At 69.9% G+C, this 57671-nt stretch carries 51 protein-coding genes and 2 tRNA genes (2 of these 53 running past the window's edge); 25 read left to right on the top strand and 28 right to left on the bottom strand.

Features of this window, described 5'->3' with window-relative positions; genetic code table 11:
• The 10 genes from BKD30_RS13200 to BKD30_RS13245 form a co-directional block, all read right to left on the bottom strand.
• Positions 1–1874, bottom strand: partial view of a replicative DNA helicase gene (locus BKD30_RS13200; RefSeq protein WP_083956498.1) — the 5' portion only. 631 nt of this gene lie to the left of the window's left edge; the window shows 1874 of its 2505 coding nt (coding positions 1–1874); it begins with the start codon at positions 1872–1874; its stop codon lies off the left edge, out of view.
• 561 nt (positions 1875–2435) lie between these two features.
• The gene (rplI, locus tag BKD30_RS13205) at positions 2436–2885 is read right to left on the bottom strand and encodes a 50S ribosomal protein L9 (protein ID WP_076705293.1); all 450 of its coding nucleotides are present in this window, start codon (positions 2883–2885) and stop codon (positions 2436–2438) included.
• Between the two features lie 19 nt (positions 2886–2904).
• A complete protein-coding gene (rpsR, locus tag BKD30_RS13210; RefSeq protein ID WP_076694200.1) occupies positions 2905–3144 on the bottom strand; it encodes a 30S ribosomal protein S18 in 240 nt (79 codons plus the stop codon).
• Positions 3145–3274: 130 nt separating this feature from the next.
• Positions 3275–3835, bottom strand: coding sequence for a single-stranded DNA-binding protein (locus BKD30_RS13215; protein ID WP_076705296.1), 561 nt, complete (start codon positions 3833–3835; stop codon positions 3275–3277).
• A gap of 64 nt (positions 3836–3899) precedes the next feature.
• Positions 3900–4205 (bottom strand): 30S ribosomal protein S6, encoded by a 306-nt coding sequence (gene rpsF, locus BKD30_RS13220; RefSeq protein WP_076705298.1) that lies wholly within the window; start codon positions 4203–4205, stop codon positions 3900–3902.
• Positions 4206–4351: 146 nt separating this feature from the next.
• Positions 4352–5230: an ABC transporter permease gene (locus BKD30_RS13225; RefSeq protein WP_143588197.1), complete on the bottom strand. Its 879-nt coding sequence runs from the start codon at positions 5228–5230 to the stop codon at positions 4352–4354.
• 5 nt (positions 5231–5235) lie between these two features.
• Entirely contained in the window at positions 5236–6159 is a 924-nt protein-coding gene (locus tag BKD30_RS13230; protein WP_076705301.1) for an ABC transporter ATP-binding protein, read from the bottom strand.
• A gap of 39 nt (positions 6160–6198) precedes the next feature.
• Positions 6199–7416, bottom strand: coding sequence for an MFS transporter (locus tag BKD30_RS13235; RefSeq protein WP_076705303.1), 1218 nt, complete (start codon positions 7414–7416; stop codon positions 6199–6201).
• 9 nt (positions 7417–7425) lie between these two features.
• Positions 7426–8928 (bottom strand): glycosyltransferase family 87 protein, encoded by a 1503-nt coding sequence (locus tag BKD30_RS13240; RefSeq protein ID WP_076705305.1) that lies wholly within the window; start codon positions 8926–8928, stop codon positions 7426–7428.
• Between the two features lie 11 nt (positions 8929–8939).
• The gene (locus tag BKD30_RS13245) at positions 8940–10355 is read right to left on the bottom strand and encodes a CCA tRNA nucleotidyltransferase (RefSeq protein ID WP_076705307.1); all 1416 of its coding nucleotides are present in this window, start codon (positions 10353–10355) and stop codon (positions 8940–8942) included.
• Positions 10356–10474: 119 nt separating this feature from the next.
• Between BKD30_RS13245 and BKD30_RS13250 the strand changes: the two genes are divergently transcribed.
• The 4 genes from BKD30_RS13250 (at position 10475) to trxA (ending at position 14957) form a co-directional block, all read left to right on the top strand.
• Positions 10475–10975 (top strand): NUDIX hydrolase, encoded by a 501-nt coding sequence (locus tag BKD30_RS13250; protein ID WP_076705309.1) that lies wholly within the window; start codon positions 10475–10477, stop codon positions 10973–10975.
• Positions 10976–11021: 46 nt separating this feature from the next.
• Positions 11022–12740, top strand: coding sequence for a murein biosynthesis integral membrane protein MurJ (gene murJ, locus BKD30_RS13255; protein ID WP_083956501.1), 1719 nt, complete (start codon positions 11022–11024; stop codon positions 12738–12740).
• A 178-nt stretch (positions 12741–12918) separates the two neighbouring features.
• Positions 12919–14487: a hypothetical protein gene (locus tag BKD30_RS13260; protein ID WP_143588198.1), complete on the top strand. Its 1569-nt coding sequence runs from the start codon at positions 12919–12921 to the stop codon at positions 14485–14487.
• 143 nt (positions 14488–14630) lie between these two features.
• Positions 14631–14957 (top strand): thioredoxin, encoded by a 327-nt coding sequence (trxA, locus tag BKD30_RS13265; RefSeq protein ID WP_076705312.1) that lies wholly within the window; start codon positions 14631–14633, stop codon positions 14955–14957.
• Between the two features lie 1142 nt (positions 14958–16099).
• Here the strand turns inward: trxA and BKD30_RS13270 are convergent.
• The 8 genes from BKD30_RS13270 to rpmH all read right to left on the bottom strand — a co-directional run bounded on the left by BKD30_RS13270 (position 16100) and on the right by rpmH (position 22377).
• A complete protein-coding gene (locus BKD30_RS13270; protein ID WP_076705418.1) occupies positions 16100–17209 on the bottom strand; it encodes a ParB/RepB/Spo0J family partition protein in 1110 nt (369 codons plus the stop codon).
• A 650-nt stretch (positions 17210–17859) separates the two neighbouring features.
• Positions 17860–18726 (bottom strand): ParA family protein, encoded by an 867-nt coding sequence (locus BKD30_RS13275; RefSeq protein WP_076705421.1) that lies wholly within the window; start codon positions 18724–18726, stop codon positions 17860–17862.
• 426 nt (positions 18727–19152) lie between these two features.
• Positions 19153–19824, bottom strand: a complete 672-nt coding sequence (gene rsmG, locus BKD30_RS13280; RefSeq protein WP_076705423.1) for a 16S rRNA (guanine(527)-N(7))-methyltransferase RsmG — start codon at positions 19822–19824, stop codon at positions 19153–19155.
• Between the two features lie 47 nt (positions 19825–19871).
• On the bottom strand, positions 19872–20453 hold the full coding sequence (locus tag BKD30_RS13285; protein ID WP_076705313.1) for a Jag family protein: 582 nt from the start codon (positions 20451–20453) through the stop codon (positions 19872–19874).
• Positions 20450–21406 (bottom strand): membrane protein insertase YidC, encoded by a 957-nt coding sequence (gene yidC, locus BKD30_RS13290; RefSeq protein ID WP_076705314.1) that lies wholly within the window; start codon positions 21404–21406, stop codon positions 20450–20452. Before yidC ends, BKD30_RS13285 begins: the two co-directional genes overlap by 4 nt.
• A gap of 14 nt (positions 21407–21420) precedes the next feature.
• A complete protein-coding gene (yidD, locus tag BKD30_RS13295) occupies positions 21421–21783 on the bottom strand; it encodes a membrane protein insertion efficiency factor YidD (RefSeq protein WP_076705425.1) in 363 nt (120 codons plus the stop codon).
• Positions 21784–21851: 68 nt separating this feature from the next.
• Positions 21852–22193: a ribonuclease P protein component gene (gene rnpA / locus BKD30_RS13300; protein ID WP_076705315.1), complete on the bottom strand. Its 342-nt coding sequence runs from the start codon at positions 22191–22193 to the stop codon at positions 21852–21854.
• A 46-nt stretch (positions 22194–22239) separates the two neighbouring features.
• A complete protein-coding gene (gene rpmH / locus BKD30_RS13305; protein ID WP_076694722.1) occupies positions 22240–22377 on the bottom strand; it encodes a 50S ribosomal protein L34 in 138 nt (45 codons plus the stop codon).
• A gap of 532 nt (positions 22378–22909) precedes the next feature.
• Between rpmH and dnaA the strand changes: the two genes are divergently transcribed.
• From dnaA to BKD30_RS13355, 11 genes are all read left to right on the top strand, one after another.
• The gene (gene dnaA / locus BKD30_RS13310) at positions 22910–24343 is read left to right on the top strand and encodes a chromosomal replication initiator protein DnaA (protein ID WP_076705317.1); all 1434 of its coding nucleotides are present in this window, start codon (positions 22910–22912) and stop codon (positions 24341–24343) included.
• Between the two features lie 431 nt (positions 24344–24774).
• Positions 24775–25899, top strand: a complete 1125-nt coding sequence (gene dnaN / locus BKD30_RS13315) for a DNA polymerase III subunit beta (RefSeq protein ID WP_076705319.1) — start codon at positions 24775–24777, stop codon at positions 25897–25899.
• Between the two features lie 120 nt (positions 25900–26019).
• A complete protein-coding gene (gene gnd, locus BKD30_RS13320) occupies positions 26020–26985 on the top strand; it encodes a phosphogluconate dehydrogenase (NAD(+)-dependent, decarboxylating) (RefSeq protein ID WP_076705321.1) in 966 nt (321 codons plus the stop codon).
• A 4-nt stretch (positions 26986–26989) separates the two neighbouring features.
• A complete protein-coding gene (recF, locus tag BKD30_RS13325; RefSeq protein WP_076705324.1) occupies positions 26990–28177 on the top strand; it encodes a DNA replication/repair protein RecF in 1188 nt (395 codons plus the stop codon).
• A 35-nt stretch (positions 28178–28212) separates the two neighbouring features.
• Positions 28213–28728, top strand: a complete 516-nt coding sequence (locus BKD30_RS13330) for a DUF721 domain-containing protein (protein WP_076705427.1) — start codon at positions 28213–28215, stop codon at positions 28726–28728.
• 381 nt (positions 28729–29109) lie between these two features.
• Entirely contained in the window at positions 29110–31134 is a 2025-nt protein-coding gene (gene gyrB, locus BKD30_RS13335) for a DNA topoisomerase (ATP-hydrolyzing) subunit B (protein WP_076705430.1), read from the top strand.
• Between the two features lie 98 nt (positions 31135–31232).
• Entirely contained in the window at positions 31233–33965 is a 2733-nt protein-coding gene (gene gyrA, locus BKD30_RS13340; protein WP_076705326.1) for a DNA gyrase subunit A, read from the top strand.
• 65 nt (positions 33966–34030) lie between these two features.
• Positions 34031–34645: a DUF3566 domain-containing protein gene (locus BKD30_RS13345; protein ID WP_083956522.1), complete on the top strand. Its 615-nt coding sequence runs from the start codon at positions 34031–34033 to the stop codon at positions 34643–34645.
• Positions 34646–34751: 106 nt separating this feature from the next.
• Positions 34752–34825, top strand: a tRNA-Ile gene (locus tag BKD30_RS13350).
• 29 nt (positions 34826–34854) lie between these two features.
• Complete coding sequence (locus tag BKD30_RS16520) at positions 34855–34974, top strand: DLW-39 family protein (protein WP_218189307.1); 120 nt, start codon at positions 34855–34857, stop codon at positions 34972–34974.
• A 64-nt stretch (positions 34975–35038) separates the two neighbouring features.
• Positions 35039–35111: transfer RNA gene (locus BKD30_RS13355), tRNA-Ala, on the top strand.
• Between the two features lie 403 nt (positions 35112–35514).
• Here BKD30_RS13355 and BKD30_RS13365 read toward each other — a convergent pair.
• The 5 genes from BKD30_RS13365 to BKD30_RS13385 all read right to left on the bottom strand — a co-directional run bounded on the left by BKD30_RS13365 (position 35515) and on the right by BKD30_RS13385 (position 39877).
• A complete protein-coding gene (locus BKD30_RS13365) occupies positions 35515–36123 on the bottom strand; it encodes a cadmium resistance transporter (RefSeq protein WP_076705330.1) in 609 nt (202 codons plus the stop codon).
• Entirely contained in the window at positions 36120–36626 is a 507-nt protein-coding gene (locus tag BKD30_RS13370; RefSeq protein WP_076705332.1) for a signal peptidase II, read from the bottom strand. The genes BKD30_RS13365 and BKD30_RS13370 overlap by 4 nt, the downstream gene beginning before the upstream one ends.
• A 47-nt stretch (positions 36627–36673) precedes the next feature.
• The gene (locus tag BKD30_RS13375) at positions 36674–38581 is read right to left on the bottom strand and encodes a heavy metal translocating P-type ATPase (protein WP_076705334.1); all 1908 of its coding nucleotides are present in this window, start codon (positions 38579–38581) and stop codon (positions 36674–36676) included.
• Positions 38578–38937, bottom strand: coding sequence for a Cd(II)/Pb(II)-sensing metalloregulatory transcriptional regulator CmtR (gene cmtR, locus BKD30_RS13380; RefSeq protein ID WP_076705432.1), 360 nt, complete (start codon positions 38935–38937; stop codon positions 38578–38580). Before cmtR ends, BKD30_RS13375 begins: the two co-directional genes overlap by 4 nt.
• A 196-nt stretch (positions 38938–39133) precedes the next feature.
• On the bottom strand, positions 39134–39877 hold the full coding sequence (locus tag BKD30_RS13385; RefSeq protein WP_076705336.1) for a hypothetical protein: 744 nt from the start codon (positions 39875–39877) through the stop codon (positions 39134–39136).
• A gap of 159 nt (positions 39878–40036) precedes the next feature.
• Between BKD30_RS13385 and BKD30_RS13390 the strand changes: the two genes are divergently transcribed.
• Both BKD30_RS13390 and BKD30_RS13395 read left to right on the top strand, forming a co-directional pair.
• Entirely contained in the window at positions 40037–40579 is a 543-nt protein-coding gene (locus tag BKD30_RS13390) for a peptidylprolyl isomerase (protein ID WP_076705337.1), read from the top strand.
• Between the two features lie 217 nt (positions 40580–40796).
• Complete coding sequence (locus BKD30_RS13395) at positions 40797–41450, top strand: rhomboid family intramembrane serine protease (RefSeq protein ID WP_328586917.1); 654 nt, start codon at positions 40797–40799, stop codon at positions 41448–41450.
• Between the two features lie 213 nt (positions 41451–41663).
• Here BKD30_RS13395 and BKD30_RS13400 read toward each other — a convergent pair whose 3' ends face one another.
• Positions 41664–44219 (bottom strand): glycoside hydrolase family 65 protein, encoded by a 2556-nt coding sequence (locus BKD30_RS13400; protein WP_076705339.1) that lies wholly within the window; start codon positions 44217–44219, stop codon positions 41664–41666.
• Positions 44216–44935, bottom strand: a complete 720-nt coding sequence (locus BKD30_RS13405) for an HAD family hydrolase (RefSeq protein WP_076705340.1) — start codon at positions 44933–44935, stop codon at positions 44216–44218. The genes BKD30_RS13400 and BKD30_RS13405 overlap by 4 nt, the downstream gene beginning before the upstream one ends.
• An 82-nt stretch (positions 44936–45017) precedes the next feature.
• On the opposite strand from BKD30_RS13405, the gene BKD30_RS13410 reads away from it, so the two are divergent.
• From BKD30_RS13410 to BKD30_RS13430, 5 genes are all read left to right on the top strand, one after another.
• Positions 45018–45746: an MOSC domain-containing protein gene (locus tag BKD30_RS13410; RefSeq protein WP_083956511.1), complete on the top strand. Its 729-nt coding sequence runs from the start codon at positions 45018–45020 to the stop codon at positions 45744–45746.
• 266 nt (positions 45747–46012) lie between these two features.
• Positions 46013–47563 (top strand): MFS transporter, encoded by a 1551-nt coding sequence (locus BKD30_RS13415; protein ID WP_076705341.1) that lies wholly within the window; start codon positions 46013–46015, stop codon positions 47561–47563.
• A 102-nt stretch (positions 47564–47665) separates the two neighbouring features.
• Complete coding sequence (locus tag BKD30_RS13420) at positions 47666–48331, top strand: SDR family oxidoreductase (protein ID WP_076705343.1); 666 nt, start codon at positions 47666–47668, stop codon at positions 48329–48331.
• 128 nt (positions 48332–48459) lie between these two features.
• A complete protein-coding gene (locus BKD30_RS13425) occupies positions 48460–50331 on the top strand; it encodes a Na+/H+ antiporter (RefSeq protein ID WP_076705345.1) in 1872 nt (623 codons plus the stop codon).
• Between the two features lie 63 nt (positions 50332–50394).
• The gene (locus BKD30_RS13430) at positions 50395–51678 is read left to right on the top strand and encodes a M18 family aminopeptidase (RefSeq protein ID WP_076705346.1); all 1284 of its coding nucleotides are present in this window, start codon (positions 50395–50397) and stop codon (positions 51676–51678) included.
• A gap of 58 nt (positions 51679–51736) precedes the next feature.
• Here the strand turns inward: BKD30_RS13430 and BKD30_RS13435 are convergent, their stop codons facing one another.
• A complete protein-coding gene (locus BKD30_RS13435) occupies positions 51737–52570 on the bottom strand; it encodes a hypothetical protein (protein WP_076705348.1) in 834 nt (277 codons plus the stop codon).
• Positions 52571–52658: 88 nt separating this feature from the next.
• On the opposite strand from BKD30_RS13435, the gene ribA reads away from it, so the two are divergent.
• The 3 genes from ribA (at position 52659) to BKD30_RS13450 (ending at position 55685) form a co-directional block, all read left to right on the top strand.
• Positions 52659–53975 (top strand): GTP cyclohydrolase II RibA, encoded by a 1317-nt coding sequence (gene ribA, locus BKD30_RS13440; protein ID WP_076705349.1) that lies wholly within the window; start codon positions 52659–52661, stop codon positions 53973–53975.
• A gap of 14 nt (positions 53976–53989) precedes the next feature.
• Entirely contained in the window at positions 53990–55144 is a 1155-nt protein-coding gene (locus BKD30_RS13445; RefSeq protein ID WP_076705350.1) for a hypothetical protein, read from the top strand.
• Positions 55145–55247: 103 nt separating this feature from the next.
• A complete protein-coding gene (locus tag BKD30_RS13450) occupies positions 55248–55685 on the top strand; it encodes a hypothetical protein (protein ID WP_076705351.1) in 438 nt (145 codons plus the stop codon).
• A gap of 53 nt (positions 55686–55738) precedes the next feature.
• Here the strand turns inward: BKD30_RS13450 and BKD30_RS13455 are convergent, their stop codons facing one another.
• Both BKD30_RS13455 and BKD30_RS13460 read right to left on the bottom strand, forming a co-directional pair.
• On the bottom strand, positions 55739–56659 hold the full coding sequence (locus tag BKD30_RS13455) for a hypothetical protein (protein WP_076705352.1): 921 nt from the start codon (positions 56657–56659) through the stop codon (positions 55739–55741).
• A 7-nt stretch (positions 56660–56666) separates the two neighbouring features.
• Positions 56667–57671: the 3' portion of a glycosyltransferase family 4 protein gene (locus BKD30_RS13460; protein ID WP_076705353.1), read on the bottom strand. The gene runs 219 nt beyond the window's last position; only the last 1005 of its 1224 coding nucleotides appear in the window; the start codon falls outside the window, past its right edge; its stop codon occupies positions 56667–56669.

Consider the following 57671-nt stretch of genomic DNA (forward strand, 5'->3'; position numbering starts at 1 on the left):
TGCCTACGGGGTCGGATCGATGTCTTGTGTCCCTTCGCACTCCCGCCCCGTATGCGGCCGGTGATGCCGAACCGCAGGAGCAGACGAGCGACGTCATCGACCAGCCGGCGCGACGTCGAGGGAAGGGTGATGCTCCCGGTTCGGCGGTCACGGGAGATGCTCACGCGACCCCCGGTCGACCAGAGGTGCTTGAGGAACAGAGCGATCTGCACCTTCGGCAGGGCGAACACCGCCTGCGGCACGAAACCACCGACAGTCACCGCCGCCAGATTGTGCTCGTCCACGGAGGCGTACCGGATGGGCTGACGACGGACGAAGGAGCCGTCGCCGAGCAGGTGGGCCAGCATGACGACGCGCGCGTCCTCCCACTCGGTGCGTTCGGTCGGTCCGTCGGTGTGGCGGGGAGCCGCGATGCGGGTACCCGGCGTCAGGTCGCCCAGTGCACGCCACCCGTCGTAGGTGAGGAACGGGTGGTTCGCCGTCGCGCGCAGCGTCCTCCCGGACGCCGTCGTCAGCCGGAACACCGGCTTCACCCCGGTGGAGAACACGTGGGTGAGGTGCCGCTCGACATACCGCAGATCCTCACCGACCGACCACACCGGTACGTCCGTCGCCCCCGACGCGTACAGCTCGCCCATCGTCGTTTCCGCCCCGGTGTCGGAGCGGAGGATGCGAGTGTCCGCCGTCAGACATCCCGACTCACGCAGGTCCGAGACCATCGGCCGCTTGTCGGTGCGCTGCTCCGACCCGCGGTTCAGCTGCGAGAGGGCGATCACCGGGATCTCCAGCTCCTTGGCCAGCAGCTTCAGCGCACGGGAGAACTCGGAGACCTCCTGCTGCCGGGACTCGACCCGCTTGCCCGAGGACATCAGCTGCAGGTAGTCGAGCACGACGAGCTTGAGCCCGTGGTTCTGCTTCAGCCGCCGGCACTTGGCGCGGATCTCCATCAACGACATGTTCGGGGAGTCGTCGATGAACAGCGGGGCGTCGTTGAGCCTCTGCGACACCGCGGCGATCTTGGTCCAGTGCTCCTGCCGCAACGAGCCCTTGCGCAGATCCTGCAGGTTGATGGTCGCCTCGGCCGAGAGGATGCGCATGGCGATCTCGTTCCGACTCATCTCGAGGGAGAAGACGACGGTCGGCAGCTCGTGCTTGATCGCCGCGGACCGGGCGATGTCGAGGGCGAACGTCGACTTGCCGACCGCCGGACGCGCGGCGATGACGATCATCTGCCCGGGTTGCAGCCCGTGCGTCAACTCGTCGAACTCGTAGAAGCCGGTCGGCACCCCGAGCATGCCCTCGCCGCGACCGGAGGCCGACTCGATCTCATCGATCGTGTGCTCCATGATGGCCTGCAGCGGCAGGTAGTCCTCGTTGGCCCGGGTGTCGGCGACCGAGAAGATCTCCGCCTGCGCGGCGTTGACCAGGTCCTCGACCTCGCCGTCGTTCGAATAGCCCAGCTGGACGATCTTCGTGCCCGCGTCCACCAGCCGGCGCAGCACCGCCCGCTCCCGGACGATCTCCGCGTAGAACCCCGCGTTCGCCGCCGTCGGCACGGACGAGATGAGGGTGTGCAGGTACGCGGGACCACCGATGCGCGACAGCTCGCCGCGCTTGTTCAGTTCGTCGGCGACGGTGACGGCGTCCGCCGGTTCCCCCTTGCCGTAGAGGGTGACGATCGCGTCGTAGATGTTCTCGTGCGCGGGCCGGTAGAAGTCGTTGCCCTTGAGCACCTCGACGACGTCGGCGATCGCGTCCTTGGACAGCATCATGCCGCCCAGCACGCTCTCCTCGGCCACCAGGTCCTGCGGCGGGGTGCGGGAGAACTCGTCCTGCCGCGACCGTTGCTCCCGGTCCAGCTCCCCGATCGACACGACGGCCCCTCCGCTCCCGAATTGCGTCCTACTGGTGTTCGCCCTCGCTGACCATCCACTCGGTGGTCCCGAGTGCGGACGCTCGCGTGCTGCTCACGGTCTACCGGTGCCCACTGACAGAACCTCGATCTGGGCGATGACGGTGGGCTCCGTGCCCGTGCGGGGGTGGAAGACACCGCAACGTTAGCCCTCGGTCGGAGCAGCACCAACCCGGTCGTCCACCGCTGATCCGATCACCTGTGGGCGACACGCACGCGACTGTGGAAAACGCCGTGGACAACTGTGCACGCCGTGGGGACGACGGTGTGGATCCCGCGGTGGATAACTCCGCTTACCGCGGTTGACCTGGGAAAACGTCGTCCCCACTCTGTGGACGAGAAAACATTTTCGGCGTGTCCGGTTCACAGCAGGCTTGTTGACAACACGCCTCCCAAGCCCTACCGCAGCAACACACGACGCTTCGTCCGCAGCAGCGAGGAGGCAGGTCCAGACGACGACGGCGAAGGGCCGGGCACCGTGTTCGGTGCCCGGCCCTTCGATGCCGTCAGTGCGACGCAGGTGTCAGAGCGCGACGACCCGGACGTCGACGGTGGCGGAGACGTCCTCGTGCAGACGGACGGTCGCCTGGTAGTCGCCGGTGGACTTGATGTGTCCCGGCAGCTCCACCGTGCGCTTGTCGATCGAGCCCAGCCCGGCCTCGGACACCGCGTTGGCGACGTCGTCGGTCTTGACCGTGCCGAAGAGGCGGCCAGACTCGCCGGCCTTCATCTTGATCTGCACGGGGGTGGACGCGAGCCTGGCGGCCAGCGCCTGGGCGTCGGCCAGTGAGGCGACGGCGCGGGCCTTGCGGGCTGCGCGGATCGACTCGACCTGCTTCTCGCCACCGCGGGACCAGGTCAGCGCGAAGCCACGCGGGAGGAGGTAGTTGCGGGCGTACCCGTTCTTCACCTCGACCACGTCACCAGCGGTGCCGAGTCCGGTGACTTCCTGGGTCAGAATCAGTTTTGCCATGAGAGGGGATCCTTTCCGTTCAGCCGCGGCCGGCGCCGGAGTAGGGCAGCAGGGCGACTTCGCGCGCGTTCTTGATCGCCAGGGCGATCTTGCGCTGCTCCTGAACGGACACGCCGGTCACGCGACGGGCGCGGATCTTCCCGCGGTCGGAGATGAACTTGCGCAGCAGGGCGACGTCCTTGTAGTCGATGACAGTGACGTCGGCCGCCTTGAGCGGGTTCTGCTTCGGTTTCGGCTTGCGGATCTCAGCCTTGGCCATCGTGGTGCTCCTTCAGATGTCGTGGAGCCCGCGGGGCATGAGCCCGCGGGATAGCGGATGAATGGTGATGGGACGGCGACCGGCGCCATCCGTCGTCACGGTCGAACCGGCACGTGACGGTGTCAGACGATCAGAACGGCGGCTCGGAATCCGCGCCGTTGCCCCACCCCGAGGAGGTGGAGGTGCCGGGCGTGGCCCACGGGTCGTTGGTGCCGGACTGCTGCGAACCGCCGCCGGAGTTGCCCCCGAAGCCGCCCTGGTTTCCGCCGCCCCCGAAGCCGCCGGAGTTGCCGCCGCCGAAGCCGCCGCCTCCCTGGCCGCCGCCGCGGGCATTGCGGTTGACCTTGGCCGAGGCATACCGCAAGGAGGGGCCGATCTCGTCGACCTCCAACTCGGTGACGGTGCGCCGCTCGCCTTCCTTGGTGTCGTACGACCGCGACTTCAACCGGCCCTGAGCGACCACGCGGGTGCCCTTGGTCAGTGTCTCGGCGACGTTCTCGGCCGCCTCACGCCAGACCGAGGCACGGAGGAACAGCGTCTCGCCGTCCTTCCACTCGTTGGCCTGCCGGTCGAACGTCCGCGGCGTGGACGCGATCGTGAAGTTCGCGACGGCGGACCCGGACGGGGTGAACCGCAACTCCGGGTCGGCCGTCAGGTTGCCCACGACGGTGATGACGGTCTCGCCTGCCATCTGCCCTGCCTTCCGTGATTGACGTCAGTGAATCGGTTCGGCTCAGGTGCGACCCGGCCGGGGATCACTCGGCGCTGACGCGCTGCTCTTCCGGACGGGTGATCTTGGTCCGCAGGATCGTCTCGTTCAGGTTGAGCTGACGATCGAGTTCCTGGGCACCGGCCGGGGTGGAATGGAAGCTGACGACGGCGTAGATCGCCTCCGCCTTCTTCTGGATCTCGTAGGCGAGCCGACGCCGACCCCAGATGTCGACCTTGTCGATGGTGCCGCCGTCGTTGCGGACCACGGTGAGGAACTTGTCCAGCGACGGCTGGACCGAACGCTCCTCGACCTCGGGGTCGATCAGAACCATCAGTTCGTATTCACGCATGTGTGAACCCACCTCCTTCGGGCTGAAACGGCTGCGGTCCTTCCGCAGCAGGAGGTTCGTGCGTTGATCCGTGCGGCTCTCGACCCCGGGCTACGCGCACACGCGGATCCGGGCCGTGCCGAGCACAGACTTTTCGATCCTACCAGTCAGATGTCGCGGGACTGTACCAGTGCGATCCCCGCGCCCAGCAGCACGACGGGCCACCCGGCGATCACGGCCCAGGAGCCGCCGACGTCGAGCTTGCCCGGCGACGCTGTCGGATCCAGCGTCACCGACTGCGCCGTGGACGGCAGGAACGCCGATACCCACTGCACCCACTCCTGCTGGAAGATCGCCACCAGGATCGGGAACACCAGCAGGATCGCCACGAGCACCACGATCGCGGCCGCGGTGTTGCGGATCAGCGCGCCGAGGCCGAGCCCCATCACGGCGATCGCAGCCGCGTACAGGCCGGAGAGGAACATGATCTGCGGGACGAGCCGCGCGTCGAACGCGAAGTCCAGCCCGGCCGGCCGCAGCAGGGGCTGCGCGACGACATATCCGAGCAGCTCGCAGACGGTGATGACCACCCAGGTGACGACAGTGAGGACGATCGCCTTCGCGATCAGCACGGGCCACCGCGCGGGCACCGCCGTCATGGTCGCGGCGATGGACCGATTGCCGAACTCGCCGGAGATCGCCATCGCGCCCATCGCACCGAGCACCAGGATCGCCAGCGACAGACCGGAGGACGGCACCGTGTGCACGAAGTCGGACCCGCCCGGAGGGCCCCCCGGGCCGCCCGGACCGCCGGACGGGCCGTCCTGGGCGAACGAGGCGATGCCCCAGGCGCTGAGGGCGGCGAAGCCGACCATCAGCACGGCGGTCACGACCAGCAGCACCCAGGTGGACCGCAGACCGAAGAACTTGACCGTCTCGGCGGCGAGCACCCGCCCGAAGGAGGGGCCTGCCCCGGGCCGACCTCCGGTCCCGGCGCGGTGGGCGGCATCGTGCGGGGAGCCGGCGTGAGAGGTGGCAGCGCTCATCGGGGTCACTTCCCTTCGGCGACCGGCTCGGCCGCGCGGTAGTCGACGTGGTCGTGGGTCAGGCGCAGGTACGCGTCTTCGAGGGAGGCCCGCATCGGAGTGAGTTCGCTCAGCAACAGACCGTGTTCCAGCGCCGCGCGGGAGATCTGGAGCGGGTCCCGGCCGGTGACGAGCAGCCCGCCGTCGGTGCGCTGCTCGATGTGCACGCCGTCGCCGGCGATCGCCACGCCGAGCCGCTCCACGTCCGGGGACCGGACCAGTACCCGCGGCTGCCCCTCGCCGTCGAGCATCGCGTCGATCGGGGAGTCGGCCATCAGCCGACCCTGCGCGATCACCACCAGGTGGTCCGCCGTCTGCGCCATCTCGCTCATCAGGTGCGAGGAGATCAGCACCGTGCGGCCCTCCGCCGCCAGCGCCCGGGCGAGGTTGCGGACCCAGATCACACCCTCGGGGTCCAGGCCGTTGACCGGTTCGTCCAGCACCAGCACGCCGGGGTCCCCCAGCATCGCGGTGGCGATGCCGAGCCGCTGGCCCATGCCGAGGGAGAAGCCGCCGACGCGTTTGCCGGCGACGTCGGAGAGTCCGGTCAGGCCGAGCACCTCGTCGACGCGGCGGGTGGAGATGCCATGGGTGGTCGCGAGGGCGCGGAGGTGGTTACGGGCGGTCCGACCGGGGTGGACCGCGCGCGCCTCGAGCAGCGTGCCCACCTCCCGCAGGGGGGAGGCCAGTTCCTGGTAGCGCTTGCCGGCGAACGTCACGGACCCCGCGGTCGGCCGGTCCAGGCCCACGGCGACCCGCATCGTGGTGGACTTGCCGGCCCCGTTGGGGCCGAGGAACCCGGTCACCGTCCCGGTGCGCACCGTGAAGGAGAGGTCGTCGACGGCGACCTTCTCCCCGAATCGCTTGGTCAGATGCTCGACCTGGATCATGCCCCTGCCTCTCCTCGGTTGGTCACCTGTCATCGAACGCTACCGGGTACGGTCGGTGCTTTCGACCTGCGGCGTGCCGCCGGGCCGGGACGAGGCCGTCGCGGGCGGACGCGCCGCCCGCACCGCGACGGTGGAGGCCAGGGCGACCACCCCGACGGCGAGCAGGGCGCTGCGGATCCCGACGCGGTCGCCGAGGAATCCGAGCACGGGCGGGCCGGCGAGGAAGGCGGAGTAACCGATGGTGGTGACCACCGAGACCCGGGCAGCGGCTCGTCGCGGCTCGTCGGCGGCGGCCGAGATGCCCAGCGGGAAGCCCATGGCGGCGCCCGCCCCCCAGAGCACGGCACCGATCAGGGCGGGCAGCACCCCGGGGGCGAGGACGAACAGCAGGACGCCGACCAGGCCGGTGCCGAAGCTCGCGTACAGCACCGCGACGCGGCCGAACCGGTCCACCAGCGCGGAACCGGCGTACCGGAACACGGTCATGGAGAGCACGAACGCGGCGAAGGTCAGGGCTCCGGCCGCCTCGTCGACCCCCAGTCCGTCGACGGCGGCCTTGGCGATCCAGTCGTTCGCGGCACCCTCGGTCAAGGCCGCCCCCAGGACGATCAGTCCCAGCACCAGGGTGCGCGGCTCCCGCCACGCGTCCAGCCGCCCCGGCGGGGGCCCGCCGTCGGGCTCGTGCACGGCGTCCGGCAGGAACCACCGGGGGATCACGGCCATGGCGATGACGGCGAGGACCACGATCCCCCACAGGTGGGCGGGCAGGTCGACGCCCGCCCCGGCCATTCCCGCGCCCACCAGGGCCCCGATGAACGCGCCGCCGGAGAAACCCGCGTGGAACTTCGGCAGCACGGTGGCGCGCAGCGCGCGCTCGACGTCGGTGCCCTGGATGTTCATCGACACGTCCCAGACGGCGATCCCGATGCCGAGCACGAACAGGGCGACGCCGGTCAGGGGAACGGAGGCGACGGTCAGCGCGCCGCCGAGGGCCGCCGCACCGGCGGCGGCGACACCGGCACCGAGTCGGACGCTGTTGGCCGAGCCGAGCCTGCCCACCACCGCCCCACTCAGCGGCAGCGCCAGCAGCGAACCGACGGCCCCGAACAGGAGCAACCCGCCGATCTGTCCCGAACTCAGTTGCAGGATCTGCGCGGCCGCGGGAATCCGGGCGGCCCACGTCGCGAAGACGAAACCGTTGAAGACGAACACGACGAAGGTGGCGACGAGCGCGGCGCGCGTGGACCGGGGGGACACCCCTTCAGCCTAGGCGTCGCCGCGCTGGTCGGTCCTCGCCGCCGGCCCGGGTCGCCGGTGACGCGTGAGCCAGGGCAGCACCTCGGCGGCACGGGCGAAGGGACCGCCCTGCGGGTCGTCGATCCCCTGCGCACGCACGACGTCCAGGTCCGGCCGGAGGATCTCGCGCACGACGGCGACCATCAGATAGAGGAGGGCCAGCATGTGCGCGATCACCGCGAGGGCGTAGTAGAGCTTGTCGATGTTGTGCTGCGGGTTCCCGCCGGAGGTGAGCTGGCCGAGGTACAGCCAGGTGGCCGCCCAGTGCAGCACCTCGATCACCTGCCAGACCAGGAAGCTGCGCCACCGCGGCCGGGCGAGGGCGAGCAACGGCACCAGCCAGAGCACGTACTGCGGGGAGTAGACCTTGTTGGTCACCACGAAGGCGGCGACGATCAGGAAGGCCAGTTGCGCCAGCCGCGGTCGGCGGGGGCTGGTCAGCCCGAGCACGGCGATGGCCACGCAGCACAGCACGAACAGGCCGGTGCTGAGGGTGTTGATCGTCTCGACCGGCAGCGGGCCGATCCGGAGCCGGTCCGCCATCACCGTCTGCACGTACCAGAACGAGGAGAAGCCGGCCGGTCGGTCCCGGGTGAAGTCGAGGAAGTACCGCCACCCCGGGTAGTCGATCAGCATCAGCGGGAGGTTGACGACGAGCCAGCTGCCGGCGGCGCCGGCCGTGGTCAGCAGCAGCGGCCGCCACCGCCAGGTGCGGAAGGCCAGCACCACGATCGCCCCGAGCAGGAGCAGGGGATAGAGCTTGACGGCGGTCCCCAGGCCGATCAGCACCCCGGCGAGGACGAGCCGGTCGCGGGCGAACGCGAGCATCGCCAGGGCGGTGAGCATCACGGCCCAGAAGTCCCAGTTGATGGTGGCGGACACGATCACGGCAGGCGCGACGGCGAGCATCGCGGCGTCCCACGGGCGGCGGTGGGTCATCCGAGCGGTCGCCACGACGGCGATGATCCACGTGGCGCCGACCAGGACGGCGTTGATGTCGAAGTAGGCGGTGCTGCGGGCGACCGAGGACCCGCTGCCGGGAACGAGCAGGGCCGTGAGACCGGCGAGCACGCCGAGCAGGACGGGATACTCGAACCGTTGACCGGGGGTGACGAACGGGATGACGCCCTGGTCCAGACCGCGCTGGCGGAACAGTTCCCCCCAGTCCGAGTAGCAGGCAGCGTAGAAGTGGTCCGGAGTCTGCCAGCCGTTGACCCGGCAGTACTGCTTGACCCCGACGGACAGCACCGCGGCCACGACCGTGAGGACGACGACGACACGTTCGACCGTGAAGAAGCCCGGCGCGACGATCCCTGGTGCGGTGTGACGACCGAGCGGCCCGCCCACGACCTCGGTCAACCCGCGCAGCACCGGGTCGGCGCGCGTCGGTGTCACGATCCGCATCACCCGGAACCGGCCCGGCCGCACCGGACGGCTCGGACCCCGTTCGCCGGGAGGCTCCTGTTCCGTCATCACGTCCTCTCTCACCGGGGCTGTTCGTCCCACCAGGCGCGGAGCAGCCGCTCCGCCTCGTCCACGGCCAGTGGCCCCCGGTCCATCCGCAGTCCGAGCAGGTACTGGTAGGCCCGGCCCACGACCGGTCCCGGGGGGATACCGAGGATGCGCATGATGTCGGTGCCGTTCAAATCCGGGCGGATCGCCGCCAGCTCCTCCTGGTCGGCGAGGTCCGCGATGCGCTGCTCGAGGTCGTCGTAGGCGAAGGCCAGCCGTTCGGCCTTGCGTCGGTTGCGGGTGGTGACGTCGGAGCGGGTGAGCCGGTGCAGCCGCTCCAGGCTGTCTCCGGCGTCGGTCACGTACCGCCGCACCGCGGAGTCGGTCCAGCCCGCCTCGCCGTAGCCGTAGAACCGCATGTGCAGCTCGACCAGATGCACGACCGCCTTGATCGTGTCGTTGTCGAAGCGCAGCGCCCGCATCCGCCGCTCCGTCAGTTTGGCGCCGACGACGTCGTGGTGCCGGAAGCTGACCGCCCCACCGGCCTCGAACCGTCGCGTGGCGGGCTTGCCGACGTCGTGCATCAGGGCGGCGAACCGCAGCACGAAATCCGGACCGGGCACGGGACCGTCCGGTCCGCTCTCCAGTTCTATCGCCTGCTCCAGCACGGTCAGGGAGTGCTCGTAGACGTCCTTGTGCCGATGGTGCTCGTCCGTCTCCAGCCGCAGCGCGCTGACCTCGGGCAGGATCCGGTCGGCCAGACCGGTCGAGACCAGCAGGTCTATCCCGGCCCGGGGGTCGCGGCCGCGGATCAGCCGCACCAGCTCCTCCCGGACGCGTTCGGCGGAGACGATGTCGATCCGGTCGGCCATCGCCCGCATCGCCGCCATAACGTCGTCGTCCACGGTCAGCATCAACTGGGACGCGAACCGGGCCGCTCGCATCATGCGCAGCGGGTCGTCCGCGAAGGACGACTCGGGGCTGCCCGGGGTCCGCAGCCGGCGCTCGCGCAGGTCCCGGATGCCGCCGAACGGGTCGACGAGGTCGAAGGTGGGCAGTCGGAGCGCCATCGCGTTCACGGTGAAGTCGCGGCGGGACAGATCCTCGGTCAGCGAGGAACCGAACGCGACGACGGGTTTGCGCGAGTCGGGGTCGTACGCCTCGGCCCGGTAGGTGGTCACCTCGAGGGTCAGGCCCCGCCGGCGCATCCCGATGGTGCCGAACGCGCGGCCGATCTCCCACCAGGCGTCCGCCCACGACGCGATCACGGCGACGATGTCGTCGGGTCGGGCGTCGGTGGTGAAGTCCAGATCCGGGGACGAACGCCCGAGGAACAGATCCCGTACCGGGCCGCCCACGAGGGAGATCTCGTGCCCGGCGGCGCGGAATCGGTCACCGAGTTCCCGGACGACCGGGTCGATCCGGTCCACGTCGATCAGCTGCGTCATAGTCCTTCTACAGTGCCAGACCGCCGCCCCGCGCTGAATCGCGTGGGCCCTGCGGATCGGGTTCGCCAGCCTGCCCGGTGAATGCAGGCTCGGATGGGATCAAAGTTACAGTGGAGAGCATGGCCCATCCCGTCCCGAGCGCGCCGAAACGGAACTCGTTGTTCGTTTCCGCGGCCCTCCCGACGGTCGAGGAAGTGTCCGCCGGTGGCGTCGTCGTCGATCTCGACGATGACGGCCGGCGCGTGGCCATCATCGCCCGGATCAACCGCGGCGGCCGCCTGGAGTGGTGCCTGCCGAAGGGTCATCCCGAGGATCAGGAGAGCGCCCCGGAGGCGGCGACCCGGGAGATCGCGGAGGAGACCGGCATCGAGGGGGAAATCCTGGCCCCGCTGGGCAGCATCGACTACTGGTTCACGGTGACCGGGCACCGGGTGCACAAGACCGTGCACCATTTCTTGCTCCGGGCGATCGGCGGCGAGCTGACCATCGAGAACGACCCCGATCACGAGGCCGTCGACGTCGCCTGGGTCCCGATGGCGGATCTGCCGGCTCGCCTGTCCTTCCCCAACGAACGCCGCATCGTCGACCTGGCCCTCCGGGTCCTCACCGACCGGGGCTAGCATGTCAGGGCGGCCCGCCGCCGTCGATTCTGAGACGATGACGTCGATGTCCACCGAAGAGCGCGCCGTCTCCCGCGGGGAGAACACAGCGCAGAAGTCGCCCGCCCCGCCGACCGCGGCCCGTTCCAGCGCGATCATGGCGGCCGGCACGCTCGTCTCCCGGGTGCTCGGCTTCCTCAAGATCATCGCGCTCGGGTACGCACTCAGTGCGACCTCCGCGCTGTACGACACGTTCTCGGCGGCGAACAACCTGCCCAACCTGGTCTACGTGATGCTCGCGGCGGGCGTCTTCAACGCCGTGCTGGTGCCGCAGATCATCCGGGCCAGCAAGCAGCCCGACGGCGGGGCCGACTTCACCAGTCGGCTGGTGACGCTGATCGTACTGATCCTGGCCGCGCTGACCGTGCTCGTGACGGTGGGGGCGGGAGTGCTGATGCGCCTGACGACGCAGGGCTGGTCCGCCGAGCAACTGAACGTGGGCATCGCGTTCGCCCTGTGGTGCCTGCCCCAGATCTTCTTCTACGGTCTCTACGCCACCCTCGGTCAGATCCTCAACGCGCACGGACGGTTCGGCTGGTACATGTGGGCGCCCGCCATCAACAACGTGGTCGCCATCGCCGGCCTCGTGGTTTTCGTGCTGACCATGGGACGGAGCAGTGAGGCCACCCCGCACACGGTGGCGACCTGGACCACCGCGCAGACGGTGCTGCTGGCGGGCAGCTCCACCCTCGGCGTCGTGTGCCAGGCCCTCCTGCTGGTGCCGCCGATCCGTGCACTGCGACTCCGGCTGCGGCCACGGTTCGGGTGGCGCGGCATCGGCCTCGGCGCGGCCGGCCGGGTCGCCGGCTGGACCATCCTCACCATGATCGTCAGCAACGGCGTGTTCCTGTTCGCGACGTACCCGACGGCGTCGATCGCGTCGGGCGCCAAACGGCCCGGGGAGAACATCGCCGGGCAGGGCGTCCTGGACACGGCGAGCATGATCTACACCCTGCCCCACGCGATCGTGGCGCTGTCGATCGCGACGGTGCTGTTCAACCGGATGTCGGCCGCCTCGGCCACCGGTGACGTCGGAGCGGTACGGACCGCACTCTCCCGCGGGCTGCGCACGACGGCGGTGGCAACGGTGTTCGGCGCGGGCGCCCTGCTGGTGCTCGCCGGTCCGCTCGGCATGTTGTTCGCCGGGGGCAGGGCCGCCGACGGCGCCGTGATGGGGCAGACCGTGGTCCTGCTCGCGGTCGGCGCTCCGTTCTTCAGCATCGGCTACCTGATGAATCGGGTCTTCTACGCGGAGGAGGACGCGCGCACGCCGTTCCTCATCCAGTGTGGCCTCGCGGTGTGGGGCATCCTGGCGGCCGGCGCGATCCAACTGGCGTATCATGCGGGTGTTCTGCCGGCGAACCGGCTGATCTTCGCCCTGGCCCTCAGTTATACCGTGCAGAACATCCTCGCCGTCGTCATCACGCATCCGCTGATCAAACGCCGGCTCGGGGGTGACTACGACGGCGCTCGGATCCTGGATTCCCACCTGAAGATGACCCTGGCAACCTTCGGGTCCGCGATCGTCGGTGGGTTGTTGCTGTACCTGGTCGGGGGGTTCGACGTCGGCGGCTTTCCCTGGCACAGCTTGATCACGGCGGCACTGACCATCGCCGGGACGGGCCTGGTGATGCTGGTCGTCTACCTGGTCCTGCTGCGGGCGCTCCGGGTCCGCGAACTGGGCAGTTTCCTCGATCCGCTGCTCGGCCGGTTGCGGCGCCGCTGAGCGTGTCCGCCCGCTCCGGTCGCCGCATCGAGGACACTCCGAGACGCACGGTGCCGCGCCGCAGCCGGACGCGGGAGCATCGCTTCGGTAGGATCGGATCGATCGTCGACCCCAGCATCGTCGACCGATCGGTGGGTCCGGCCGGTCCCGCCGTCCATCGAGGGAAGCGGGTTTCTCCGTGACGCAACCTGTCGACGTCGGGGCCATGCTCGGTGGCCGCTACAAGGTGACCGGACAGGTCCTCGTCTCAGTTGACGCCGATTATGTGTTCGACGGCGTCGATCAGATCCTCAGCCGCAAGGTCTCGATCCTCGTCCCGGCCGGGGAGCACGCCGAGGACATGGTCCATCACGCCCGTCAAGTGGCGGTGGGTGAACGCAGCGATCCCCTGCAGGTGCTCGACCTCGGTTACACGGAGGACCACCGTTATGTGGTGACGAACCGCGCATCCGCGGCAGAACTGCTGGACCTGCTGTTGGTCGAGGAGCGGGCCGAGCCCGACGACGCCGATTCCGCTCGCCCGTTCGATCACGAACGCACGGACCGTGACGCCGCGCACACGACGGTCGGGGCGCCGACGCAGAGCCGCCCGATCGCCGGGTACCGGCCCGAGGACCGGGACGAGGACGACCGGGCACTCGAGTCCGAGATCTTCGACGGTTCCGCCTGGGAGGACCGGTCGGAGCATGACCGGTCAGAGGGCGACGGTGCGACGCACGACCGCCGTCCTGGTCGTTGGGGGTTGGGCCGGTTCGGTGCCGGGGCGGCGGCCGGGGCAGCGGCCGGCGTGCTGACGTCCCACGGCCGCGGGGCCGCGCCGGAAGCTGAACGCGACGACTCCTCCGACGCGGTCGACACCACTTCCTTCGACGCGATCGATGATCGGACCAGCGGGTACGGCGACGACGACGGCACCCGTTGGGACGAGCCGAGTCGCGACGACGACCTCGAGGAGGACCAGGTCCGGGACGAGCAGCATGGCGGACGGATCGAGGGCGTGGCTGCCGGCGGCGCCGTCGCTGCCGGCACCTCGTCGGATGGTGGTCGAACGGACGACGACGACCTCGAGGAGGACGACCGGGAGAACGACCCGCGCTTCTCCCGCGCACTGGTCGGCGTCCTGGTGGTCGCCTTGATTCTGGCCGGGGCCTTCTTCGTCTACACCCAGCTCGGTCAACTCGCCGGCGGCGGCGGAACACCCGCCGCACAGTCGACGCCCAGCGGAGGTCCCGCCTCCTCCGCGGCCGCCAGCCCCAGCGGGTCCGCGACCTCGAGTTCCCCCGCCACGCCGTCAACCCCCCCGCGTGTCGTCGGCGTGACCCGCGAGACGAAGAACAACCGGTACCCCGGCGTCGCGTCACTGGATCGGCTGCTGCCCCGGCTGGTCGACGGGAATCAGGCGACGGACTGGATCAGCCCCACGTACTCGAGCGCCAATTTCGCCGGACTGGCTGACAACCTGGCCTTGGTGGTCGGCCTGCAGGATCCCGCGAAGGTGTCCCGGGTCGACATCACGCAGCAGGGTGGACAGGGTGGCAACTTCCAGCTCATGGTCAACGACAGCCCCACGATCGACGGTGCCCGCCAGGTCGCCCAGGGCAGCTTCACCTCGCCCAACGTGTCCGTGCCGTTGCCCGGCGGCACCCCTGCGGGCAAGTACCTGATCATCAACTTCACCGAACTGCCACGGATCACCGGTGGGCAGTATCCCTACGGGCTGCGAATCAGCGAGATCGCGCTGACGTGATGACCGGGCCGGCGGAATAGCCGGAGTCCGCCGTCGGTTGCATGGACAAGCAGGCAGGCACCGCCAGGTGAACGTCGCAGGAACAGGAACGGCCGCGCGGGTTCAGTCCGCCGCCGATCACCGTGAGACAGCAGGAGGCAGACATGAGCAACGCCAAAGAGGTCACCGACACCAGTTTCCAGGCCGACGTCCTGGAAGCCGACAAACCGGTCATCGTGGACTTCTGGGCGGAATGGTGCGGGCCCTGCCGGAAGCTCTCCCCGATCCTGGACGAGATCGCCCGGGAGCACCAGGGCAAGGTGGACGTCGTCAAGGTGAACGTCGACGACAACCCTGCCGTCGCGTCCAAGTACGGGATCACCTCGATTCCGGCGGTCTACGTGTTCAAGGACGGCGACGTCGCGGCGACCAGCATCGGCGCCCGACCCAAGCAGCACTTCGAGCAGGCGTTCGCCGAGTTCCTCGGCTGAAACCCGAAGTGGATCGACCTGGACAGGAAGAGCTGCAGGGCCGACTGATGGTGAGGCAAGGGGTGGCATCCTATGGATGCCACCCCTTCTTCATGCGTGCGCGGCTTCGTGCCCGAGGCATCTTCGCGCCCGGGACTTTTCTCAATTGGTTCCATTTGATTCCGTCGTAGACTGCCCGTTACGGTTCGTCGAGCTGGCGAAGGACAGCGATCGTCCGGCGGCGAAGCAGTCACAGGCAGGAGTCGACGGCGGCCGGATCACTTCCGGAGGCGCCGGACCAGGACGACCTCTCTCTGCACCACCCCCTCGGGTCGGGTTGCCCGTACCCCGGCGAACGCGGGATGCAATCCTTCCGGCCAACTGGTTCCACGTGAAACGCGTTGACGAGCCCTGCGACAGGCAGGACCCTGCTGCTCGTGGCCGCTCGTCGCAGACCGATGTCGACGCGAGATCCGTGACAACGATAGTGACAGTGACGCGCTCGGTAGTGCGGCGGAGTGTCATCCCGTGCGGACCGTCCGCCACCGCTGGTACCCGCACCTGCGATGGCGCTACCAATGGCGCCGTTCGACACCCGAGGGGAAATCCACTGGAGCCTGGCGGCTCGCGGACAGGCGATCACCCACACCGTCATACCGGTGGCTCGCTGAACGCTTCACGCGGAAGGTGAAGCCGCTGCCTCTCGGCCCGTGCGGATCCTGGACGTGCGTCCAGTCACTGACCAGTGAGGGGCTAGTTCAGTAACGGGCGCTTCGGTTTCACGTGAAACGCACAACCCGACTCCCACACCGAGAGCAGGGTGTCCCGGCCGTCTTCCGGTGGTCCTTCCGCCGCCGACCAACCCGCAAGCGTGAACCGTCACTGAGGTGCGCGCAGCCCCATGGGTCCCGGACCCTCATCCGGCAGCAGGAAGGAGTGATCCGATCGCCGTGACGGACGATCACCACACCCAGGGGCAAACGCCGGCGCTCGGGCCGTGGTCGTTTCACGTGAAACCACGCTCCATCCGACGTCTACGCGTTTTCATGCGCCGCGGTTCCACACCGACCGGGCGGTTGCACTGCGCGGAAGCCGATCACATACCAACACTTGGCGAATGGCCCGGTTTCACGTGAAACGACGCCCTTCGCAGCAGATGGACCCTAGCCCCTCGCGTCGGGACTGATGAGATCGATGATGCGGTTGAGGTCTTCGACGCTGCCGAACTCGATACTGACCTTGCCCTTACGGGCACCCAGGCTCACCTTCACGCTGGTATCCAGGTAGTCCGAGAGCGACGTCGCCAGGTAATCCAGACGCTCGTGGCGCACGCTGTTCCGCGGGGCAGAGGTTCGTGTGGCGCGCTTGAGCCCGTCGGACAGGGCAACGGCTTCCTCCGTCGCACGTACCGACATTCCCTCCGAGACGATCCGTTGTGCCAGCTTCTCGATTTCACCGACGTCAGCCAACGCGAGAAGTGCACGCGCATGGCCGGCGGAGAGGACGCCGGCCGCAACGCGACGCTGGACGAGTGGCGGGAGCTGGAGGAGTCGGAGCGTGTTGGAGATCTGCGGTCGGGATCGCCCGATCCGCGACGCGAGTTCGTCGTGTGTTGCGGCGAAGTCATCGAGCAATTGCTGGTATGCCGCTGCCTCCTCAAGCGGATTCAGTTGACTGCGATGCAGGTTTTCGAGGAGCGCATCCCGCAGCATGTCCGTGTCGTCCGTGGAGCGCACGATCGCCGGGATAGATTCGAGCCCGGCGCGTTGCGTCGCTCGCCAGCGTCGTTCACCCATCACCAGTTCGAATCCCGGACCTCCGGGCTGGCGTCGTACGACGATCGGCTGCAGCACCCCGATGGTGCGAATGGAGTGCACCAGTTCGCCCATCTCGTCCTCGTCGAACACCGCGCGGGGTTGGCGCGGGTTCGGCTGGATCTGTGCGACCGGGATCTCAGCGAACACTGCTCCCGGAACCTCCACCAGCGTTTCACGTGAAACGCTCCCGGACCCGCTGCTCGGTGCACTGTCGTCGACCGTAGTTCCCTCAGGCTCACCCGTGGTTGGACCCGACGACCGAGAGCTCAGGGCGCGTCCGTCCCGACTGCCCCGCGCCAGTGCTTTCCCCATCGCCTCAGCCGAAACGGTCCTCCGGCCCCGGCCGTTCCTGCCGGAAGCGGTGCGGGTCTCCGGGGCGTTCGTTCCCGACTCGTCCGTCGCGGCCTCATCCTGCCCGCGCCGTTCCGACCGCGGCGGGGCCCCGTCGAAGAACACGTCGACCGGTCGCTTGGTTCGGAGTGATTCACCCGTCGGCCGACCCGTCGTCGTCGTTCCCGCGGCGTCGGCGTCGGCCTCCGTGTCGGTGTCCGCGGTTCCTCCATCCGGTGCGTCTGCGCGCTCATCCGGTTGTACCTCGACCGATTGCCCCCCGACCGTTGCTTGGTGCCCCGGGCCTCCCGCGGCCGACGCCGGCAGATCGGGCGCCGTCGTCACCTCGGGCTGTTGAGCGTCGTCGACCGCGGTCGGCACATCGGGAGCGACCGTCGCCTCGGCTCGCCGTGTCTCGTCAGGCACCGCTACTGAGCGGGGAGGCGGGCTCTGCACCGGTACGTCGGCACCACGGGGATCATCCGACCCGTCCGCCTCGCCCTGCTGGGGTGCCGAGGGGATGAGTGCCCCCAGCCCACGCCCGAGACCTCGTCGCCGCTCCGCCATGTGTGCCGTCCTGTCCTAGCGCCCTGAAACGTACCGACCCAGTCTAGTGTTCGGGTCCACCGTTCGGATCGAGCAGCACGCGCGTCCGACCGGCGGTCCCGTCGCAGCCACGGCGCCGTCGTCGCGGGTTCGCGCCCGGACAGGCGGCACGACACGGAAGTCAACCAGTACAGCTTGACCCCGTGCAGCTTGATCCGCACCCGACCGGATCAGGCCGAGGCGCGCTCGTTCATCTCCGTCGCCGCTTCCTGATAGGACAGAGCACCGGAGGAGGCGGGATCGTAGGTGATCACCGTCTGCTGGTAGCTCGGCGCCTCGGAGATCCGCACCGACCGCGGGATCACGGCGTCGAGCACCTGGTCGGGGAAGTGCTCCCGAACCTCGGCGGCCACCTGGGCGGCCAGGTTGGTGCGACCGTCGTACATGGTCAACAGGATGGTGGACACCTCGAGGTGCGCATTGAGGTGCTTCTGGATCATGGAGATGTTGTTGAGCAGCTGGCTCAGCCCCTCGAGCGCGTAGTACTCACACTGGATCGGGATGACCACCTCGCGGGCGGCGACGAACGCGTTGACGGTGAGCAGGCCGAGACTGGGCGGGCAGTCGATGATGACGTAGTCGAGCCGGGCCTGGTCCCGCTCCGCCCGGTACGCCTCGTACTGCTCGAGTGCCCGGCGCAACCGCTGTTCACGCGCGACCAGGGACACCAGTTCGATCTCAGCGCCGGCCAGGTGGATCGTCGCGGGCGCACAGAGCAGGTTCTCGACGTCGGGGCAGGGCACGATCACCTCCGCCAGCGGCACATCGTCGAGCAGCACGTCGTAGATGCTGTCGACCTCGGCCGAGTGGGGGATGCCCAGCGCCGTCGACGCGTTGCCCTGCGGGTCGATGTCGACGACGAGAACGTTCAAGCCGGCACGGCCCAGAGCTGCGGCGATATTGACCGCGGTCGTGGTCTTGCCGACGCCGCCCTTCTGGTTGCTGACGGTCAGGTAGCGGGTCGCCGGCGGCCGGCTGATCTCCTTGGCTCTGAGCCGATCCCGACGTCGATTCTCGTTCGCCAGCTGACGCGCCAGAGGGGTTCCGTCCTCGTCGGCGCGCTGCGCCGGAGCCGACGTGGCGGCGGGTTGCGCCGGGCCCGGGTCGGCGGCAAGGTCGGCGTCCGCGACGTCGTCCGGCGTCGACCCGGTCACGACGGCGGGGTCGGGGGTGGGGGCCTCATCCGAGCGCCCTGAATCGTCCGCCGCCTCCGGCGGGGTCGTCCGTCCCGACTCCGCCGCGTCCGGCTCAGCGGGGCGGAACCCGGTCGCGTCCGAACTGTCCACTCGCGTCCTCACCTCAGGGTCGCGATCGGATGCCGGTCGCCGGCCGCTGAGGAACGAACTCAACGACGCGAAGGTGGGGACGCGTTGCCCCGGCTCGGTATTGCTCACGTGCTCGCTCCTCATCGCGGTCGGGTTCCAGACTAGCGGCACGTCCGCCCGGCATCCGACAGGCACAGATCAGCGCCCGGATCCACCGGGCCCGATTCTGCCGCCGACGGAGCCGACGTCGATCGCCACCACAGTGGTCGGCTCCGGCAACAGCTCCCGCCCGGCCGTGAGTACGACCGCGTTCCCCCCACCGGCACGACGGATCACCTTCTCGGCTTTCGCGATCTCCTCGGCGGCGCTGCGACCCTTGATCGCGAGCATCCGTCCCTCACCGTGCAGCAGCGGCACGCTCCACGGCACCAACGTGGTCAGCGCTGAGACCGCGCGGGAGGTGACGACGTCGACGTCGACGACGTCGGCGAGGTTCTCGGCGCGGTCCCGGTGGACGCGAACATGTTCCAGACCCAGATCCTCGATCACCTCCGTGAGCCACTGGACGCGGCGTTCGAGGGGCTCGATCAGGTCGACCCGCAGATCGGGCCGGGCGATCGCGAGGGTGAGCCCCGGGAGTCCCGCGCCGCTGCCGACGTCGGCCACCCGGGCGCTCTCGGGAATCAGCTCCTCGACGACGGCACAGTTGAGCACGTGCCGGTCCCACAGCCGGGGAACCTCACGGGGGCCGATCAGACCGCGTACGATGCCCGAGCCGGCCAGGTGCGCGACGTACCGGTCCGCGAGTTCACGCCGGGCGCCGAACACCAGGTCCGCCGCACGATCCTGCTCCGGAGTGGGTGCCGGCACCGCGGCGGGCTCGACGGCGGTCCCGTCCCGATCGGCGGGGGATCCGCTCACTGGTCGGGCAGCGACACCACGACGTGACGGGAGGCGCCCTCACCCTCCGACTCGCTGATCATGCCCAGGTCGGCGATCACGTCGTGGACGATCTTCCGCTCGTATGCGCTCATCGGCTTCAGGGCGACGGGTTCCCGAGTCTCGCGCGCACGGGTGACGGCGTCCCCGGCCAGGCGCTGCAACTCCGACGCGCGGTCACCGCGGTAGCCGTTGATGTCCAGGACCAGGCGGCTGCGCGAGTCGGTCGAGGCGAGCACGGCCAGCCGGACGAGTTCCTGCAGGGCGTCCAGTACGGCGCCGTCGCGCCCGACGAGTGCCTCCAGCGGCGCGTTGTCGCCGTCACTGACGATGGACAGGTGGGTCCGGCCGGCCCGGATCTCGATGTCGATGTCGCCGTCGATGTCGGCGATGTCGAGCAACTCCTCCAAGTAGTCGGCCGCGACGTCACCCTCCTCCTCGAGGCGCCGGGGCGTCGACGTCGCGACCTGCTCCGTCGGCGTCGCGGTGGGTTCGGCCTCGGTCTCCGGCGCGGTGTCCATGGCGCTGGTGTCCGGCTCGGTCACGCTCTCGGCGTTCATCGCTTTCTCCTGTTCTTCCGCTGCGGCTGGGTCCGTTGACCGCGCGGCTGGCTGTCCTCGTCGGTCGTGGCGACCGTCGCCCCGGAGCTCCTCGCGGTGGGCTCGAGCTTGCCCCGGGCGCGCTGCCGCTCCTGCCACGCCCGGTAGGCGGGTGAACCCGGCGTCGGCATGTTCCGGATCACCACGAACTGCTGGACCATGGTCCACACGTTCGTCGCTGTCCAGTAGATCAGCACGCCGATCGGGAAGTTGATGCCGCCGACGGCGAAGACCAGCGGCAGGACGTACAGCAGCATCTTCTGCTGACGCATGAAGGGACTGGCCAATGCCTGATCCGACATGTTCTTGGCCATGATCTGCCGTTGGGTGATGAACTGCGAGGCGGTCATCGCCAGGATCATCACGATGCTGAGCACGATGACGACGCTGTTGCCGCCGTTGTTCAGGAAGGTCGAGGAGAGTGGGGCACCGAAGATCGAAGCGGCATCGAACTGCTGCACCTGCTGCGGGCTGAGCGCGCCGATCTGATTCTTGTTCGACGCAGCATTGCCGATGCCGTTCAGCACCGTGAACAAGGAGAAGAAGAACGGCATCTGCACGATGAGCGGCAGACACGCGGAGAAGGGGTTGGTCCCGTGCTTCTTGTAAAGGGCCATCTGCTCCTGCGCCATCGCCTGACGGGAGAGCTGATCGGTCTTGCCCTTGTACTTCTTCTGCAGGGCGAGCAGCTCGGGCTGCAGCTCCTGCATGCCTCGCTGCGCCTTGATCTGTTTGACGAACAACGGGATCAGGGCGGCCCGAATCACGACGACGAGCCCGACGATCGACAGCGTCCAGTTCCAGCCGGAAGAGCCCGAGAGGCCGATGAAGTTGAACGCCTCGTGGAAGCCGATCAGGATGACCGACACGAGCCACCGGAACGGTGACAGGATCATGTCAAAGAACTGGAACATTCAGCTTTCTCTCCTCAAGCCGCACGGTGGCGGTGCTCGATGGGGGATGTCCCGTCCGGCTCCTGCTGATCAGCGGGGATCGGGGGATGGTTGATCCGGACGATCCGGGGCGTGCGGCCCTCGGGCCAGACCCGGTCTCCGTGCGGGACGTGGTCCACTCCACCGCCGTGGAACGGGTTGCAACGCAGCAGGCGCCGGACGGTGAGCCAGACGCCGCGCACGGCACCGTGCACCGTCACTGCCTCCAAAGCATAGGCCGAACAGCTGGGGTAGAACCGGCAGACCGGGCCGTAGAGCGGTGAGACGAGGCGGCGCCACGCCATCAGCAGGCCCATCAGCACCCAGCGCGGGACGTTCGTGACGGCACGGGCGACAATGCGCCACGCCGACGCGTGGCTGGCCGCGCTCGGGGGAGGCTTCGCCGCGCCCGAGGCGGGCGGGGCCGTCACCGGTGCTCCCGCGCGGCTCGACGCCATGCTCGGTCGACGTCGTCGGCGAGCTGGCTCCAGGACAGTCCCGCGGCGACCGGCAGGGCGCGCACGACGACGTCGACGTTCGGGTCTTCCGACCAGTGGCTGCTGACCAACGCGCGGAGCCTCCGCTTGACGAGATTGCGAGTGACGGCGTTGCCGACCGCCCGGGACACGATCAGTCCGGCGCGCCCCGGGTGGGTGGCACCGGTCTGCCGGAGATGGAGCACGATGCCACCGCGGGCGGCCTTGCGCCCACCCCGGATCACCGCGGTGAACTCGGCCGAGGTCCGCAGACGCCGTCCCGCCGGAAACATCAGTACACCGCCAGCAGCCGGAGATCAGCGTGAGGCGCCGCCCGGATCAGGCGGAGAGCTCGGTACGGCCCTTGGCGCGGCGAGCGTTCAGGATCGCGCGCCCCGCCCGGGTCCGCATGCGGGCACGAAAACCGTGCTTCCGGGCCCGACGACGGTTGTTCGGCTGGAAAGTCCGCTTGGTCACGGTGTTCACTCCAAAAGCTTCATCGGCACCGGATCGAACGGGGGGAAAGCAGATCCGGCGCGTGCGTGCGGCGACCCGACGTCCGTACCCTCGTCGGGTCGACGAGCACGACCGGTCAGCTTCCCTCACGGGGCGACACGGACCGGCTCGGGCGATCGAGGACAGCACGAACAGTGGTCACACAGGACCATCCAACGCTAGTGGACCGTCTGCCCCTCGTCAAACCGGCTCGCCCGTGCGTTCGGCGGACAAACCCGACCGCTCACGTTCGTCCGTGGTCTTCCACAGGTACCGCCGACCCGCCGATCCGTCTGCTGGAGCCGGATCACCGCCATCGTCACTCCGGTGCGCGGGTGATTGTCCACACGCCGTGGAGAAGCCTGTGGATGACGGAGCACCTTGCGGAGTGATGGACAATGGACGACGGGTCGCAGCTCGCGTTGACACCATCGCGACGCCACCGCGGCACCGGTGTGCGAGCGCCCAGCTCGGCAGGCACCACCACCCGTACATCTTGAGGAGGATCGGCCGCATGAGCCAGGAGGAATCGGATCACCTCGGTGAATCCTGGCGACGCGTGGTCGCAGCCATCGAGGGCGATCCCCGCGTCAGCGGACGGCAACGCGGCTATCTTCCGCTCGTCCGCCCTCAGGGGCTGTTCGGCAACACGCTGATCATCTCGGTGCCGAACGAGACCACCCGGGACGTCTTCCAGAACACGCTGCACCTGCCACTGGCAGATGCGCTGCGTGCCGAGCTCGGCCTCCAGATGCAGGCCGCGGTCGTGATCGACACCGAGATGCCGCCCCCGGAACCGCCGGCACCCGACCCGGAGCCGGAGCGGTCGCCCGAACCGAACCCGGCGCCGTCGACCTCGACCCGGGCACCGTCGCGTCCCGCGGCGCCGGGCCACGTCGACGCCTCGGACATGGGTCGACTGAACCCGAAATACATCTTCGACGCCTTCGTGATCGGTCAATCCAATCGGTTCGCTCACGCGGCGGCGGTCGCGGTGGCCGAGGCTCCCGCGAAGGCCTACAACCCGCTGTTCATCTACGGGGACTCCGGCCTGGGCAAGACCCATCTGCTGCACGCCATCGGTCACTACGCGCGGCGGCTCTACCAGGGCATCCGCGTGCGTTACGTGAATTCGGAGGAGTTCACGAACGACTTCATCAACTCGATCCGTGACGACGAGGGCACGAGCTTCAAACAGCTCTACCGCAGCGTCGACGTCCTGCTGATCGACGACATCCAGTTCCTGGCCGGCAAGGACCGCACCCAGGAGGAGTTCTTCCACACGTTCAACGCCCTGCACAACCACGACAAGCAGGTGGTGATCACCTCCGACCTGCCACCCAAGCAGCTGACCGGCTTCGAGGAACGGATGCGGTCCCGGTTCGAGTGGGGTCTGATCACCGACGTCACCATGCCGGAACTGGAGACCCGGATCGCGATCCTGAGCAAGAAGGCGATCGTCGAGGGTCTGCAGGTGCCGGACGAGGTACTCGAGTACATCGCCTCCAGGATCACCACCAACATCCGCGAGCTGGAGGGTGCGCTGATCCGGGTCACCGCGTTCGCGTCGCTGAACAAACAGCCCGTCGACCTGCCGCTCGCAGAGATCGTGCTGAAGGACCTGATCACGGCCGACGGCGCCAAGGAGATCACGGCGGCGACGATCCTCGGCCAGACCGCCGGGTATTTCCACCTGAGCCAGGAGGAACTGTGCAGCAAGTCGCGCACCCGCACCCTGGTCACCGCCCGGCAGATCGCCATGTACCTGTGCCGGGAACTGACGGACATGTCGCTGCCGAAGATCGGGCAGGAACTGGGCGGCCGCGACCACACCACCGTCATCCACGCTGACCGCAAGATCCGCCAGTTGATGGCCGAACGCCGCCACATCTACAACCAGGTCACGGAACTGACCAACCTGATCAAGCAGACCCAACGCGACGCCTGAGCCCGCTCTCCCCGTTGTCCACCCCTGTGGACAACGTTGTGCAGAACGGTGTCCTCGCCGTGGACAACCGGTCGAACAACGTCGGCCCTCGCTGTGGACGCACCCGAGGGCCCCGGCGCCCGTCCACCGGTGGGTCGTCCGACCCGTTCGTTCGAGCACAGCTTGCCAACAGGCCGCCGCGCGGCGCGACCGGCCGTGATCGTGGTTCTCCACAGGATCCACAACGGTTACTGACTCTACGAGACCTCTTCCTTCATCTGGTTCTTCCAAGAACATCTTCCCGACCGGCCCGGTCCGTCTTCGCTCGACCCTTCGCTAAGCTGTCCCCGGATCACCGACCCGGTTGCTCGCTGCCGTCCGTCGGAGCCGACCTGCTGGTCCGGGGCGCGTGGCCCCGCCAATGACGACGCTGAAAGGCGGATGCATTCTCCGTGAAGTTCTCCGTTGACCGGGATGTCCTCGCCGAGGCCGTGACCTGGACCGCCCGTTCGTTGTCCCCCCGTCCCCCGGTCCCGGTGCTCTCCGGACTCCTGCTCAAGGCCGGTTCGGGAACGGTGAGCCTCTCGAGCTTCGACTACGAGATCTCCGCGAACCTGCAGTTCGCGGCCGACGTCGCCGAGGAGGGGACCGTGCTGGTCTCCGGCCGGTTGCTGGCCGACATCTGCCGGAGCCTGCCGTCCGCGCCCGTGGAGATCGCGACCGACGGCGCGAAGATCACCCTCAGCTGCCGGAACTCCCGGTTCAACCTGGCGACGATGCCGGAGAACGACTACCCGGAACTGCCGGCGCTGCCCCCGATCGGCGGCGTCGTCGACGGCGGGGCGTTCGCCCAGGCCGTCTCCCAGGTGATCATCGCCGCCAGCCGCGACGACACCCTGCCGATCCTCACCGGCGTGCGGATCGAGTTCGAGGGCGAGACGATGACGCTGCTGTCCACCGACCGGTACCGGTTGGCGATGCGCGAACTGACGTGGCGCCCCAGCAGCGCCGGGCTCTCGACCAGCGTGCTGGTCAAGGCGCGCACCCTGAACGAGGTCGCCAGGACCCTCGGGTCAGGTGGTGACCTCTCCATCGCGCTGTCCGACGCGAACGAGCTGATCGGATTCGAGAGCGGCGGCCGGCGCACCACGTCCCTGCTCGTCGACGGCGACTACCCCAAGATCCGGTCGCTGTTCCCGGACGCCACGCCCATTCACGCCTCCGTGCGCACCGCCGACCTGGTCGAGGCCGTCCGCCGGGTCTCCCTGGTCGCCGAGCGGAACACCCCGATCCGGATGGCGTTCACCGAGGGCACCCTCGCGCTGGACGCCGGAACCGGTGAGGACGCCCAGGCGTCCGAGGCCATCGAGGCGACCCTGACCGGAGAGCCCATCACGGTTGCGTTCAACCCGCACTACCTCAGCGAGGGTCTGGGTGCGTTCACCACCGACCACGTCCGCTTCTCGTTCACCACCCCACCCAAGCCTGCCGTGGTCTCGGCGCAGCAGGACGCCGACGGGGAGGAACTGACGGACTACCGGTACCTGCTGATGCCGGTGCGGCTGCCGAACCAGTGAGCCCGTGCCGGTGACGGGCACATCGGCTTCGGTTCTGTCGACGCGCTGATCCGACGGCGGCAGACTGGAGCACACGCATCCACAAGACAGGCCGGGCAACCGACCGGAGGGACGGACACGATGCACATCGGCATGATCGGCCTGGGCAAGATGGGGTTCAACATGCGGGAGCGGCTGCGCCGTGCCGGCGTGGACGTCACCGGATACGACCGCAATCCGGACGTCAGTGACGTCCCGGACACCGATGCGCTGGTGGCGGCGCTGCCGTCCCCGAGGATCATCTGGTTGATGCTGCCGGCGGGTGCCATCACCGCGGCCGTGGTGGAGGAGCTGAGTGGTGGACTCGACGCCGGTGACATCCTGATCGACGGCGGGAACTCCCGGTTCACCCAGGACCAGGCCCACGCGGACCGCGCCGCCGAACGCGGCATCGGGTTCGTCGACGTCGGTGTTTCCGGCGGCGTCTGGGGCCTGGAGAACGGGTACGGCCTGATGGTCGGCGGCAGTGACGAGGACGTGGCCACGCTGATGCCGGTCTTCGACGCGCTCCGGCCGGAGGGAGAGCGGGACGAGAGTTTCGTGCACGTCGGCGCGGTCGGGTCCGGTCACTACGCCAAGATGGTGCACAACGGCATCGAGTACGGCGTCATGCAGTCCCTGGCCGAAGGGTATGAACTGCTGGCCAAGAAGGACATCGTCGAGGACGTGGCCGGCACCATGCACGCGTGGCAGAAGGGCACCGTGATCCGGTCCTGGCTGCTCGATTTGATGGTGCGGGCACTGCGGGACGATCCGGGCCTGGAGAAGATCTCCGGATACGTCGAGGACTCCGGCGAGGGCCGCTGGACGGTCGAGGAAGCGATCGCCAACGAGGTGGCCGCCCCGGCCATCACCGCCGCCGTCTTCGCCCGTTTCGTCTCCCGGCAGAACGACTCGCCGGCGATGAAGGCCGTCGCCGCCCTGCGCAATCAGTTCGGCGGGCACGCCGTCCGCCCGGCGGGCGAACGGGTCACCGGGAGCGGCACCCCGAGCCCGGGCAGCGAGAACACCGGGACCGAGCCGACGACGGCGGCCGGTCCGAGCTGACGACGTGCACCTCGCGGCTCTCTCCCTCACCGACTTCCGCACCTACACCCAGCTGAACCTGACCCTCGAGCCGGGGGTGACGGTGTTCGTCGGCGCCAACGGGCTGGGCAAGACCAACATCGTCGAGGCCGTCGGATACCTGGCGACCCTCGGCTCGCACCGGGTCAGCCAGGACGCGCCACTGATCCGGTTCGGCACTCAGCAGGCGCTGGTGCGGGCCCGGCTGGTGCGCCACACCCAGCAGCTGAGCCTCGAACTGGAGATCAACGCCCGCGGCGGCAATCGGGTGCGGATCAACCGGGGCAACCCGGTGCGGGCCCGGGAGGCGCTCGGACTGTGCCGGACGGTCCTGTTCGCGCCCGAGGACCTCGACCTGGTCAAGGGGGATCCCGGCAGCCGGCGCCGCTTCCTGGACGAGCTGATCGCCACCCTCGCCCCCGCACAGGCCACGCTGCGCGGTGAGTACGACCGGGTGCTCAAGCAGCGCAACGCCCTGCTGAAGTCTGCCCGGGCCGCCGGCCGATTCACCGAGAACCACCGGGCGACCCTGCAGGTGTGGGACGAGCACCTCGCCGCGACCGGCGCACAGCTGCTGCGGGTCCGCGTGTCGCTGCTGGAGCGGCTCGCGCCGCACCTGGCCGCGGCCTACCGGCGACTGACCGACGGCAGCAAGGAGCTGACGGCCCGGTATCGCAGCACGGTGGTGGGCCACGGACCGGACGACGACGACGGGCTGCCGGTCGGGCCCGCGGAACCGGCTTCGGATCTGGCGGACCTGGACACCGAGACGATCCGCCGCACCTTCCTGGCGGCACTGGAAGCCGGGCAGAAGCGCGACCGGGAACGTGCGCTCACCCTGACCGGACCGCACCGGGACGACGTCGAACTGGTGCTCGGCGAGGCCCCGGCCCGGGGCTATGCCTCGCACGGGGAGTCCTGGTCCATCGCCCTGGCGCTGCGCCTGGCCGCCTACGAACTGCTGCGCGAGGACGCCCAGGCCGAGGGTGGGGAGCCGATCCTCATTCTCGACGACGTCTTCGCCGAACTCGACGCCGACCGCCGGAACCGGTTGGCGGCCATCGCCGCCGACGCCGAGCAGGTGCTGATCACCGCGGCGGTCGTCGAGGACATCCCGGCCAGCCTGACCGACCGGCAGATGCGGGTCGGGCCCGGGGTCGTGGAGGCGGCGTGAGCGGTGGGCCGGAGGAGCCGGCGACCGGGGAGCCGATGAGCGAGGAGCCGGAGATCGACGCGGCGACCGCGGCCTTGCTGCGGGTGCGGGCGGCCGCCGAGGCGCGCGGAGAACGCCGCGTCCGCTCGGCCGCCGCCCTGCGTCGGGTGTCCGCCCGGGACGCCGCGGCCCGCACCGGCGCACCACGTCGGCACGGCCGGGACCCCCTGAACCTGGGTTCGGTGGTCACGCGCATGGTGCAGGACCGCGGGTGGAGCACCCCCGTGTCGGTCGGGTCCGTGATCAGCCGGTGGCCGCAGATCGTCGGCCCCGAGATCGCCGCGCACTGCACCCCGGACGCCTTCCGGGAGACCACCCTGCACGTGGTCTGCGATTCGACGGCCTGGGCCACCCAGCTGCGGCTGCTCGTGCCGAGCCTGCTGGCCCGGTTCGACGCGGAGATCGGGCCCGGCATCCTGACCGCGATCAAGGTCTCCGGGCCGACGGCGCCGAGTTGGCGGAAGGGTCCCCGGCACGTCGGTGGCCGCGGCCCGCGGGACACGTACGGCTGACGTCCGCCGGTCGCGAGCCGGATGGGGACGTGGATCGGAGAAATCCGGCGGCAGAGCGTCCGGAACCCCACGGGACGAGGCCGGGGCCGTCCGGGCCTCCACTGACCGGTCAGATCCGGCAAAGAATTGTGCTCACGGCTGGATCAGCGCGTGCCGGGAGCAGCCACACGGTAGAATCGTGATGTTGCGCCGTGGGGCTACCGCTCGGTAGCACCCGCATCCTCCGCGGAGGTGCCGGCGGCGCACACGTCAAGCGCGGTCGACCATCGTCGTCGCGCACGTCCCGATCACGAGGAGCCGGACGCGCCTGTGTCAGCGAATCTTCCCGACGACGGAGCCCCCCAGCCGCAGCATCCGACGGAGCCCCCGGTCGAGTCGCCGCTGCCACTGTCCAGCCGGCCGGGCACCACCCATGCCGAGTACGGGGCCAGCGATATCACCGTCCTCGAGGGGCTCGAGGCGGTGCGCAAACGGCCGGGCATGTACATCGGCTCCACCGGCCCCCGCGGCCTGCACCACCTGGTCTACGAGGTGGTCGACAACTCCGTCGACGAGGCCCTCGCCGGGCACGCCACCCACATCGAGGTGACGTTGCTCGCCGACGGCGGTGTCCGCGTGGTCGACGACGGGCGCGGCATCCCGGTCGACCTGCACCCGACCGAGAAGAAGCCCACCGTCGAGGTGGTGATGACCATCCTGCACGCGGGCGGCAAGTTCGGTGGTGCCGGGTACGCCGTCTCCGGCGGTCTGCACGGCGTCGGCATCTCCGTCGTCAATGCGCTCTCCCGGCGGGTCGACACCGAGGTGCGCCGTCAGGGTCACGTGTGGCGGCAGTCCTTCGCCGACGGCGGTCGCCCGAGCACCGAGCTGGTCAAGGGCGAGGTGACCGACGAGACCGGCACCACGCAGACGTTCTACCCCGACGACACGATCTTTGACAGCGTCGATTTCGACTACGAGACGCTCCGCGCCCGGTTCCAGCAGATGGCGTTCCTGAACAAGGGGCTGAAGATCACGCTGACCGACGAGCGCGCGGTGGAGGAGGCCGGGGAGGAGATCGCCGCCGCCGGTGAGGAGGACGAGAAGCCGGCCGGCGAGAAGCACCGCCGGGTCGTCTACCAGTACGAGAACGGCCTGCTCGACTACGTCACCTTCCTCAACTCGTCCAAGCGCACCGAGGTGATCAACGACGAGGTGATCGCCTTCGAGTCCGAGGACACGCAGCGGCGGATCGCCCTGGAACTGGCGATGCAGTGGACCACCGCCTACTCGGAGAGCGTGCACACGTACGCCAACACCATCAACACCCACGAGGGCGGCACCCACGAGGAGGGCTTCCGCGCCGCGCTGACCACGCTGGTCAACCGGTATGCGCGGGAGAAGAACATCCTGCGGGAGAAGGACGACAACCTCACCGGCGACGACATCCGGGAGGGTCTGACCGCCGTCATCTCCGTCAAGCTCGGCGAACCGCAGTTCGAGGGTCAGACCAAGACGAAGCTCGGTAACTCCGAGGCCAAGACGTTCGTGCAGCGGGTGGTGTCCGACCAGCTCGGCGACTGGTTCGAGCGCAACCCCGGACCGGCCCGTGACGTCATCCGCAAGGCGGTCCAGGCCTCCCAGGCCAGGATCGCAGCCCGGAAGGCCCGCGAGTCGACCCGGCGCAAGGGCCTGCTCGAGTCCGGTGGCATGCCGGGCAAGCTGAAGGACTGCTCGTCGAAGGACCCGTCGCAGAGCGAGATCTACATGGTCGAGGGGGACTCCGCCGGCGGCTCTGCGGTGCGCGGCCGGGACCCGCGGACCCAGGCGGTGCTGCCGCTGCGCGGGAAGATCCTCAACGTCGAGCGGGCCCGGCTGGACCGGGCGCTGAACAACGCCGAGGTGCAGTCCATGATCACGGCGTTCGGCGCCGGGATCGGCGAGGATTTCGACATCACCAAGGCCCGCTATCACAAGATCGTGCTGATGGCCGATGCCGACGTCGACGGGCAGCACATCACCACGCTGCTGCTGACCCTGCTGTTCCGGTACATGCGCCCGTTGATCGAACACGGCTTCGTCTACCTGGCGCAGCCCCCGCTGTACAAGATCAAGTGGTCCAACGCCGCCGACGACTACGTCTACAGCGACCGGGAGCGCGACGCCGTCGTCGCCGACGGGCTCTCCCACGGCCGTCGACTGCCCAAGGACAACGGCATCCAGCGGTACAAGGGTCTCGGGGAGATGGACTACACCGAGCTGTGGGAGACCACCATGGACCCGGATCACCGGACCCTGTTGCAGGTGACCATGGACGACGCGGCCGCGGCGGACCAGGTGTTCTCGGTGTTGATGGGCGAGGACGTCGATTCGCGACGCGCCTTCATCCAGCAGAACGCCAAGGACGTCCGCTTCCTGGACATCTGACCGGCAGCGGCCGGAGCCGCACCGTACCGCCACCGCCCCGCCACCGTCGGACTGTACGTGACCAGGTCCGGTCGTGAGATGAGAGAAGGACACCGAGCATGAGCGACGAGACCCCGGAGAACCCCGAGGCCGCTGATGAGCCGACCCCGGTCGAGGGCGAGGTGCTGACCGACCGGGTCGAGCAGGTTGACCTGCAGACCGAGATGCAGCGCTCGTACCTGGACTACGCGATGGCCGTCATCATCGGCCGGGCGCTGCCCGACGTGCGGGACGGCCTCAAACCGGTGCACCGGCGGATCCTCTACGCGATGTACGACGGCGGTTACCGGCCGGACCGGGCGTTCAGCAAGAGTGCCCGCGTCGTCGGCGACGTGATGGGCACCTACCACCCGCACGGCGACCTCGCCATCTACGACGCCCTGGTCCGGCTCATCCAGGACTGGACCATGCGGTACCCGCTCGCCCTCGGGCAGGGTAACTTCGGGTCCCCGGGCAACGACGGCGCGGCCGCACCCCGGTACACCGAGACGAAGATGGCCCCGCTGTCCCTGGACATGGTGCGGGACATCGAGCAGGAGACCGTCGACTTCCAGGACAACTACGACGGCCGCGACCAGGAACCCACCGTCCTGCCGGCCCGGTTCCCGAACCTGCTGGTCAACGGATCCTCCGGCATCGCCGTCGGCATGGCCACCAACATCCCGCCGCACAACCTGCGCGAGGTGGCCGACGGCGTCCAGTGGTACCTCGAGCACCCGGAGGCCACCAAGGACGAGCTGCTGACCGAGCTGCTCAAGCGGGTCAAGGGGCCGGACTTCCCGACCGGTGCTCAGATCCTGGGGCACAAGGGCATCGAGGACGCGTACCGCACCGGCCGCGGCTCGATCACCATGCGCGCCGTCGTCAACGTCGAGGAGATCCAGGGCCGCACCTGCCTCGTCGTCACGGAGCTGCCCTACCAGGCCAATCCGGACAACCTGGCGATCAAGATCGCCGAGCTGGTCAAGGACGGCCGCGTCGCCGGGATCGCCGATCTGCGGGACGAGACGTCGGGGCGCACCGGCCAACGCCTCGTCGTCGTGCTCAAGCGGGACGCGGTCGCCAAGGTGGTGCTGAACAATCTCTACAAGCACACCTCGCTGCAGGAGAACTTCTCGGCGAACATGCTGGCCATCGTCGACGGGGTGCCGCGCACGCTCTCCCTCGACGCGTTCATCCGGCACTGGGTCACCCACCAGCTGGACGTCATCGTCCGGCGTACCCGGTTCCGGCTGCGCAGGGCCGAGGAGGAGGCGCACATCCTGCGCGGCCTGCTGGCGGCGCTGGACGCGCTCGACGAGGTGATCGCCCTGATCCGGCGCTCGTCCACGGTCGAGGACGCCCGGAACGGGCTGATCGAACTGCTGTCCCTCGACGCGCTGCAGGCGCAGGCCATCCTCGACATGCCGCTGCGCCGCCTCGCCGCCCTCGAACGGCAGAAGATCCAGGACCGGTTCGCCGAGCTGGAGGCCGCGATCGCGGACTACCACTCCATCCTCGAGTCACCGGAGCGGCAGCGGCGGATCGTCAGCGAGGAGCTGGCCGAGATCGTCGACCGGCACGGCGACGACCGGCGCACGCAGATCATGCTCGGCTACGACGGCGACATGAGCATGGAGGACCTGATCCCGGAGGAGGACATGGTCGTCACCATCACCCGGGGCGGCTACGTCAAGCGCACGCGCACCGACCAGTACCGCACGCAGCAGCGGGGCGGCAAGGGCGTGCGCGGAGCGCAGTTGCGCGCCGACGACGTGGTGGACCACTTCTTCGTCACCACCACCCACAACTGGCTGCTGTTCTTCACCAATCTCGGCCGGGTGTACCGGGCGAAGGCGTACGACCTGGTGGAGGGCGGCCGTGATGCCCGCGGCCAGCACGTGGCCAACCTGCTGCCGTTCCAGCCGGACGAGACGATCGCCCAGGTGCTGGCGCTGAAGGACTACACGCAGGCGCCCTATCTCGTGCTCGCCACCCGCAACGGCCTGGTCAAGAAGACCCGGCTCGCGGACTACGACACGAATCGGGCCGCGGGCGTCATCGCGATCAACCTGCGCGACGGGGACGAGCTGGTCTCGGCCAAGCTGGTCTCCGAGGAGGACGACATCCTGCTCGTCTCCCGCAACGGCCAGTCCCTGCGATTCGCCGCGACGGACGAGGCGCTGCGGCCGATGGGCCGCGCCACCTCGGGCGTCACCGGCATGAAGTTCCGCGACGGCGACGAGCTGCTCGCCGCAGACGTCGTCACCGAGGACTCCTTCGTCTTCGTCGTGACCGACGGCGGCTACGCCAAGCGCACCCCGGTCGACCAGTACCGCGTGCAGGGCCGAGGTGGCCTGGGCATCAAGGTGGCCAAGGTCGTCGAGGAGCGCGGCGAGCTGGTGGGCGCGCTGATCGTGCACGAGGCCGACGAGGTGCTCGTCATCATGGAGAAGGGCAAGGTCGTCCGCTCCGGGGTCACCGGGGTGCCGGCGAAGGGCCGCGACACCATGGGCGTCATCTTCGCCAAGCCGGACAAGGACGACCGGATCATCGGGGTCGCGCTGAACTCCGAGTCGCGGATCGAGGAGGAGGTCGCGGCGGCCGAGGACGCCGCCGCGGACGACGACGTCACCACCACCGGGGCCGAGGTGAGTGACGGCGGCCCGGCGGGGACCGGCGCGGGAACCGATGAAGTACCGTTGGACCAGCAATCCGAGGCGGTCCCGACCGCCGACCCCGGCGATGACGCGGACGACTCGTCCGATGACGCCTCGCCCGCCGGGAGCGCCGATGACGGAGGTAGGCAGTGAGTTCCAACCAGCCCAGCGGTGACGGCCGCGGCGGATCCGGCCAGCGCTCCGACGCGCTGGAACGGATGAAGACGCGCGGCGCCGGCGTCCGGGAAGCCGCGACGGGTCGAGCGCCGAGCCGACCCGACCGTGCCCCGTCCGGTCGGGCTTCGTCCAGCCGCACGGCGACCGGAACCGGAGGGTCCGGTGCCGTTGCCGCCGACCGTCCAGCCACCTCCGATCGCTCCACTGCTGGCCGTCCGGCCGGGCAGACCGCCTCGGGTGGACGGGACGCGGCCAGGCCGAACCCGAAGCTGGTCCGGCCGCCGCAGAAGGGCAAGGTGCGTCGGGCGCGGCTGCTGGTCAGCAAGGTCGATCCCTGGTCCGTGCTGAAGATGGCGTTCCTGCTCTCGGTGGCGCTCGGCATCGTCACCGTCGTGGCCTCGATCGTGTTGTGGACGGTGCTGGACCTGACCGGCATCTTCGCCCGCCTGAACCAGATGCTGGGTGAAGTGGGCGGCGGCGGCAGCACCTTCGACCTGCGCACCTACGCGTCGCTCGGTCAGGTGGCCTCGTTCGCGACCGTCGTCGCCGTGGCGAACATCTTCCTGTTGACCGCGCTCTCCGTGCTTGCGGCCGTGCTGTACAACATCACCTCCACCCTCGTCGGTGGCATCGGCGTCACGCTCACCGACGACTGAGGAGGGGAGCGGGTGGGCTTCGATCGAGGCGCCGCTCGGGCCTTCCGGGATTTGGGGGGCGGTGCCGCGGTACGGTATCGTCGTGTCTCGGCCCGAGTGGCTCTGGGGGCGTATAGCTCAGGCGGTTAGAGCGCTTCGCTGATAACGAAGAGGTCCCAGGTTCAAGTCCTGGTACGCCCACTCCCGTCCTCGTCACGTGAGGAAGATGCATGAAGAAGCTGCTGGCCGTCGCGGCGGCTGCCGCCGCCGGTGTCGTGGCGTGGCGCCGCTGGCAGGACGCCGAGGCCGAGAAGAAGAAGTGGCACCAGGCCACGGACACCATCGACTGACCCACCCACTCGGGGGCATGGCGCAGTGGGTAGCGCACCTGCTGTGCAAGCAGGGGGTCTGCACGGGGACTTAGCTCAGTTGGTAGAGCACCGCTTTTGCAAGGCGGGGGTCAGGGGTTCGAATCCCCTAGTCTCCACCGCACGCACAAGGCTCGATCCCTTGCCAACGGAAACGTTGGTCAAGGTTCGGGCCTTGTGTGCGTCTGCGGCCCGGGTCAGCGCGTTGGCGTTGACCTGTGGATCGAGGAGCATCTCGAAGGGTCGGTTGTGCTCGACGCGCAGCTCGTTGTCCTCGTCGATGTAGACCTTGGTGAAGAACGCCTGGTTGCCCAGCCGCCGGTTGGTGTCGTCGCACCGGGTGTAGCTGTCGGCGCAGTTGGCGAGCAGACCGAGCGCGTCGTCGACACACGGTCAGCGTCGGCCAGTTGACGCAGTGGCGCCGAGCAAGTCGTCTGGGCCGCTCGCACCCGGAGAGCCCGCAACACCCCGCCGCCAGGTAGCGATCACAGAACGCCACGATCTACGCGTTCGGCTACGAGGTCAGAGGCCGAAGGCACCGCCACTCATGAGGATGAAGACGCCCAGGCCGATGAGCACGATCGGGAACAGGATGTGTTCCCAGCGTTCCAGGACTTCGGCGATCGGTCGGCGCGTGGCAATGAACTTGGCCACGACCACCAGCACTGCAACGAGCGTGAGGAACACAACGCAGTATGCGACGACGGCAGCGGGCCCCACGCTGAGGAAGACGGGAACGTAGACGCCGATGTTGTCCCCGCCGTTGGCGAAGGTGACTCCAGCCACGGCCCAGACAGCGACCTTCTTGCTTTCGATCTTGCTCTCATCATCATCGTCATCGTCGGCACCGCGGTTGCGCCAGGCTCGCCACGCAGCCCACAGTCCCAACCCCAGCGGAATGAGTCCGAAGTAGGGGATGACCTCTGGCGGCAGGAACGCTCCCGCCCCGAGCGCCACCAGCACGGAAGCGCCCAGGATGCCAGCGAACCCGAGGTACTGTCCGACCAGGATCCGGGCGGTGGTCCCGCGCTGGCCCGCGCCTCGGGCGAAGAACAGTGAGAGCACGATGATGTCATCGATGTTCGTGGCGAGGAACAGGCCGATCGCCTGCAGGACGGAGGAGAAGATCATGCTTGGGACTTTCCGTGACGGAGGTAAAGCAGGAGGCCGAGTCCGACGCCGATTCCGATGATGACGTCGGCGAGGTTGCCGATGAACAGGTTGCCGTAGGCGAGGAAGTCAGTGACGTGGCCGCGGCCGAATCCGGGTGGGGCGAACAGCCGGTCCAGGAGGTTGCCGACGGCACCACCCCACACCAGGCCGATCGCGACCGCCCACCCGGCCGAGCGGGCACGCGAGGCGGCGATGAGCAGGGCGATGGACGCCACGGTCGCGATGACGGTGAGCAGCCACGTTGAACCGGACCCTAAAGACATGACGGTGCCGGGGTTGAAGGCGAGCTGAAAGCCGAGCCAGTCTCCCAGGAGCGGGATACGGTCATCCTCGCTGAGCTGGGCGAGGGCGAGTGCTTTGCTGCCTTGGTCGATCAGCACCGCGCCGGCGGCGACGGCGACGGCGAACAGGAACCAGCGGAGCCGGACGCGCGCCCCCGTGCGGACAGAACTCGCTTCCACGGCATCCGCTGGTCCCGGGGAGGGAGCGGAGCCGTCAAGGGGGCTGGTCATGCCTTCGTGCGCCGCGCCGCGCGGAGCCCGTTGAGGATGACGACGACTTCCGCGACCTCGTGCACGAGCACGACCGCGGCCAGCCCCAGGACTCCGGTGATCGCCAGCGGCAGCAGGACCACGATGATCGCGATCGACAGCACGACGTTCTGGTTGATGATGTTGCGGCCACGGCGGGCGTGAGTGAGGGCCTGCGGGATGAGGCGCAGGTCGTGGCCGGTGAAGGCGATGTCGGCGGATTCGATCGCGGCATCGGCTCCCTTGGCCCCCATGGCGATCCCCAGGTCCGCGGCCGCCAGCGCGGGAGCGTCGTTGATGCCGTCCCCAATCATGGCGGTGGGCCGAGACTTCGAGAAATCCGCGACGGCGGTGGCTTTGTCCTCGGGCCGCAGCTCGGCGCGCACGTCGGTGATGCCAGCCTGGCCGGCCAGTGCCGCAGCGGTGCGGGCGTTGTCGCCGGTGAGCATCGTCACGCCGATCCCGCGGCGGTCCAGCGTGGCGATGACCTCGGGGACCTCAGGTCGCAGCTCGTCACGCACCCCAATCGCCCCGACAGGCTCGTCGTTGCGGTGGACGATGACGACGGTCATCCCCTCGGATTCCATCGCACGTACCTCGTCAGCCAGCGTGCCGGCGTCGAGCCAGCGCGGGCTTCCGACGGCAAGACGAGCACCGGCGTAGGTGCCGACGATGCCGTGCCCGGCGGTCTCGCTGACGTCTGCGGCGATGGGAGCGTTGCGTACCGCTTCTCTGATCGCTGCGGCGAGGGGGTGCGTGCTGTGACCTTCCAGGCTCGCCGCCCACGCCAGCACCTTGTCCTCGGTCACATCCGCGGCGGTGACGACGCGGGTCACGGTGGGTTCGTTGCGGGTCAGCGTGCCGGTCTTGTCCACGGCGAGGTGGCGAATGCCTCCGAACCGTTCGAACGCGGCCCCGGACTTCACGACCACACCGAATTTCGATGCGGCACCGATCGCGGACACCACGGTGACCGGGACCGCGATCGCGAGGGCACACGGCGATGCGGCGACCAGGACCACCAGAGCGCGGGTGATCCACAGCTCGGCATCGCCGGTCAGTAGCGACCCGAGCACACCGACCAGCACGGCGAGGATCATCACGCCAGGAACGAGGGGGCGGGCGATTCGCTCGGCCAGGCGGGCACGCTCGCCCTTCTGGGCCTGTGCCTGCTCGACCAGCTCGACGATCGTGGTGAGCGAGTTGTCAGTGCCGGCGGCGGTCGCCTCGACTTCGAGAACGCCTGTGGTGTTGATCGACCCGGCCGAGACTTCGGTGCCGGGATCGACGTCGACCGGGATCGACTCGCCCGTGATCGCGGACGTATCCAGGCTGCTCCGTCCGGCGCACACGATGCCGTCGGTCGCGATCCGTTCGCCCGGCCGGACCACCAGGACGTCGCCTACGCGCAACTCCTTCGCCTCCACTTCGGCGGTGGCGTCGCCGCGCTTGACGAGTGCGGTGTCGGGCACGAGCTTCAACAGCGCGCGCAACCCTGCGCGGGCGCGGTCCATCGCCTTGTCCTCCAAAGCCTCCGCGATGGAGTACAGGAACGCCAGCGCGGCGGCCTCTTCGACGTACCCGAGGATCACCGCGCCGGTGGCGCTGATCGTCATCAGTAGGCCGATGCCGAGCTTGCCCTTCGTGAACAGCTCACGCAGCGCGCCCGGCACGAACGTGTACGCACCCAGCAGCAGACCGATCCAGAACAGAACCAAGCCCGCGGTCTCCACGCCGGTCCACTCGCACACCAGGCCGGCGGCGAACGCGACGCCGGAGGCGATCGGGATCAGAACGATGGGGCTCCGGTACCACGGCCGGTCGTCGTCGTCATCATCATCATCGAGGTCGACGTGCTCGACCTGCGAACCCGTGACCGTGCTCACGCCCGAACCTCCCCGGCCACGCAGCCCTCGACTTCGCAGTCCGGGTCCATGCACGGCACGCTCTCGTCGACCGCGAGCGTCGCGTCAACCAGTGCCGTCAGGGCGCGGGCGAGGTGCGGGTCTGCGATCTCGTAGCGGGTCTGCCGACCCTCGGGCTCAGCCACCGCGATCCCGCACGCGCGCAGACATGTCAGATGGTTCGACACGTTCGATCGTGAAAGCCCCAGATCGCGAGACAGCACCGCCGGGTAGCTCGGGCCGGCCAGGAGAGTAAGGAGGATGCGAGAGCGGGTCGGGTCGGCCATGGCCCGGCCGAGCCGGTTCATCACGTCGAGTCGATCGAGAATAGTCAGCATACGGTGACTATACATTGCGCGATGTACATTCAGCGCCAGGCGTCCTCACCAGCTGCGAGTCGGTCGAAAGCCCGCTACCAGCGAGAGCGCAGCGAAGTGCTCGCGAATCCGTCGTGGAGAACATGTCCCGTTCCCCGGCCAACAGGGCCCGGTGACCGTGACGGTCACCGGGCCCCGCTGGCGTAGCTCTACTGCGTCAGGCCTTCGAGGAGTCCGAGACCGGGGTCGTGGACGTGACCTGTGCGTCCGGCGCCGGAGTCACCGGGCCGGCGGCCGGCGCCGTCGTGTCGGCCACGTGCTTGCCGTCGCCGGCGGAGATGGTGGTGGTCACCCGCGCGGTGGCCGGCTGCGGGGTCTTCCACGGGTCCTCGACCGGCTGGGACGCGCGCCACGCGGAGACACCAGCGACGGCGGCCGCAGCGAGGGCACCGAGAACCAGCCAGCCCTTGCCGGTCTTGCCGCTGGAGCGCTTGGCCTTCTTCGACGTGGTCTTCGCCGCATCGACCAGGGCCTTCTGTGCCTTCTTCATGGCCTTCTTGTCGCCGGTGAGCTTGGCGACGATCAGATCGAGCTGCTCGGGGGTCTGCACGGCGCCCAGCTTCTTCGCCGCGAGGGCGGCAACGTCACCGAGCTTCAGCTGCGCGGCCGGGATGTAATCACCGACCACCTTGTCCCGCGCCGAGTTCAGGGCCGGGGTCGCCCGATCGAGCTGCTTCTGCAGCTTCGGTCCCGCGGTGTCCACCGCGCTGGAGATGCGGGGGCCGACGGCGCCGAGGCTGCGCTGCAGCTTCGGCGTCAGCGACGCAACACCGTCGGCGAGTTCGTGACCGGCCCGCTGGGCAGCGCCCTGCACGGCGGGGGAAGCGGTGTCGATGCCCGCCTGCACGCGCGAGACCGCCCACTTCAGGGCGCCGTCGACGGCCTTGTCCTTCTTGCTCACGTCAACCTCCAGAAAGGGTGTACTGGTCCTCGCCTAGCCTACGGGGTCGCGCAAGACTCGCACTATCACGCGTCGGCGCCGTTTCACTGTGCGCTGAACCGGCCCCCTGACACCGCAACCGAGGCGGTCCTGCCGGCCGTGCATGGAAGAATCGGCGCCATGAGTGCACAGGCAACCCACCAGGCGACCATCCACACCACCCAGGGCGACATCGTCGTCGAGCTCTTCGGCAACCACGCGCCGAAGACCGTGGCGAACTTCGTCGAACTGGCCACCGGCAAGCGCGAGTGGACCCACCCCGCGACCGGCGAGAAGACGACGGACCCCCTGTACGACGGCGTGATCTTCCACCGCATCATCAAGGACTTCATGATTCAGGGCGGCGACCCGCTCGGCCGCGGTGTCGGTGGCCCCGGCTACGAGTTCGACGACGAGATCGCCCCCGACCTGGACTTCACGGCGCCCTACAAGCTGGCGATGGCGAACGCCGGCAAGCGCGGCGGCCACGGCACCAACGGATCCCAGTTCTTCATCACGACGGCGCCGACCACCTGGCTGCAGGGCAAGCACACCATCTTCGGTGAGGTCACGGACGCGGACTCGCGGGCCGTCGTCGACAAGCTCAACGCCGTGCCGACCGACCGGGGCGACAAGCCGGTCGACGACGTCGCGATCACGAGCGTCGACGTCGTCGAGCTCTGAGCCCGATCGGGAGACGATGAGCTTCGGACAACCGGCGGTCGGCGGGACCGATACGGAGCCGCGGTGCCCCCGGCACCCGGACACCGTGTCCTACGTGCGTTGTCAGCGCTGCGGGCGACCCGCCTGCGCCCAGTGCCAGCGTCCCGCCGCCGTCGGCGTCCAGTGCGTGGACTGCGTCGCCGCACAGGCGGCAGCGACACCCTCGTTCCGCACTTCCTTGGGCGGGGTCGTACGGGACGGCCGCCCGATCGTCACCTGGGTGCTGATCGGGATCTGCGTCGTCGTCTTCCTGTTCCAGTACCTGCTGCCCGGTGTGACCTACGCCCTGGGCTACGCGCCGGTGCTGACGGCCACCGAGCCGTGGCGCATCATCACCAGCGGTTTCCTGCACTCACCGGGTTTCCTGCTGCACATCCTGTTCAACATGTACGCCCTGTGGGTTCTGGGTCAGGTGCTCGAACCGATGCTCGGCCGGCTCCGCTTCCTCGCCGTTTACCTGCTCGCGCTGATCGGCGGGTCGGTCGGCGTGCTCTGGCTCGGCGACCCGCTGACCCTCGTGGTCGGCGCCTCGGGCGCCATCTTCGGCCTGTTCGGTGCGCTGTTCGTGATCCAACGGCGGATCGGTGCGGACACCCGGGGTCTGCTGATCGTGCTCGCCATCAACGCGGCCCTGGGCTTCTTCGTGCCCGCCATCGCCTGGCAGGCGCATCTGGGCGGCCTGCTCACCGGGGCTCTCGCCGCCGTCCCCCTGGTCTGGGCGCCAGAGGGGCGGAACCGGGCGCGGATCCAGAGCCTCGGCCTGGTCGGCGTGCTCGTGGTCCTGACCGCCCTGATCGCCGTGCGACTGGCCGCGGCGCCGGCCATCGCCTGACACCGGCGTACCTGCCGGGGCCGTTGTCCACAGGGTTGTCCCCAGTGTGCACAAATCACACCGGTGTAACTCCTCACGCTGGGGCCTGAATCCGGTGCCACAGCGCGGTCCACGCCGGTGGAGAGAGCGGGCAGCGGTTGTCCCCACCTGTGGACAACGCGTGGGACAGCCCGCACGGAGGCCGAGAACGCGGCGGGGGCACCCGCTCCGGTGTCAGGCCCGCTCGGGTGCGGACCTGATCTCATGGAGTTGAGCGGTGTCTGTGGGCAGGCCTGCGGTGATCACGGAGCCGTCCTCACGGATGCCGCCGAGCACCGGAGTGCTCGGTGCGCGTCCGTGGCGGGGACCCTGTCCGCGCAGTGGAACGACGAGGGGCTCATCCTCGGTGACCCGCAGATCCTGCCCGCGTACGGTCAGCGAGACCGGCCCGCGTCCTTCCTCGATGCTGGCGGTCAGCCACTCCTGCTCGACCTCGACCCGCAGCCGCGTCCCGCGGCGGCGGATCCGGAACGTCAGCCTCGACCACGCCGCCGGCAGGCGGGGATCGAAACCCAGCCCCCGCCGGAGGTCCTTCAGCCCGCCGAATCCGTAGACCAGGGAGTTCCACACCCCGCCCGCGGAGGCGATGTGGGTGCCGTCGACGGTATTGCGGTGCAGATCCGCCAGATCGACGTACAAACCGTGCAGGAAGTAGTCCAGGGCCGACTCCTCGTACCCCACCTCGGCGGCGATGATCGACTGGACCACGGCGGAGAGTGTCGAGTCCCCGGTGGTGATCGGGTCGTAGTAGTCGAAGTTGGCCTTCTTCTGCGCGTCGGTGAACCGGTGGCCCTGCAGGAACATGGCGAGCACGACGTCGGCCTGCTTGAGCACCTGGTACCGGTAGATCACCAGCGGGTGGTAGTGCAGCAGCAGCGGACGACGGTCCTCCGGCGTCGCGGGCAGGTCCCACATCTCCCGGTCCAGGAAGTGCTCGTCCTGCGGGTGGATCCCGAGCTCTTCGTCGTACGGGATGAGCATGTGGGCGGCACAGTCCCGCCACACCCCTGGTTCCGCGGGGTCCAGGTCCAGCCGATGGCACATCCGTGCATACGCCGCCGGATCGGTCTGCCGGATGGTCCGCACGGCATCGGCGGCCTGTTCGAGGTTGTACCGGGCCATCACGTTGGTGAACAGGTTGTTGTTCACGACCGTGGTGTACTCGTCCGGGCCGGTGACGCCGTGGATGTTGAACACCCGGTGCTCGTTCTCCCGCCAGAAGCCGAGGTCCTCCCACATCCGGGCGGTCTCGACGAGGATGTCGATGCCGTTGCCCTTGAGGAACTCCAGATCCCCGGTGGTGTCGACGTAGCGGCTGACGGCGAAGGCGATGTCGGCGTCGATGTGGTACTGCGCGGTACCGGCGGCGTAGTAGGCCGACGCTTCCTCACCGTTGATCGTCCGCCACGGGTAGAGGGCGCCGCGTTGGGCCAGTTCACGCGCCCGTTCGCGGGCCTTGTCCAGCTGGTTGACGCGGAAGCGCAGGGCGTTCCGGGCCAGGCCCGGGCACGTGTAGGAGAGGAACGGGATGACGTAGACCTCGGTGTCCCAGAAGTAGTGACCCTCGTAGCCGGACCCGGTCACCCCCTTGGCGGGCACACCGAGCTGGTCGGCGCGGGCGGTGGCCTGCGCGAGCTGGAACAGGTTCCAGCGCACGGCCTGCTGGATCGCCGCATTGTCCTCGCCGTCGCTCTCGACCTCGACGTCCGCGTCGGTCCAGAACCGGTCCAGCCACGCCCGCTGGGCGTCCCGGCTGACCTGCGGGCCGTCGGTCCGGAACCGGTCCAGGGTGCGGCGACACCGGTCGAACAGCTCGCGCACCGGGACCCCGCGGGAGCTGTGGTAGGCGACCGCCTTGGTGATGGTGATCGGCCGGCCCGCCTTGGCCTGCACCCGGTACACCTTCTTGCCCAGGTCCGCCTCGGTGCTGATCAGCTCCTCGTACTCGTCCTCGGTCTCGATCGTGTGGTCCGCGCCGACGGCGAGGGTCATCCGGGAGGACGCGCATTGGTAGCCCAGGATCATCCGTCGTCCGCTGCACCAGTTGCCCCGGGGTTCGAGCACGCGGGCTCGCAGCCGGGCCGCCTTGCGCGGGTCGCCGCCCTCACCCATCGCGGCCGCCGGGACGTGGTACTCGTCGACGCCGTCCTGCCGGTTGAGGATCTGGGAGGAGACGGCTACCGGCGCGTCGCCGTCGAGCATGGTCACCTTCAGGGTCATCACGGCCAGGTGCCGCTGGTCCAGGGAGATCATCCGCGACGACTCGACCATCACCCGTTTGCCGGCCGGGGTGCGCCAGATCAGGTTGCGCTGCAGCACGCCGCTGCGGAAATCCATGCATCGCTCGTAGTGCTCGAGGTCCGCCACCGCGAGCAGGAGCGGCTCGTCGTCGACGTAGAGCTTCATCAGTTTCGCGTCCGGGACGTTCACCATGGTCTGGCCGGTCTTGGCGAACCCGAACGCCGATTCGGCGTGCCGGATCGGCCACGTCTCGTGGAAACCGTTGATGTAGGTGCCGTGGGTATGGGCGTCCCGGCCCTCCGGCGGGTTGTCCCGCATGCCCAGGTAACCGTTCCCGGCGGCGAACAGGGTCTCGGTCAGGTGCAGGTCGTCGGTGGCCGGCCACGTCTCGGTCAGCCGCCACGGGTCAGCGGGGAACCGGTCCCGGTTCAGCGGGTCGGTGAACGGCTCCGGCTCCCCTTCGATGCCCCGGGTGTGTCCGCGGGTCATGGCAGCACCTCGTCCAGGTCGGTGACGACGACGTCGGCCCCCGCGCCGGTCAGGGCGGCGGCGCCGGCCCCGCGGTCGACGCCGATCACCAACCCGAACCGCCCCGCCCGGCCGGCGGCGACACCGGACGTGGCGTCCTCGACGACGACGGCGCGCGCCGGGTCGACGCCGAGCAGCTCGGCGGCGCGCAGGAAGGTGTCCGGGGCCGGCTTGCCGGCCAGCTGATGCGTGGCCGCGTCCTCGCCGTCGACCACGCACGCGAAGTCGTCGCTGATGCCGGCGGCGTCGAGCACGAGGCGGGCGTTGCGGGACGAGGAGACGACCGCCATCGCGGTGCCCCGCCGCCGCAGCGCGTCCAGCAGACGTGCGGACGCCGGGTACGGGGCGATGCCGTCCCGGGCCAGGACGGCGTTGAAGGCGGCGTTCTTGCGGTTGCCGAGCCCGTTGACGGTCTCGGCGTCCTCCGGGTCGTCCGGCTCGCCGTCGGGCAGGGTGACGCCCCGGGAGGCGAGGAAAGCCCGCACCCCGTCGGTGCGGGGCCGGCCGTCCACGTGGGCGAAGTAGTCCGCATCCGTGAACGGGGGCTGTTCGCGGCCGGCGAGAAAGGCGTCGAACATCTGCGCCCACGCGGTCCGGTGGATCTGCGCGGTCGGGGTCAGGACGCCGTCGAGGTCGAACAGGACGGCGTCGAAGTCGCTCCAGTCCACGGGCACCATGCTAGGGGACGGGAGTAAGCGTTTACGAGCACGGTGCTGCGATGTCCACCCGCGTGATCGGTCCGCGGGCGATGATGACCCCATGGCTTCTCCTCCTTCCCGCCCCCCGGCGGCCGTCCCGAGCGCGACGTCCGTCGGTGGCCGGGTCCTCGGTGTCGGTCGGCTACTCAGTGTTAATGTCGCCGCGTCCGGTGCACCCCGCCCGGGCCGGAGCACGGCGCTGACCGGCATCCACAAACTCCCCGCGTCCGGTCCCGTGGCGGTGTCGGACCCGGGTCCCCGGTCCACCGGCGTCGGCAGCGGGCTGGCAGGAGACGTGATCGGCGATCATCGGCATCACGGTGGCACCGATCAGGCGGTGTACGCCTTCGGCCGCGCCGAACTGGACCACTGGGCCGGTCGGCTGGGCCGTGATCTGCCGGCCGGAGCGTTCGGGGAGAACCTGACCATCGGCGGGTACGACGTCGACGGCGCGGTCCTGGGCGAGCGCTGGCGGATCGGCGACGTGGAGCTGCAGGTGACCGGCCCGCGCCTGCCCTGCGGCACCTTCCGCTCCGCCATGGGCGTGCGGGGATGGCTGCGGATGTTCACCGAACACGGCCGTACGGGTGCGTACCTGTCCGTGCTCACCCCCGGCGAGCTCGCCGCCGGAATGGAGCTGACCGTGTGCCATCGGCCCGACCACGACGTCACCGTCCCGGAGCTGTTCCGCGCCCTGATGGGGGACGTCGCGGCCCGGCGCCGGGTGGCCCTGGCGGGCGACGACCTCTCGGTCACGGCGCGGCGCGGCCTCGCCCGCCCCGGTGCGTGACCGCCGTTCTCCACAGAGGTTGTCCACAATGTGGAGAACTTACACGGCTGTGATTCGAGGATGGCATCTGGCCGTGTCGACGGGTTCTCGAGCCGGTGTGCGGCCCCCGTGACTCCTGGGTCCCGAGCGCCGTCCACAGCGTGCACAACCTGTGGACAACGTCGGCTGTGGAGCACGCGGTGACCCGGGCCCGCGGGCACCGAAATTGTGGACCGTTCCCGACGCGGGTACTCTTGACGGGTTTTGTCGTCGATCGGAAAGGCAGCATGCCGCCCGGAACCAGCAGCCCGAAGCGCGAACTGACCGTCGCCGACGTCAACGTCGTCGATCCCCCGAAGCTGAGGAGAGCCGTCAGCGGCACCGTCGTCGGCAACACGATGGAGTGGTACGACTTCGGCATCTACGGGTACCTCGCCGTGACCATGGGGCAGGTGTTCTTCCCGGCCGAGGACCCGGGCGCTCAGCTGCTCGCCTCCCTGGCCGCCTTCGCCGTCAGCTTCCTGGTCCGCCCGCTCGGTGGGCTGGTGTTCGGCCCGCTCGGTGACCGGATCGGTCGGCAGCGCACCCTCGCGGTGACCATGCTGATGATGGCAGGTGGCACCTTCGCGATCGGCCTCCTGCCGACGTTCGAGCAGGTCGGCGTGCTCTCGCCGGTGCTGCTCGTGCTGCTGCGGATGGTGCAGGGCTTCTCCACCGGCGGCGAGTACGCCGGGGCGACGACCTTCGTCACCGAGTACGCGCCGGACCGGCGTCGTGGGTTCCTGGCTTCCCTGCTGGACGTCGGCAGCTACCTCGGTTTCGCGGTCGGTGCCGGCACCGTTTCGATCTTCCAGGTGATCCTGGGCGAGGCCGCCATGCTCGACGGCGGCTGGCGCTGGCCGTTCCTCATCGCCGGCCCGATCGGCCTGGTCGGGTTGTACTTCCGGCTCCGGATCGAGGAGTCGCCGCAGTTCGAGGCCAACCAGGCGCTGCGCGAGCAGGTGGCGACGGCCGGCTCCGGGGACGACGCCGTGACGGAGCCGCGACTGGGTCTGGTCGGGATCGTCCGCGCCCACTGGCGCGCGCTGGTCATCGCCATGTTCCTCGTCGCCGCCGCGAACACCGTCGGCTACGCGTTGACGTCGTACATGCCGACCTACCTGACGGACACGCTCGGCTACGACGCGCTGCACGGTACCGTGCTGACCATCCCCGTACTGGTCGCGATGTCCGCGGGCATCCCGCTCACCGGGCGGATGTCGGACCGCTTCGGCCGTCGCCCGGTGCTCGCCACCGCGGCCATCGCCACGATCGTGCTGATGATCCCGGCCTTCAGTCTGCTGGCGATCGGATCGCTGTGGTCGACCGTCCTCGGCCTGTGCCTGGTGGCGCTGTGCGTGATGCCCTACGTCGCCAACCTCGCCTCCTCGCTGCCGGCGCTGTTCCCGACGGCGAGCCGGTACGGGGCCATGGGCGTGGCGTACAACTTCGCGGTCGCCATCTTCGGCGGGACCACCCCGCTGCTGGTGCAGGCACTGATCGAACTCACCGGACAGGGCATGGTCCCCGCCTGGTACCTGATGTTCTTCTCGGTGCTCGGCCTGGTCGCCATCTGGCGGATGCCCGAGACCGCGGGACGGCCGATGCCCGGCTCGATGCCCAACGTCCAGTCGGAGCAGGAGGCCGCCGAGCTGGTGGCCGGTCAGCACGACAACGACCGGCTCGACCTGGCCGCGCTGCCGTTCGATTCCACCGCGTTCGATTCCACCGCGTCGGACTCCACCGCGTTCGACGCCACCCCCGACCCGGACGAGGACGCACTCACGCGCAGCCGCTGAGGCGGCGCCGTGGACGGCGCCATCAGCACACGGGCCGGGAATCGAATGATCCCGGGCCGTGTTCCGTCTGTCGACACCGTCCCGAGAGAGAAGGGGAGAAACATGTCCCGCATCGCCATCCTCGGTGGCCACGGCAAGGTCGCCCTGCTGCTCGCCCGTGACCTGACCGACTCCGGTCACCAGGTCACCTCCCTGTTCCGCAACCCGGAGCACACCGACGAGGTCGCCGCCACCGGCGCCGACCCTGTCGTCTTCGACCTCGAGTCCGCGAGTACCGACGAGATCGCCGGCCGCCTCACCGGGCACGACGCCGTCGTGTTCTCCGCGGGCGCCGGGGGCGGCAGCCCCGAGCGCACCTGGGCCGTCGACCGGGACGCGGCGATCCGTTCCGTCGACGCCGCCACCGGCGCCGAGGTCCGGCGCTACGTGATGGTGTCCTACCTGGGCGCCGGGCCGGACCACGGCGTCGATCCCGCCGACGGCTTCTTCGCCTACGCCGAGTCCAAGGCCGCCGCCGACGCCTACCTGCGTGACAGCACCCTGGACTGGACCATCGTCGCCCCCGGCTCGCTCACCTTGGACGAGCCGACCGGCACCATCGAGGTCGACCCCCCGGCCGAGCAGGGCGCCCGTACCGGCACCTCCCGCGCGAACGTCGCGCTGGTGATCGCCGCTGCGCTGGCGACGCCGGCGTCCGTCGGACGCACGATCGGCTTCACCGACGGCTCGACGCCGATCAAGACGGCCGTCGCCACGCCGGCGGGCTGAGCCGCCAGAACGACGGCGGCAACGACCTCCAGCACGACGCCGGTCGGGTGGACCGGCACACCACAGCAACGGCGAACTGACCGGCACACCGACTGACCGGCACCGACGAACCGGAGGAGGTCACGCCGATGGCGGAGGGCGTCTGGATCCTGCTCATGGTCGTCACCGTGCTGGTGGTGGCGCCGCTGTCGGGTCGCCTCGGGGTGGCCGCCCCGCTCGCGCTCGTCGTCGTGGGCATCGGCGCCTCCTTCCTGCCGTTCGTCCCGCACGAGCCGATCGACCCGGAGATCATCCTCAGCGGCCTGCTGCCGCCATTGCTGTACGCCTCGGCCATCGGCGTGTCCCTGCTGGACGTGCGCTCGGAGGCCCGACCGATCCTGCTGCTCTCCGTGGGGCTCGTCGCCTTCACCGCTCTCGGCGTCGGGGTGACGGTGTGGTGGCTGCTGCCCATGGGTTTCGCGGCGGCGTTCGCCCTCGGTGCCGTCGTCGCCCCGCCGGACGCCGTGTCCGCGACCGCCATCGGCCGCACGATCGGCCTGCCCCGGCGGGTGCTGACGGTACTGGAGGGGGAGTCCCTGCTCAACGACGCCACCGCACTGGTGCTGCTGGGGACGGCGATCTCGGCGATGAGCGGCGCCGCGTCCTTCGGTTCGGTGACCGGCGGATTCCTGCTCAGCGCCGTCGGCGGCGCCGGGATGGGGGTGGTCGTGGCCTGGGTCGTCGGGCAGGTGCACCGGCGGGTCAGCAACCCGTCGGTGAACACGGGGCTGTCCCTGATCACGCCGTGGCTGGCTTTCGAGCCGGCCGAGCTGATCCGCGGATCCGGCGTGGTCGCCGTCGTCGTGGCCGGCCTGATCATCGCCCACCGCGCGCCCGTCCAGCAGAACGCCCTGAGCCGGATCAGCCAGACCACCAACTGGCGTACCGTCCAGTACCTGCTGGAGAACCTGGTCTTCCTCATCATCGGGTTGCAGTTGTCGACCATCCTCGGTGGCGTGGCCGACTCGGACATCGGGGTCGCCGGCATCGTCGGACTGTGTGTCGTCGTGCTGCTGGCCGTCATCGTGTTGCGTGCCGTCTGGGTGTTCGCCACCCGGTTCGCGGTCGTCATCGGCCGCGGTGACCAGGGCCACCCCCTGAGCGTGCCGGAGGCGGCGGTGCTCTCCTTCGCCGGCATGCGCGGCGTCGTCACGCTCGCCGCCGCGTTCGCGTTGCCCGCCGAGACGCCGCACCGGGAGGTGCTGGTGCTGCTGGCGATGGTGGTCGCGATCGGCACCCTGCTGATCCAGGGGTCGCTGCTGCCGGCGTTCGCCCGCTGGATGGGCGTGCGCGGACCCGGCCGGGCCGAGGACGCCCTGCAGGAAGCGCACGCGGTGCAGCGGGTGATGGAAGCGGGGGTGCGCCGGCTGAACGAGATCGACGAGGCACAGACCCTGGATCCGGAGGCCGTGGAGGAACTGCGCCAGATGGCCGAACGCCGGGTCAACCGGTCCTGGGAGGCGCTCGGGTCCCAGACCTCGCACCGGACACCCGCCCAGACCTTCCGGAATCTGCGGATCAAGATGCTGCGGGCCGAACGCGACGAGGCGCTGCGCATCCGCGCCGATCGCGGCGTCGACCACGCCATCCTGCAGCGGGTGATGAATTCCCTGGACCTCGAGGAGGCGGTGGTGCTCGCCGCCGGGCAGGACGTCGCGGACGACGAGGAGGAGGACGTCGTCACGCCGGCGAGCATCGCGGGCGAGTGCGAGCACCTGGAAGCGGCTCGCGACCGCGATCAGCCCGAACCGCGGTCGGACCACTGCCTCGACTGCGAGCGTGAGGGCACCCCGACCGTTCACCTCCGCATGTGCCTGACCTGCGGATATGTCGCGTGCTGCGATTCCTCTCCCGGGAGGCACGCCCGCCGGCACCACGATCAGACCGGGCATCCCGTGATGCGCAGTATCGAACCCGGTGAGGCGTGGCTGTGGTGCTACACGGACGAGCTGCTGGGCTGAGCGGGCGCGGTCACCGGCCCGTCGGTGCCGGCCCCGTGCCGGAGGCGTCCCTAGACTGAGCCCATGACGGACGGTGGGAACGGCGCGGACGAGTACATCGCGGACCTGGCCGGGTACGTGACCGCGTCACCGTCGTCCTATCACGCGGCCGCCGAGGGAGCCCGTCGGCTGATGGACCGGGGCTTCTCGGCCCTCGACGAGCGTGACGACTGGTCGGGGCTGGGACCGGGCCGGTACCTGGTGGTCCGCGACGGTGCGCTCGTGGCCTGGGTGGTGCCCGACGGCGCGGGCCCGGCGACCGGCTACCGGGTGGTCGGCGCCCACACCGACTCACCCGGCTTCAAGCTCAAACCCCACCCGGACCTCGGTCTCCTGGGCTGGCAACAGGCCGGCGTCGAGATCTACGGCGGCCCGCTGCTGAACTCCTGGCTGGACCGGGAACTGTGCTTCGCCGGGCGGGTGACCACGCGTCACGGCGTCGAGCACCTGGTCGCCACCGGTCCGGTCGCCCGGATCCCCCAGCTCGCCATCCACCTGGACCGCACCGCCAACGACGGCCTGACGCTGGATCGGCAGACCGGGGTGCAGCCGGTCTGGGGCGCCGCGGACCCCGGCGGTCTGATGACCGTGCTGCTGGCGGGCAGCGGGCTGGACCCGGCGCACGTCGTCGGCTGGGATCTGGTCGTCGCGGACACCCAGCCACCCCGCCGATTCGGCGGCGCCCAGGAGTTCCTCGCCTCGGGGCGGCTGGACAATCTCTCTTCGGTACATGCCGGGCTGCGGGCGATCAGCGCCGCCCCCGATGACGGCCCGACGATCGCGGTGCTCGCGGCCTTCGACCACGAGGAGCTGGGATCCCAGTCCCGGTCCGGGGCCAGCGGACCTCTGCTGGCCGACGTCCTGGAGCGGACCACCGCCGGCCTCGGTGGCGACACCAGCGCATTCCGCCGGGCACTGGCGGCCTCCGTGTGCCTGTCCGCGGACGCCGGGCACCTGGTGCACCCGAACCAGCCGGGCAAGCACGATCCCGTCAACCGGCCCCGGCCCGGCGGTGGACCGCTGCTCAAGCTCAACGCCAACCAGCGGTACGCCACCGACGCCGTCGGGACCGCGGTGTGGGCGCGTGGCTGTGCCGCCGCCGGGGTGCCCTACCAGGAGTTCGTCTCCCACAACGGCGTCCCCTGCGGTTCGACCATCGGCCCGCTGACGGCCACGCGGCTGGGCATCCGCACCGTCGACGTCGGCCTCGGCCTGCTGTCCATGCACTCGGCCCGGGAGATGTGCCACGTCGACGACGCGGTCGCGCTCGGTGCCGCCGTCGCCGCGTTCTTCAGCCTGCCGGACTGAGGCCGGCTCTCCCGCAGCCGTGCGGCACTTGACCCTGACGCTGCGTCAACTCCTGGCGTCAGGCGCCGGGACGACGGCGGCGGTCCCGGCCCCCGGCGGCACGGGCGGCGGCACGAGCTGCCGCACCGCCCAGGGCGTCGGCCGATCGGGCGACGGCCCGCTGGGCGTTCTGCGCCAGTTCTTGAGCGAGGTCGTTCCAGGGGCCGGGGGCCGGTGATGACGGCCCTGCCGAGCGGTTCACGACCTGCTCCTCGGCGGCGTCGAAGGCGCGGGTGAGGCGCCGGACGGCCTCCCGGTACGCCGCGAACTCCGGGGGCGACATGGGCGCCTCGGTCGAGGTGGGCCGCAGCCGTCGCGCGTCGGACTGCGCGCGCAGGAACGCCGCCGTCAGCGGTACCCGGTGATCGCTCATCTCCGGGTGGGCGATCGCTTTTCCCGGGTCGGTCTCGTAGGCCATCCACCGCACCAGCACCGCGTCGTGGGCGCTCAGCAGGCGCGCGATCGGCAGGGCGTCACGGCTCGTGCGCGCCGCGGGCAGGGCGGCACGAGCGGCGCGGATGTCGGCCCGGTGCGCGGTCACCTTCGCGGTGGCGGCCCGGCGCTGCGACTGGGAAGCCTGCAACGCCGCGCGAGCAGCGGCGACATCGGAGTCCGACGCCCGCGCGCTCAGTCGCTCGGCCTCGACCCGCGCGACCTCGGCGCGGGCGGCCTGCACATCGGCGCGGGAGCGGGCGACGGCAGCGTGCGCAGCACGCAACTCGTATCGGGCGGCGTCGAGTTCCAGTCGCCGCGTCCGGGACGTGCGGCGCGTCCGCAGCCCCACCCAGCCGGCGACGCCCGCGCCGGCCGCGACCCAACTCGTCGCGGCGAACGTCACCCAGAACGGATCCACCCTGCCATGCTACGTCGCAAGTGCCGGACGGTCAGCCGTCACCGGTTCCTGTCTTGGGGCGCTCAGACCGATATGGGAGGCTTCACCCATGACCACCCACTCCAGTGTGGTGACCCGCGTCGCCACCACGTCCCTGCCGTGCCGGTACGGCGTGTTCGACATGCTCGGCTTCATCGACGACGCCGGGATCGAGCACGTCGTCCTCGCCCAGGGGGATCTGGCCAGTGACGAGGCCGGGCCACCGATGGTCCGGGTGCATTCGGAATGTCTCACCGGAGACGGTTTCGGCTCCTGGCGATGCGACTGCGGTGACCAGCTGGACGCCGCCCTGGCGACCATCGCCGCCGTCGGGCGCGGAGCGGTCGTCTATCTGCGCGGACACGAGGGCCGCGGCATCGGGCTGGCCGAGAAGCTGCGTGCCTACGAACTGCAGGACGCCGGGATGGACACGGTGGACGCCAACCTCGCGCTCGGGCACGAGGAGGACGCACGCACGTATCACGCCGCGGCCGCCATCCTCGCCTCGCTCGGTGCCACCCGGATCAGCCTGCTCTCCGGCAACCCCGCCAAGCAGCTCGCCCTGGAGGCCCTCGGCATCGAGGTGGTCGGCAGACACAACCTGGCCGTCCCGACCCGCGCCGAGAACGAACGGTACCTGGCAACCAAACGAGCCCGGATGCGGCACGATCCGGCCGCCGACACCGACCTCGAGCTGCTGGGCCGGTACGGCGACATCACCGGGACGGACCCGGTCGTCATCGCCCAGATGGGGCAGAGCGCCGACGGCTTCATCGCCGCGCGCAGCGGCGACGGCGCCGAGTTGACGTCCGTGGAGGACCGGGAACACCTGCACCGGCTGCGTGCGCTCGTCGACGCCGTCGTCGTCGGTGCGAGCACGGTGGCGGCGGACGACCCTCGGTTGACCGTCCGCTCCGTGACCGGCGCCGACCCGGTGCGCGTCGTCGTCGACCCGAGCGCCCGGACCAGCCCCGCCGCCCGGGTGCTGACCGACGGTGCCGCACCCACCCTCTGGCTGGTGGGGGAGGACGCCCCGATCCCGTCCGTTCCCGCGCACGTGACCGTGCTCCGGCTGCCCGAGCAACGGGACGGCTTCGCGCCCGCAGCGATCCTCGCTCGGCTGGCCGAACGCGGGCTCGGTCGCGTCCTGATCGAAGGTGGCGGCCGGACCGTCTCGCGATTCCTCACCGCCGGCGCCATCGACCATCTGTTCCTCACCGTCGCACCCGTGCTGATCGGCGACGGCGTGCCCGGGGTCCGGTTCTCCGGCGCCGACCGCCTCGACGGTGCCGTCCGGCCCCCGTCGCGGTCGTTCCCCCTCGGCCCGGACACGTGCCTGCACTTCGACCTGCGGACCGGCCGGGCGAAGGGCCCTGCCGCCGCCTGAACGAAGGAGACCGCATGGACGAGCCGGCACCCGACCCAGCCGGATCCGGCGGCGAACGTCTGCTCATCGGGATCGTCGCCGACGAAGGGTTCGCGGCCCGGATCGCCGCGTCGCTGACGACGGCGGTCGAGGAGGCGGCACGCGCGGCGCTCGGCGCCGACTCCCGGATCAGCGTCGAACAGGTGGTGGAGTCACTGCCGCTGAATCAGGAGGGCAAGATCCCTCTGGTGGAGGCCGGATCGGCGCTGCGCCGTCGACACGGGTGGGACGCGGTCGTCTACCTGACCGATTTGCCCCGACTCAGTGACACGGGGCCGGGGCTGGTCGGCGAGTTCGACCACGACAGCCGGATCATGCTGGTGTCCGTACCGGCGCTGGGCTTCATCGGCGTCCGGCGCCGGGCGCGCCGAGTGGTGCGTGAGGGTATCCGGGTGGTGCTCGCCGCGGAGGTCGATGAACTCGACCCGGTCGTCATCAACAATCCACTCGAAGCGCGACTCGCCCCGGTCCAGCGCACGAGCGAGGTGGGCGCGGACTCGTCCGTCTTCGAACTCCGCGGCGTGCGCGGCTATCTGGAGCTGTTGGCCGGGATGGTCCGCAGCAATCGTCCGTGGCGGCTGCTGCCCTCCCTGTCCGGTGCGCTGGCGGCCGCCGCCGCCGTGGGTGCGTTCGGCATCTTCTACACCAGCGTCTGGGCGATGTCCGACGCCTTGAGCGTGGGCCGCCTGGCGCTCATCACCCTGTTCTCTCTGGCCATCATCGTCTTCTGGCTGGTCATTCACAACGGTCTGTGGGAGTGCGGTAGCGGGCGCACGCCGAGGGCACGGGCCATGCTGTACAACACCTTCACGGGGGTGACCATCTTCATCGGCGCCCTCACCATGTACGTCATGCTCTATCTGGTCCTGTTGCTCGGCGCTCTGACGGTGATCGAGGTCGGGTTCCTCAGTGGCCAACTCGGTCACCCGGCCGGGTGGCTCGACTACCTGGATATCGCCTGGTTGTCCAGCTCCCTGGGCACCGTCGCGGGGGCCCTCGGCTCCAGCTTCGACGACGAGGAGGCGATCCGGCGCGCCACGTACTCGAGGAGGGAGAATGAGAGACACCGACTGATGCAAGAGCTGGATCGGGACGAGGGCCGATCGAGCGACGGCGTCGGTCCGGAGTGAGGAGGACGGTGGCGCCCGCGGAGCCACTGTGGCACGCTGACACTGGATATCTCGATAACCGAATGATCCGGCCACGGTCGTCGTGGTAGGTGAGGAGGGCATCATGAGCTGGAGGAAACGGGGTCACGCGGAGCAGTCCGACCAGCAGCAGCAGTCGGACGAGCCACGGCACACCGAGACCTGGGATCCCGCTGCGGACGGGCCCGCCACCGGGTGGCCGCCCCGGACCAGCCCCGGCGTCGATCCGGGGCGGGACGCCGAGGAGGGTGAGACCACGGTGCGCGACGACGACCAGTTCTCGCGCGGCGAGGACGGCGAGCAGTTCGTGGCCGGGCGGCCGACCCGGGCGTCCAAGGGGCTCGGTGCCATCTGGGGCGACCCCGAGTGGTCCCCGGTCGACGAGCCGATGAGCGAGCGGGCCCGGCAGGAGCGTGACGACGCCACGAGCAGCGCCGCGACCACCTACGAGCTGCACGAGACGGAGACGGGCGAACGGTATCTCACGGATCACTCCGAGGACGGGGACGACGCCGGGCGCTGATACCCGGTCCGTCGCACCGTCACCGCGATGCGCTCGTGATCCGGTGTCACCGCTCAGCCGCGGGGCGCCACCAGGACGTCCTGGTGCCCCACCCGAACGCGCAGCGCCCCGCCGTGCGTGGCCTGAAGCCGGTCGGTGAGCCAAGCGTCGACGTCGGACGCCGACAGCATCTCTCGGCGCCCGGATTCGTCGGCTGAGTAATCGGCTGAGCCGACGTGGTCCCGGACCGCGGCGGCGCGGTCCTGCAGCAGCCGCTCGATCAGGGCCCGGTCGCCGGCGTCGGCCGCGTCCAGGATCCAGTCGGTCTGCTGCACGGTCACGGTCACCGCCTCCCCCGCGGTGTCCTCCCCGGCACGGCCCAGTGCCTGCCGCAGTGCCTCCACACCGTCCGGACCGAGATGACCGTGGCGCTGCTGGTGGGCGTTGAAGACCGCCTGGACGGCGTCGTCGAGCGGCCGGGCAGGCGTGAAGCTGCCGCCGCCGTCGACGGTCAGACTGAACAGCCCGTGCGCGCCGAAGTCCTGCAGCACACCGGCGAACTCGTCCACCGTCCGCGCATCGAGCAGGTCCAGCAGGGCGGCGCAGGTCAGCAGCACGGCCTGGCCCGGGCGGCGGTGCTGCGTGAGCACCTCGCGCAGGTGTGCGACGTCGGAGACCACGGACGTCCACGGCGCCGCGTTCCCGGTGAGCCGCACGGTGAGTTCGGCGAGCAGGTCCTGGTCGTGGTCGACGAGCAACCAGGTCTGGGGCACGGACAGGCGCGGCATCAGCCACCGGGGGTTGGCTCCGGTACCGGTGCCCAGGTCGACGACGAGGACCGGCACTTGCGCGGAGCCGCCCGACTCGCTGTCACCGCCCGTGAGGGACCGGCGCAGTGCCGGCAGCAGCGTCGCCGTCGTGGCGTCGCGGGCCCGGTCGTCGGCGCGCTCGCGCAGGGCGAGCCAGTCGGAACTGATCGGATCGAGCTGTGTCATCGGGTCCTCATCCCTCGGTCGACATCATGGGCGGACGTCCGGCCGGGCGTCGGGGACCGGGCCTGGATCCGGTTCTCGATCCCATGGCCGTCAGGATCGCCTCGGTCGCCGGTCCCCAGCCGGGCAGGTCGGCGGTGCCGGCGGCGGTCCGCCACCGGGTGCGCAACGGGGGATCGGTGAGCCACCGGCGCAGGACGGCGGCGATTGACGTCGGGTCGTCGGCGTCGACGACCGCGCCGGGGAGGTGGCGATCACCGGGACGGCCGCCCTTGCCCGCGACACGGCGGGCGTGGAGCGAGCGCCCGTCGGTGCGCTGGCGCGGCCAGGGCCCGCTGCCACGCGGGCCAGTCAGCGCCTCCGCGGCTCCCGTGCCCCGGCCCACCACCACGGGAACGCCGTGGCGCAGGGCCTCCGGGACGACCATCCCCCAGCTCTCCCAGGTGGAGGGCAGCACGAGCAGGTCGGTCCGCGACCATCGGGCGGCCAGACCCGCGGCGTCGAGCTCCCCGGTGATCCGGACCCGTCCGGGCAGGGACGAGGCCGCGGCGGCGACCCGGCCGGCGTATCTCGGGTCCGCGTCCGTGCTGCCGATCAGCTCCGCCGACCAGGCGAGGTCGGTGAGTCCGGCCAGGGCCCGCACCAGGCCGGCCTGGTTCTTGTTCGGCGTCAACGCGGCCACGCAGGCGAGTACCGGGGACCGGTCGATCGGCTGCTCCGTGGCGCTGTGTTCCGGGGACGGATCCTTCCGCCGTGCCGGGTCGGCCTCCGTGCCCGGCCGGGCGACGACGAGCCGCGCGGCCAGGTCCGCGGCCGGCCGGCCGGTCACCGGCCACGCGTGGGCCAGCAGCCAGTGCCCGGTCCACGCGCTGGTGACGACGACGACGTCGGCGGCCGCCAGGGCCCGCGCCTGGGCGGTACCGCCGTGTCGTTCGGGCAGGTGCACGAGCAGCCCGGTGCGGACGCCGCGTGCGATCAGCGCGATCAGTACCTCCGGGCAGCGGGTGGCGATCAG

Origin of the sequence: Tersicoccus phoenicis (assembly GCF_001968835.1) — a bacterium.
Classification (GTDB): domain Bacteria; phylum Actinomycetota; class Actinomycetes; order Actinomycetales; family Micrococcaceae; genus Tersicoccus; species Tersicoccus phoenicis.

Coding starts and splice junctions, on each gene's coding strand:
- BKD30_RS13345 (WP_083956522.1), top strand. CDS start 34,031: ATGAAGACGCGCGGCGCCGGCGTCCGGGAAGCCGCGACGGGTCGAGCG.
- BKD30_RS13400 (WP_076705339.1), bottom strand. CDS start 44,219: ATGACCCGCGGACACACCCGGGGCATCGAAGGGGAGCCGGAGCCGTTC.
- dnaA (WP_076705317.1), top strand. CDS start 22,910: ATGAGCCAGGAGGAATCGGATCACCTCGGTGAATCCTGGCGACGCGTG.
- rpsF (WP_076705298.1), bottom strand. CDS start 4,205: ATGCGTGAATACGAACTGATGGTTCTGATCGACCCCGAGGTCGAGGAG.
- BKD30_RS13420 (WP_076705343.1), top strand. CDS start 47,666: ATGTCCCGCATCGCCATCCTCGGTGGCCACGGCAAGGTCGCCCTGCTG.
- ribA (WP_076705349.1), top strand. CDS start 52,659: ATGACCACCCACTCCAGTGTGGTGACCCGCGTCGCCACCACGTCCCTG.
- BKD30_RS13450 (WP_076705351.1), top strand. CDS start 55,248: ATGAGCTGGAGGAAACGGGGTCACGCGGAGCAGTCCGACCAGCAGCAG.
- BKD30_RS13250 (WP_076705309.1), top strand. CDS start 10,475: ATGGCCCATCCCGTCCCGAGCGCGCCGAAACGGAACTCGTTGTTCGTT.
- BKD30_RS13410 (WP_083956511.1), top strand. CDS start 45,018: ATGGCTTCTCCTCCTTCCCGCCCCCCGGCGGCCGTCCCGAGCGCGACG.
- BKD30_RS13285 (WP_076705313.1), bottom strand. CDS start 20,453: ATGAACGCCGAGAGCGTGACCGAGCCGGACACCAGCGCCATGGACACC.
- gnd (WP_076705321.1), top strand. CDS start 26,020: ATGCACATCGGCATGATCGGCCTGGGCAAGATGGGGTTCAACATGCGG.
- BKD30_RS13455 (WP_076705352.1), bottom strand. CDS start 56,659: ATGACACAGCTCGATCCGATCAGTTCCGACTGGCTCGCCCTGCGCGAG.
- BKD30_RS13430 (WP_076705346.1), top strand. CDS start 50,395: ATGACGGACGGTGGGAACGGCGCGGACGAGTACATCGCGGACCTGGCC.
- BKD30_RS13230 (WP_076705301.1), bottom strand. CDS start 6,159: ATGATCCAGGTCGAGCATCTGACCAAGCGATTCGGGGAGAAGGTCGCC.
- BKD30_RS13390 (WP_076705337.1), top strand. CDS start 40,037: ATGAGTGCACAGGCAACCCACCAGGCGACCATCCACACCACCCAGGGC.
- BKD30_RS13245 (WP_076705307.1), bottom strand. CDS start 10,355: ATGACGCAGCTGATCGACGTGGACCGGATCGACCCGGTCGTCCGGGAA.
- rpsR (WP_076694200.1), bottom strand. CDS start 3,144: ATGGCCAAGGCTGAGATCCGCAAGCCGAAACCGAAGCAGAACCCGCTC.
- BKD30_RS13415 (WP_076705341.1), top strand. CDS start 46,013: ATGCCGCCCGGAACCAGCAGCCCGAAGCGCGAACTGACCGTCGCCGAC.
- BKD30_RS13330 (WP_076705427.1), top strand. CDS start 28,213: ATGAGCGAGGAGCCGGAGATCGACGCGGCGACCGCGGCCTTGCTGCGG.
- BKD30_RS13405 (WP_076705340.1), bottom strand. CDS start 44,935: ATGGTGCCCGTGGACTGGAGCGACTTCGACGCCGTCCTGTTCGACCTC.
- murJ (WP_083956501.1), top strand. CDS start 11,022: ATGTCCACCGAAGAGCGCGCCGTCTCCCGCGGGGAGAACACAGCGCAG.
- BKD30_RS13445 (WP_076705350.1), top strand. CDS start 53,990: ATGGACGAGCCGGCACCCGACCCAGCCGGATCCGGCGGCGAACGTCTG.
- BKD30_RS13425 (WP_076705345.1), top strand. CDS start 48,460: ATGGCGGAGGGCGTCTGGATCCTGCTCATGGTCGTCACCGTGCTGGTG.
- BKD30_RS13240 (WP_076705305.1), bottom strand. CDS start 8,928: ATGACGGAACAGGAGCCTCCCGGCGAACGGGGTCCGAGCCGTCCGGTG.
- BKD30_RS16520 (WP_218189307.1), top strand. CDS start 34,855: ATGAAGAAGCTGCTGGCCGTCGCGGCGGCTGCCGCCGCCGGTGTCGTG.
- yidC (WP_076705314.1), bottom strand. CDS start 21,406: ATGTTCCAGTTCTTTGACATGATCCTGTCACCGTTCCGGTGGCTCGTG.
- rplI (WP_076705293.1), bottom strand. CDS start 2,885: ATGGCAAAACTGATTCTGACCCAGGAAGTCACCGGACTCGGCACCGCT.
- BKD30_RS13365 (WP_076705330.1), bottom strand. CDS start 36,123: ATGATCTTCTCCTCCGTCCTGCAGGCGATCGGCCTGTTCCTCGCCACG.
- gyrA (WP_076705326.1), top strand. CDS start 31,233: ATGAGCGACGAGACCCCGGAGAACCCCGAGGCCGCTGATGAGCCGACC.
- cmtR (WP_076705432.1), bottom strand. CDS start 38,937: ATGCTGACTATTCTCGATCGACTCGACGTGATGAACCGGCTCGGCCGG.
- BKD30_RS13225 (WP_143588197.1), bottom strand. CDS start 5,230: ATGAGCGCTGCCACCTCTCACGCCGGCTCCCCGCACGATGCCGCCCAC.
- trxA (WP_076705312.1), top strand. CDS start 14,631: ATGAGCAACGCCAAAGAGGTCACCGACACCAGTTTCCAGGCCGACGTC.
- rnpA (WP_076705315.1), bottom strand. CDS start 22,193: ATGTTTCCGGCGGGACGGCGTCTGCGGACCTCGGCCGAGTTCACCGCG.
- BKD30_RS13215 (WP_076705296.1), bottom strand. CDS start 3,835: ATGGCAGGCGAGACCGTCATCACCGTCGTGGGCAACCTGACGGCCGAC.